Genomic DNA, 49565 nt, shown 5'->3' with positions numbered 1-49565 from the left:
TGATGTGGGACTGCTCGCCCTGCGGCTTCGGCGCCGCCGACTGCACAGCAACCGCAACCGGCTTGGCATCCACCGGGTTGGCGTGGGCGGCGATCGGGCCGGCGAACACACCACCGGCGAACGCGAGACCAGCAACAGACAGCATGCTCTTACGCATGATCGTGTTCATGGGGGTAGCTCCTTCGGGGGTAGAACACCCCGACCGCCAAAGGGGGGCGGCGGTAAGGGTGTGAGCACCTCGTCCGGCGCTGCACGTACAAGGGGGAAAAGTTTGGGGGGTGACGCCCGTGTCGGGCGTCGGGCGGCGACCTAGCGAGCGGGGGGCTCGCGGCGCCGGGTCCCTGTGTAACGACCCGGGGGCCGGGGTCATTCCGGGTTGGCCCACCTGCCGGCACCCTCATCGTGGCGGTGCCTGCGGTCGTTCGTGGGGACTGTAACGACCGGGTGGAGGTTGGCATTCCGACCTGCGCGACCAGGCCCCGGGGTCGGGCGGCGGGTCGGTGGTACTGCGATCGTCAGGGTATGTAACGACCCCGCCCCGGCCATGATTCCGGCCCACGGGTCCGCCCGGCCACCGCCCAGAACCGTCCAGAGGCGGATAAACCGCCCATCCGGTGCCGGGCCTGCCGCGCCGAATCGCTCCTCACCCGCGTGATCGACTCGGGTTCACGGAAAGTCGGGGCATCCCGGACGCACGGACACCCCGACTTCATGAAACCCGAGTCGATCACGAACGGGCCGACCATGCGAAGGCCGCAAGACGGACAGGACGCGCCGAAGGTCGTACCGCGGCATGTCGACCTCGATATCGGCGGGCATGGCCGGACCGACGAATATCGGCGGGCATGGCCGGACCCACGACGGTCCCCGGGACGGCGCTGGCGGGCCTCGACTCTGGAGAACAGGCTGGCGCCCGTCGGAGTGTTCCGACGGGCGCCAGCTTCGGTGCTGTCCGGGCGCAGCCCGGTGGTGTGGATTAGTGCGCCGCACCACCGAAGCGCTGGCGGCGACGCCAGGCCAGGGTCAGCAGCAGCATCACCGCTCCGGCGCCGACCAGGCCGCCACCGAGCTTCATGGGCGTGCCGAGGCTGTCACCCGTGACGGGCAGCGGCTGCTTCTTGTGCAGCACCCGCAGCTCGGTGGAGGCGGTACGGCCGGACTCCCGGCCCGTGGCGGTGAAGGTCAGCAGACCCGTCACCGACGGCTTGTAGGTCTTGGTGAAGCGACCCTGGGCGTCGGTGTACGCCGTGAAGTGCAGGGGCGCGCTCGCCTGGTAGGCGACCGGAGCCATGGCCACGGTGGTGCCGTCGCTACGGCGAGCCGGAGCCACACCGCCGGCCGGAGCGGCCTGCGGAGTGACCGTCACGGTGATGTCGACGGTCTCGTTCGGGCCGAAGTTGGTACCGGTCAGCACCACCGTCTCGCCGAGGTAAATCGTCGGCCGGTTGACGGTCAGCGACGCGGCGGTCGGCGGGTACGGCGGCGGTTGCGGCGGGTCGGTGGTCGCGCTGGGCGTCGGCTGCGGCTGTGCCGCCCCCGCTGCCGTCGGCACGGCCACCACGGCCAGGCCGACCGTGAGCGCCATGATGATGCGGGATAGCCGCATGATTGGTTCCCTCCTACTGATCACAGCTTGGTGCGGAATGAACTTGGGTGGTCCAGGGGCTGGCGGTGGGGGTCAGCCACAGCTCGGCCTGCCCGACGCCGGTCTTGGCCGTCAGCACGGTGACCTCCAGCGCCCTTTCGGCGCCGGGGCCGACGTCGACGCTGGCCGTCGCCACTTGACGGCGGCGTTCGGTGCCGCTGCCAAGCGCTGTCTCGGCCCCGTCCAGTCGGGCCTCCAGCACCGCTCCGCCAGCCGGGCTGAAGATCGACACCAACGTGCGGGCGGTGTACGGATCGCCAGCCAGGCCGAGGCCGAGCACGGATTCGCTAAGTCCGGACTTCGGCGCCGTTGAGCGCAGGGTCACCCGTAGCCGAAGCTCACGGCGGCCGTCCGACCGGCATTCGCCGACCGTCAGGTTCGCCGTCGGCCGCAGGTAGTAGCCGAGCTTCGCGCCGCTGCCGTCGTTGAGGAACACGCCGACAGTCGGCACGGTGTCCTGTTCCGGAAGCGTCCCGGCCATCCGGCTCTCGCCGAATGTCCGCTGTTCCTCAGGTCGGGCACTCCAGAACAATATCCGGCGTTCGGTGATAGCACGGTCAAATGCGGACAACAACACCCGTGGGTTGACATTCTTCTTGAAGAAGGTGTCAAACACCGAGGCGGCCGAGGCGGCGAAGAAGTCGTCCTGCTGCTTGACGTCGAGGCGCTGGTAGCTGTCGTTGAGCAGGGTCTGCACTACCTTCTCGCTGGCGAGCGGGACACCCCCGGGCACCAGCACCGGACCGGTCGCCTTGAGCAGGTAGGACAGCACCACCGGATCAACGGCGAGCACGCCGTCGACAGTGGTGCCGGTCTTGCGCCGGAACATCTCGCGGTAGAGCGTCGCGGCGGTCGGGAAGTGCGGAGACAGGTTGACGTCGGCGGGATAGATGCCGGGCAGGTCCGTCCAGAGGGCCCGGGTCTCGGCGGGCACCTTCACCGCCGGGGTGAACCGGCCGAGCGAGGCACTGCTGCCCTGCTTGCCCATCTTCACCTTGCCGTTCTCCGCCTCGATCATCGCGTACGCGCCGAACATGCCGCCGGTGGCGCGCAACTCGGCGAGGTTCTGCGAGACGAGCAGGTAGCGGCGTGGGCCGTTCGCGCCGAGCAGCGGCGGGAGGAGGCGGGCTCCCTGGTCGGCGGCCGTGGTGAGGCTGGCCAGCCGGTCGATCTCGTCGCGCAGGTCGCTCAGCGCCTGCCGGATCTGGCTGACCAGGCTGTCGGCTGGTACCGCGGCCAGGTTCTGGCGGGTACGTTGCACCGACTCGTGGGCCTCGGTCAGCTGCGTGGAGACGGCGGCGAGTCGGGTGAGGTCCACCCGGCCGCCGGTCGGCACCAGGCTGGTCAGGTCCGCCCGAAGCAGGGTCGGGAACGCGTGTCGGGCCAGTTCGTCGATGGCGACGGCGATCTGCGCGACGGCGTCGAGGTCGTCGCCGGCGATCGGCGTACGTCGTCCGAGCTGCCAACTCGGGTCGGCCGTTGCCGCGCGGGCCGCGCCGGCCTGCTCCTGAAGGGCGGCGAGCGTCCGCAGGGCGCGATCGGTGTCCCCACCGACAGTCTGGGCGCTCAACTCTCGGGCCAGGCCAGCGGCGTTGAGCAGGTGGGTACGCGCCTGCCAGCCGCGGAAGCCGATCCACCCGGCGGTCGCCAGCAGCAGCGAGCCGACCACCAGGGCACCGAGGAGGGCCCGTCGCAGTCGGGCCCGCCGACGACGCCGGGACCGGCTCCGTCGCCGGATCGGTCGTTCGCTCACCGTCACACCACACTCCCGTTCACGGAACCGGACAGAAGGTCGATTCCCTGACGTTCTTAGCATGTCTCAGGGAAGTTCATACCGTTATTGCGTTTGTCGTCCTTTAAGCGAGTTTTCCTCGTAGTTACGTGGCGGGCTGTGCGACCCGTCCGGCCGCCTCGTGCAACAGCCGTTCGATCTGGTCCACGCCCGCGGGCAGCGACATCTCGCGCAGGTACGCGGCCCGCCCCCGGCGACCCATCTCGGTGCGGGTCGGCGGCGGAATGGTGGCGGCCAGCCAGAACCTGTCGGCCAACGCCGCCCAGTCCTCGGGCGGGCAGGACAACCCAGCCCGAGCCCGTTCGACCAGTTCGGCCGTGTCCCCACCGGCGGACGCGATCACCGGCGCGGCACAGGAGAGCGCGGCCTGCAGCTTGCCGGGCACCATGCCGCGCAGCTCCGGAAGATCGCGCAACATGACCAGTTGGTAGTCGGCGGCGGCGTACAGCTCGGGCATGTCGACCGGCGACCGCCGCTCCAGGAAACGGACGTTCCCCGCGCCCAGCTCGGCGGCGAGCCCCCGCACCCGCCGCTCCTCCGCGCCCGAACCGACCAGAACCAGATCCATCGTCCGGTCCAGTGCCGCGGCCGCACGGACCGCGGTCTCCAGCCCCTGCCGCGCCCCGATGGTCCCGGCGTGCATCACCACGCACCTACCGTCGCGACGGACCAGTTGGCGGGCCGCCGCGCCGGGTGTCGCCGGGTGGAAGATCCGCTCGTCGGTCCAGTTCAGCACCAGCCGGACGCGGGCCGGGTCGGCGCCGGCGGCGACCACCAGGTCCCGCATCGACGGCGCCGCGACCGCAATTCGCGCCGCGGTCCGGTAGATCCGGGTCATCGCGCTGCCCATCCGCGCCGCAAAGCGCCCCTCGCCCCCCTCGTCCGCGCCGTCGCGAGTCCAGACGTCCTGCACGTGCAGCACCGCCGGCACCCGCCCGAGCAACCGGAGCACCCCGGCCGCGGCGAACGTGGTCGCCGGCAGTTGGAAGACGTAGAGCGCGTCCACGTCACCCAGGAAGCGGCGTGCGACCAGCCCCGCGCTGCCGGCGAAGGAGAGGTAGCTGGCCATCCGGCCGGCGACGGAGGCGGCACCTCCGGGATACCGGGGCACCCGTCGGACACTCAGCCGTTGGCTGTGCGTCTCGTGGTGCCACCGCTGTCGCCAGCCGGGATAGACGTGCCCGCCGGGGTAGTCCGGAAAGCCGGTGAGGACCCGTACCTCGTGCCCACGCGCGGCCAGCTCCTCGGCGAGGCTCCCCGGGATGAACGCCGGCTCGGGCGGAAAGTGGTACGACAGGATGCCGATCTTCACCGGTACGCCCCCGTCCCACAGGGATCGCCGGCGACCGGCGCGGCACCACGACCGGCCGGCGTGCGGCGCGCGTACGATGCCGACAACCCCTCCCCGCACGGCCACCGGCGTCGACGCACCGCCCCCGCGGTGCGAGCGCTTGTGTCCGTACCGATGAGAGGGGCACCGATGGCTGATCGCGTGTTGTTCGTCTGCCACGCCAACCTGTGCCGGTCACCGATGGCCGAGTACCTGGCCCGCCGGCTGCTGGCCGACCGACCCGTCGAGGTGGCCAGCGCCGGCACCGACGCGATCGACGGGCTGGCCATGCACCCGTACGCCCTGGAGGTCGCGACCGAGAGCGGTGCGGACCCGGCCACGTTCCGGACCCGAGGGTTGCGCCCCGAGTATCTGGTCGACGCGACGCTCGTGCTGACCGCGACCCGACGCCAACGCTCCGTCTGCACCGCGTTGGCGCCGGGGGCGCTGCACCGGACGTTCACGCTGCGCCAGTTCGGGCGGCTGGCCGCAGCGGCCGAGCCGCCCGCCGACTCGGCCGACGACCCGTTGCGGGCGGCCATCGCCGCCGCCGCCCAGGCCCGGGGACGGCTGCAACCCGCCGCCCCGGACGAGGACGACCTTCGGGACCCGATCGGCGGTACCGCGGCCGACTTCCGACGCTGCGCCGAGGAGATCGAACGGTCGCTGCGACCCCTCGCCGCGCTCATCGGGGCAGCCGGGTGAGTTCCTGGGTGTGGTCGGGGATGCCGTTGACCCCGTCGGCGGTCGCGCTGTGCCGGCCGGACGCGGCCCGGTCGGCCGGCACCGACGCCTCGGCCGTCGAGGCCACCACCCGGTAGGCCTCGTACTGGTACGCCTCTGCCTTGGCCACCTTGGCCATGTTCAGCACACAGCCGAGCAGCCGAACCGAGACCGAGTGCAGTGACCGGGCCGCCGCGGCGACCTGGGTCCGCGAGGTACGGCCCTGCTGGGTCACCAGCAGCGCGCCGTCGGCCTGCACGGCCACCACCACGCCGTCGGTCACCGCGAGCAGCGGCGCGGTGTCGATGATCACGATGTCCGCCGACTCGCGCAGCGCCAGCAGCAGGTCCGACATGGCCTTGGAGCCGAGCAGCTCGCTCGGGTTCGGCGGAGCCGACCCGCTGGGCAGCACCAGCAGCGACTTGTCGCCCCAGCGCTGCACGACGTCGCCCACCTTCACGTCGCCCACCAGGACGTCGGTGAGGCCGACGCCGGCGTCCAGGCCCAGGTAGTCGTCGACCTTCGGGCGGCGCAGATCGGCGTCGACCAGCAGCACCCGCCAGCCCGCCTCGGCCAGTGCGATGGCCAGGTTGCAGGAGAGGGTGGTCTTTCCCTCGCCCTGCAGGGCGCTGGTCACCGCGATGACCCGGGCCGGCTCGTGGACGTCCACGAAGCGCAGGTTGGTCCGCAGCTTGCGCACCGCCTCGGCGCGTGCCGAGGTCGCGGCGTCGCCAACGATCAGCGGGGCGCTGCGGGCGTTGGCCTCGAACGGAATCTCACCGAGCAGCGGGCTGCCGGTGGCGCGTTGCAGGCCGGCCGCGTCGCGCAGTCGGACGTCGGCGACGCCGCGCAGGATCGCCAGACCGATGCCGAGGATCAGACCGACCAGACCGCCGAGGGTGAGGTTGCGGACCGGCTGCGGCGAGACGGGGTTGGCACTGACCCGCGGACCACTGACCATCTCAATCTTGATGGGCGTCTTGCCCTCCGGGGTCGTCTCGACCTTCTGGACGAGCTCGACGAACTTGTTGGCGAGGCTCTCCGTCACGCGCAACGCGCGAGTCTGGTCGGTGTCGGTCACCGACGCCCGCAGCAGGACGGTGCCGGTCTCGGTGGAGGTGCTCACCCGGCGCTGCACCTCGTCGGCGGTGAGGCCAACCGGAGTCTCGGCCACCACGCTCTGCGCCAGCCGGTCGCTGCTGAGCAGGTCGGCGTACGACTTGACGCGCTGCTGGAGGAAGAGCCCGCCCTGGTAGGCGTCGGTGACGCCGGTACTGGGGGTGGTGACGAAGAAGGTCACCGAGGCGACGTACCGAGGTTGGGCACGTACGGTCAGGAACGCCGAGACGCCGAGAGCCACCATGACCGTGACCAGCGCGACCCACCAGTGCCGACGCACGTGGCGCAATTGGCGGAGCAGGTCCATCAGGAGCGCCCCCGTGCCGGTCCGGTTACGGCAAAGAACTTCACGAAAACCCCCAAGGTCGTCTCTAAACTCGTGAAACCATTAAAGCGGCTCATACGGCTTATGTCCGGAGTTATGTATTTTCCGGCGGCGAGATGTGCGCCCGCATGACCAACCCGACAAACACCCATTCGGCTGCGGCGACAACCGGGGAAAAAAGTCGGAGGCCGATCGGATGACGTCCGATCGGCCCAGCGGTCGCCGCCGACCGCACCGCCGGATAGGGTCGACAGCGGTGTGCCGGGAAGTCTGGTCGGCGACTGGATTCCTGCCGTCCCGACTCCCGTAGGTGAGCCGAAGTTGACCTCCTCCACCCCGCCATCCGACCCGCGTCCGCCGAAGGTTCGGCTGTTCTCCCGATCGTCCTGGCCGGAGGCCCGGCACCTGGCCGACGTGCTGCGTACCGAGACCGTCGGCGGCGTGCTGCTGCTGTCAGGTGCCGTGATCGCGCTGATCTGGGCCAACTCCCCGTGGTCCGACTCGTACACGCGGCTCGGCGACGTGGTGCCCTGGCCCGGCGCGCCCTGGCACCTCGACCTGAATCTGTCCACCTGGGCGGCCGACGGCCTGCTGGCCATCTTCTTCTTCGTGGTGGGCCTGGAGCTCAAACGGGAGTTCGTCGCCGGTGACCTGCGCGACCCGCGCCGAGCCGCGCTGCCGATCGCGGCCGCGCTCGGCGGGATGCTGGTGCCGGCGGTGATCTACGTGACGGTGGTGCTGAGCGGAGGCGGGGAGGGCCTGCGCGGGTGGGCCATTCCGACCGCCACCGACATCGCATTCGCGCTCGCCGTCCTCGCGGTGGTCAGCTCACATCTGCCCCAGGGCCTCCGCGCATTCCTGCTCACCCTCGCGGTGGTCGACGACCTGTTCGCGATCACCATCATCGCGATCTTCTACACCGCCGACTTCCACCCCGTACCGCTGCTCGCCGCGTTGGCGCCGATCGCGCTCTTCGCGGTGCTGGTGCAGCGGGGCCGCACCTGGTGGTGGGCGCTCATCCCCCTCGCGATCGCCGCCTGGACACTGATGCACGCCTCGGGCGTGCACGCCACGGTGGCCGGTGTCCTGCTCGGCTTCACGGTCCCGGTGCTCGCACGCCGACCGGCGGGCGGCGACCAGCCGGTCGCGGCCAGCGCGGAGGCGGGCGAGGGTGGGCTCGCCGCCCGCCTGGAGCACCGCTGGCGGCCCGTGTCGGCCGGCTTCGCGGTGCCGATCTTCGCCTTCTTCGCCGCCGGGGTCACCCTGCGCGGCACCGACCTGGGCGCCCTGCTGAGCGACCCGATCGTGATCGCCATCGTCGCCGCCCTGGTGTTCGGCAAGAGCATCGGCATCTTCGGCTCGACGTACCTGCTGGCCCGGTTCACCCGCGCCGAGCTGGACGAGGACATCACCTGGGCCGACCTGCTCGGGATCGCCCTGCTGGCCGGCGTCGGCTTCACCGTCTCGCTGCTCATCGGCGACCTGGCGTTCGGGGTGGGCAGCACGGCCGACGACCGGGTCAAGGCGGCCGTGCTGCTCGGCTCGGTGATCTCCGCCGGGTTGGCCGCCACGGTGCTCAGCCGCCGCAACGCGGCGTACCGGAGGGTGGCGGAGCGGGAGCGGGTGGACGCCGACGGGGACGGCGTACCCGACGTCTACCAGCAGCCCGACGCCCGCTGAACGCGTCGGCGCCATCCAGCGAATGCGAAGGCGCCGAGGGGCGGCGCGGCGAGCGCGGGTTCGCCGCCGTGCCGCGCCGCCCTACAACCGCGCGGGCTCGCGCTCAGCGGCGGCGGTCGGCGGGCGGCAGGTCCTCGGTCTCCTCGACCAGCGCATCGGCCGTCGGCCCGGTGAGGTCGTCGCCCGGCACCGCCACCGCCTCGACGCGATCCTGCTCGTCGGGCTTCCCGCCGGGCGGCGGCTCCGGGGCGGTGGCACCGCCGGCGTAGCCGTACTCGTTCGGTTCGTCGTGCCGGCTCATGTGGTCATCCTCCCGCTTTTCCCGTTTCACCTGTCGAGGCCAACGGTAGGTGGTGATCGTCCTCGGCGCAGCGCGCCGGGGATTGTCGGCCGGACCATGGGGGTGGGTGGCTGAGCGCCGCCCCGAGCAGTTGACGCAGGGCGATGATCGCCACCGCGCCGGCCAGGCCGTTCCAACCCGGCTCGCCGGCGAGCCGCAGCAGACCGGCCGCGGTGAGCAGGTCCAGCAGCACCCGGACACCGCTGCGCAGCGCCCCGGTGGTGAGCGTGGTGAGCACCCCGGCGACCAACGCCAGGGCGGTGACCGCCGTGACCAGCGTGCCCGTCACGGTCGACGCTCCCCCTCGGCCACCTGACGCTGCTCCTGCCGGATCTCGCGGCCCAGGAAGTAGTTCAACGCCGTTCGGATCGTCGCGATGGCGGCCAGTTGGCCGATCTGCGTGAACGACGGGGACACCGCCGTGCGCAACACGTCGGCCGCCAGCTGGAATTCCAGGCCGAGGGTCAGAAAGCGGCCCAGCGAGAGCCGGATCGGCGTGAAGCGGGCGGCGCTGCGGTGTCGCAGCCCTTCGACCACGAACCGCACCGCCGCCCACACCGCGCCCACGAAGATCACCAGCGCGCCGGCCACCTCCACCACGGCAACCAGCACCTGGTCGCCCTGGCGCAACAACTCGGCCGGATCCACCCCGGGCCGTTACCCGCCCTCCGGGCAGCTAGTCGGCGCTCAGGTCAGCTCGTTCACCGCTTCCAGGATCAGCCAGAGACCGGAGATGGCGAAGAGGATCGCCGCCCCGTACTTGATGGCCTTCTCCGGCAGCCGCCGGCCGAGCATCCGGCCGACCAGGATGGCCAGCGCGTCCGCGGCCACCATGCCGATGGTGGAGCCGAGCCAGGTGCCGAACCAGCCGTACTTGGTGGCGAGCGTGATCGTGGCGAGCATCGTCTTGTCGCCCAGCTCGGCGAGGAAGAACGCCACCGACACCGCCACCAGCGCGGTCTTGTTGGTCTTCTCCGCCTTGCGCTTCTCCTCCTCGGTGAGCTTGTCCCCGCGCAACGTCCACGCACCGAACCCGAGGAACGCCACGCCGGCAACCAGGGAGATCCACTCGGTCGGCAGCACCGCCCCGAGACCCGCGCCGATGGCGACCGACGCCAGGTGCACCACCGCGGTGGCGACCGTGATGCCGATCAGCACCGGAATCGGTTTGAACCGCGTGGCGAAGGTCAGCGCCATCAGCTGGGACTTGTCCCCCAGCTCGGCGACGAAGATGACGCCGAAGCTGACGACCAGCGCGGCGAAAAATCCCTCCATGACGTCCTTCCCGTTCACGCCGGGAGGAGGTACAGGGGCGCCCTCGACCCGGCTGCAACAGCCTGAGTCGAAGGTCTCGCCCGCCCCGAGAAAACCGGGGCCGCGTGGCCGGATGCGGAACGCACCAGTATGTCGACCACGACATTGGGGGCTACTCCCCTTCGCGTGATCAGCCTATCTGATCACCGCCAGGCCCGACCCAGCCGGGTGAACAGGCTCACCGCGCCCGCGCCAACGTGACGCCGAAGAGCGCGTCCGGGTCGGTCCAGAACTCCGCGGTGGCGAAGCCGGCCGTGGCCAGCTCCGCGGCGATCCCCTCCCGGTGGAACTTCGCCGAGACCTCGGTACGCAGCTCCTCCCCCGCCGCGAAATCGACTGTCAGCCCCAGCACCCGCACGCTCATCGGCCGGATCGCCCGCAACCGCATCTCGATCCACTCGTGGTCGGGATCCCACACGGCGACGTGCTCGAACGCGGCCGGGTCGAAGTCGGCGCCCAACTCCCGATTGATCACGTGCAGCACGTTGCGGTTGAACTCGGCGGTGACCCCGGCGGCGTCGTCGTACGCCGGCACGATCACCGACGGGTCCTTCACCAGGTCCGTGCCGAGCAACAACCAGTCGCCGACCTCCAGCGCCGCGCGCATCGCCGTCAGGAACTCGGCCCGCTCGGCAGGCAACAGGTTGCCGATCGTGCCGCCGAGGAACACCACCAACCGCCGACCGCCGGTGGGCAGCCGGTCCAGTTGCCGGGTGAAGTCCCCCACGATGCCCCGCACCCGCAGGCGGGGATAGTCGGCAGCGATCTGGGCGGTGGACCCCCGCAGCGCACTGACCGACACGTCGAGGGGGACGAACGTGCCCAGCCCACCCCGGCGGGTGAAGGCGTCCAGCAGCAGCCGGGTCTTCTCCGACGAACCGGAGCCCAACTCGATGAGCGTCTTGGCCCCGGTCAGCGCCGCGATGTCGGGAGCGTGCGCGGCCAGCACGGCCCGCTCGGCCCGGGTCGGGTAGTACTCGGGCAGTCGGGTGATCTCCTCGAAGAGTTCGCTGCCCCGGGCGTCGTAGAACCACTTCGGCGGCAGCCACTTCCGCCCGGCGCTCAGCCCCGCCCGGACGTCGTCGCGCAGGCCACGCTCCAGGTCACCCTCTTCGAGGTAGATCTCCAGGGGTTCCGCGGTCATCAGTTCGCTCCTCTGTTCGATCAACCGTTGCGTGCCTGCCCGGCGCGGCTCACCGGGGTCGGCAGTGGACGTACCCGCACCTCACCCGCGGTGGCGACGACGAGGTGCCCCTCCGGCACCGACCGCCACCCGGGATCGTCGTCGTGCGGCTCGGAGGCGAGCAGCACCGAACCCGGCGTCTCGCGGACCGACAACGCATGGCCCGCCACGCTGGCCACCACCCGGTGCCCGTCGGTGAGCAGCAGGTTGAGCCGCGACCCGGGGGCTGCGGCGGCGACGTCGGTCACCGTCCGCCCGACCGCCTCGACCGGGTCGGCACCAGCGCGCAACCGATGCCGCACCAGCGCCCAGAGCAGCGCCGAGTCGGTGGTGGCGTCCAGCGTGAGCAGGTCACGCACCGGCAGACCGGCGGCGAGCGGCACCACGGCGTCCGGCCAGCCGCGGACCACACCGTTGTGGCTGAACAGCCATCGCCCCTCGGCGAAGGGCGCCGCCGCGCCGTCGAGCACCGCCATCCCGACCGTGGCCGAGCGCACCGCCGCCACCACCGCCGCGCTGCGTGTCACCGCCGCCAGTTGGGCGATGGTCGGGTCACTCCAGATCGGCTGCGCCCGCCGGTACCGCACCGGCTCACCCTCACCCGGGTACCAGCCGACACCGAACCCGTCGGCGTTGATCGTGCCGCCGCCGCGCATGTCACGGGGTGCCCAGGACTGCCGCACCAGCGAGTGCGGAGGGTCGAACAACAGCTCGGCCAGGGTGACCGGCGGCCCCAGGTAGGCCAGGTGGCGACACATCAGCGCCCCCGGCCCGCCGCCGGGCCGCCGGTCGTGCGGCAACTCACCGGTACGACTCGTCCGGTCGCGCGTCCCGGGCACAGCGGAAACCGCTGAAGATCTGCCGGCGAATCGGATAGTCCCAGTTACGGAAGGTGCCCCGGCAGGCGGAGCGGTCGGTGCCGAACGAGCCACCGCGCAGCACCCGGTGGTCGCCGCCGAAGAAGACCTCCGAGTATTCGCGATAGGGGAACGCGGCGAACCCCGGATGCCCGTCGAACGCGGTCGAGGTCCACTCCCAGACGTCACCGATGAGCTGGTGCACACCCAACGGCGACGCGCCGGCCGGATACGCGCCCACCGGCGCCGGCCGCAGATGGCGCTGGTCGAGGTTGGCGTGCGCCTCGGTCGGGTCGTCGTCCCCCCAGGGGTACCGACGCGACCGCCCGGTCGTCGGATCCCACCGGGCCGCCTTCTCCCACTCCGCCTCGGTCGGCAGCCGCTTGCCGGCCCACGCCGCGTACGCCTGTGCCTCGTACCAGCACACGTGCACCACCGGCTCGTCGGCGCGGACCCGCGCCCACTGACCGAAGCGCCGATACGACCAGTCGTCGCCGTCGGAACGCCAGTGCATCGGGGCGCTCAGCTGCTCGCGAACCCGATGCTCCCAGCCGGCCGCGCTCCACCAGCGCTGCTCGGTGTAGCCGCCGTCGGCGATGAAGGCCGCGTACTGGCCGTTGGTCACCGGGGCGGCGTCGATGACGTACGCCGGGAGGTCGACCCGGTGCGCCGGACGTTCGTTGTCCAACGCCCACGGATCGGTGTCGGTGCCCATGGTGAACTCGCCGGCCGGCACCAGCACCTCCGCGCCCACCCGGACCGACGGCTCGGGCGGCGCCGGGGCGTGCAGCACCGCCGGCCCCGAGCGCAGCTGGTGGGTGGCGAGCATCGTCTCGTCGTGCTGCTGCTCGTGCTGCACGATCATGCCGAAGGCGAACCCGTCGGCGACCAACGGCCGCTCGGTGAAGGTCACCGCGTCGAGCAGGTCGTGCACCTTGTCCCGGACGGTGGCCAGGTAGGCGCGCGCCTCCGCGGGCGGCAACAGGGGCAGCGTGGGGCGGTCCCGGCGCGGCTGTTTGAACGCGTCGTACAACTCGTCGATGTCACACCGGACCGGCTCGCGGCCCCCGACGTCCCGGACCAACCAGAGCTCCTCCTGGTTACCGACATGGGCAAGGTCCCAGACCAACGGCGACATCAGCGGTGAGTGCTGGCGCGTCAGGTCGGCGTCGTCGACCACCTCGGTCAGCAACGCGGTGCGGGCGCGGGCCCGCGCCAACTCCACCGCGATGTGGTCGCGCAACTGCTCGCCGTCGACCCGGCCCGCCTGCGAGGCTCGCAGAACGGGCTCACTCCTCGCGCTCACCGAGCCGTCCTCCGTTCGCGATTGCGCGGCTCGCAGAACCGGCTCACTCCTCGCGCTCACTGGTCTCTCCTCTCTGCGGCGGCCAGCCGCTGGCGTACCCCTCGCCGGATCTCCTCGTGGGTGCTGTCCGGCAGCTCCAGTCGGGGCAGTGTGGTCAGGGCCAGGTCGAGCAGGGCCGCCGCGGCGGCGGCCAGCGTCGGGTCGGCCAGGCCGTGCCGGGCCGCGGTCGACCAGCGGTGCGCCACCGGCGTGGCGATCGTGTACGCATCGCGCACGGTGCCCGGGTCGTCGAACAGGGCGGTCAGCACCGCCAGCGGCAGCCGCCAGCCGCGGTCGGGTTGGGCGTCCAGGTAGCGCAGCTCCAGGTAGCCGCGTGGCCGCACCGGCGGAAAGAGGGTGCTGACGTGGTAGTCGAGGTCATCGGTGGTGGGCGGTTGTGGCAGCGCGCCGTCGAGCCAGTCGGCGAAGGTCACCCCGGGCGGCGCGGCCCAGTCGGCGCTGTGCCGGCGCAGACAGAGCAGCGGCGCGGCGAGCACGTAGCTGATCCAGGCGTCGGTCGGATCGTCCCCGGCCCGCGAGGGCGACCAGACCGGGCGGGTCCGGGCCGGGTCGATGGCCAGCCAGGCGGCCATCCGGGCGGAGGCCCAACCGGTGCGCCGCCCGGCGTGTCGAGCGGCGGAGGCGAACGCCGCGAGCAGTGGGGGCCCGACCGCGTGGGCCGCGGCCCAGCGGTCGGCGACCTGGTCCGGCTCGCCGGCGTCGAGGCAGATCTGTAGGCCGGCGGTGCTGTACATCATCGTTCGGCCGGCCGGGCCGTGGCGGTCGAAGGCTCCGCGCATCGCGCGGTAACGGGGGGTTTCCAGTACCGGGCGGGGCCGTCGGTGGGGGTCGATGCCGCTGCGGCCGAGGACCAGCCCGGCGGCGGCCAGCAGGTCGGTGACCTGGGCGATGTCGGCCTCGGTGGCGCGAATCAACGCGGCGACCGAGGGGCGGGGCGGGGTGGAGATCTCCAACTGGCCACCCGGCTCCAGGGTGACCATGCCGCCGTGTCGCAGCGGCTCGGCCGGGCTGGTGGCATCCAGCGTGGCGGGGCTGTGCCGCCCCAGCGCCGCCCGCAGCCGCGTCGCGTCGACGGGGCGGGCGGGATCGGCGGCGTCGTGCACGGTCCATTCCAGTTCGACGCCGGTGTGGGTGGGTGGACCGGTCTTGAAGCAGATCCGGGCGAGGTGTCGGACTGCGGCTGCGGACTCGCGCAGGATGGCACTGCGGTCCAGGTCGGATGACGTCACCAAGGGTCGGGCCCCCTCTCCGTGCGCCGGGTCCGGCACACCGTGCCACCGTAAACCCACCCACCGACACCGTCGGGGGCGTGCACGGGTCACCAACCTCTGTCTAACAGACGAATTTCCGAAGCAGGGCGGAACGAACCGCTCCAACCGTCGACCGGTCAGCCGCCTACGGGGTGACCCGGTCGCGGCGGTGACGGCGGGGCTTTGCCCGATGGGGACGGCTTGCCCTTCGCCGAATCGGAGGGCGTGACCTTCGCCGGCTCGGACGGCTTCGTCTCGGGTACGAGCCGCTGGCAGTACGCCTCGACCTCGGCGGGCCCGCCGGCGGCGGTCACCAGCTTCTGGAAGGCCGGCGTGCGTAGCGCCTTCTCCCGCTGGTCGGGCTCTTTCGCCCGCCACGCGCGGCACTGTCCGTGCATCTGGCCGGCGGTAGCGGGACCGGCCGGCGGCGTGGCGGCGACGGACGGCGGCGCGCCCGGCGACGCGGCGCCGGGGCCCACCGACCGACCGGGCTCGGTCGACCGGGATGCGCCCTGGTGCGGCGAGGGTGACGGGCGTGACGGTGCCGGTGCGACCGGGTCTGGCCCCCGGTCCCGGGTGACCGCCGCGAAGGCGGCCCCCGCGGTCGCGGTAGCTGCCACCGCGCCGATCCAGGCCACCGCGCCGGTGGTCATCCGGCGACGGTGTGGCCGCTGCGGCACGGCCGGCGTCGGGTTGGCCCGGGCGGCCCGGAACGCGGCCACCGCGGCGTCCTCCCCGGCCAGCTCGCCCGGGCGGACGGGGCCGGCCGCCGCGGCGAGCAACGCGGCCACCGGGGGCACGTCCGGGGTGTTCAGGTGCGCCTCGGGTGAGTTCGCGTCCACCTCTGTGGGCGTGGCGGACGGGCCCTGATCCAGGGTGGCGTCCACCCGGGCAGGGGCCGAGTCGAGCAGCCGCTCGGTGTCGGCGTGGTCGGCCCGCCGGAACGGGTTCATCGGGAGTCCCCTCACGTCAGCCGTCCGCCGGTTCGACGTGCGATGTCCGCAGGGCGGGGCCGCTCCCCGCACGCGGTGGTGGCACCCCCTCGATGCCGACCGACGACTCGGCCGGGTTCTGCCGCTCCAGCAGGACCGCGAGCCGGCGTAGGCCGCGGTGAGCGGCGGTCCGCACGGCGCCGGCCCGGCGGCCCAGCACCCGGCCGGCGGATCCCGCGTCCAGCCCGATCACGGCCCGCAGCAGGACCGCTTCGGCTTCCCGGGGCGGGAGGGTGGCGATCAGCGCGAGGGCGGTCTCGGTACCGATCGTCTCGCTGGCTCCCTCGGCGGTGTCCGCGTCGCTGGCGAGCTCGGCGAGCGCCTGCACCGGGACCGGGAGCGAGGGGCGGCGGCGCATCCGGCGCAGGTGGTCCATCGCGCGGTTACGGGCGATGGTGACCGCCCAGGCCCGGAACTCGCCCCCGCTGAAGCCGGGCAGGTCACGGGAGATCTGGAGCCAGGTCTCGGAGGCGACGTCCTCGGCGTCGGCGCCGACGAGCGCGGTCAGGTAGCGCAGCAGCCCAGGCTGGAGGCTCCGGTAGAGAAAGCGGAACGCCTCCTCGTCCCCGGCCTGCGCGGCGGTCACCACCTCCGACAGGTCGGCGGTCATGTGCGGCCCACGCGTCGTTCGGGGCGTGTCGGCCCGACCAATCGGGCTGGCGCACGCGACGCGGCACGAGTCGTCCGCCCGATCAGCACCAGCACCGCACCGCCCTCCACCGCTCTGATTGTGCCCGCGACCACGATTGTCGGGGCGGCGGGTCCGGGGGCCAACGCCAGGGTGGTCGATCGGCGCGCTGGCCGCCGAGGTAGCCGGGAGGGCCCGAGCCGGGCTAACGCTAAGAGGGGGCTCACGACGCGACAAGTCGGCGTCGTGTCACGGAAGAGTGACAATTATCAACCCGGCCCGACGGCGCGTCGTCGTAACGGCCCGTACGCAGCGGACGCCACCCACGCCGGGAGGCGGTTTCTCGCCCCCGACGACGACCCGAGCGACGGAAATAGTCGCTTTTTGTGACACCACACATCCGCAGCGTCACGAAGGGTGAGCGTCCACACAGGTCAGGCCGGATCAGCCAGTCCGAACCAGCCGCCCGGCGGCCCTGCCGCGGCGCGCCGCCCCGCGCCACTCTAGGTACGGTAATGCGGTGTTGTCATCGGAGGTCGTGCTCAGCGGTCGCTACCGCTTGGACGAACGTGTCGCCACGGGCGGCATGGGCGACGTTTGGCGTGCCTCCGACCTGATCCTCGGCCGGCAGGTCGCGGTCAAGGTTCTCCTGCCGGCGTTGGTCTCCGATCCCGATTTCATCGCCCGGTTCCGCGCCGAGGCCCGGATCATGGCGGCGCTGCGGCACCCCGGCATCGTGCAGGTCTTCGACTGCGGTGCGGACGATCTCCCCGACGGCGGGCGTGCGGACTACCTCGTCATGGAGTTCGTCGCCGGCGAGCCGTTGTCCAAGCGGATCGAGGCGGCCGGACGGCTCGACGTGGCCGAGACGATGTCGATCGTGGCCCAGGCGGCCGCAGCGCTCAACGCGGCGCATCGCGGCGGCATCGTGCACCGCGACGTCAAACCCAGCAACCTGCTGGTGCAGGAGGACGGCACTGTCGTCCTGGTGGACTTCGGCGTGGCCCGCTCCACCGACATCACCAGCATCACCAGCACCAACGCGGTGCCGGGCACCGCCCTCTACATGGCTCCCGAGCAGGCCGCCGGTCGGCCGGTCAGCGGTGCCACCGACATCTACGCCCTGGGCGCGGTCACCTACTGCTGCCTGACCGGCAGTCCGCCGTTCACCGGTGACAATCCGCTCCAGGTCGCCGTGCGGCACCTGGACGACGAGCCGCCGGAGCTGCCGCACGACATACCGGAGGCGGTCCGCGCCCTGGTGTCGCGGGCCCTGGCCAAGGATCCGCTGGAGCGATTCACCAGCGGAGCGGCGATGGCCGAGGCCGCTCGGACGGCGGTCACCGGCGGCGAGCCGCCGACGGCGATGGCCGGGCCGGTCGCGCTGCGCGACGCTGGGCCGGGCACCCGCACGGACGTGCCGGCCGGCGCGGCGGTGGCGGACGGGCGCCAGCGACGGCGGGGTCCGCTCGTCGGCGCGGCGGCGGCCATGCTGGTCGCGCTGGTCGGGCTCGGCGCGGCGCTGGCCGCGACGCGTAACGTCGGCGAGGACCCGGCGGTCAATCTGCCGGCCACCTCGCCGACGGTGGCGCCGAGCGGCCCCGTCGACCTGCCCGCGGCGAACGAGCAGATCACCAGTGTCGAGCCGGGCCGGCCGGACCGGCCGCACGTCCCCGGCAACTCCCCGTCGGCCTCGGTCTCCGCCACGCCGAGCCTGGAGCCCAGCCAGACGGTCGGCCCGCCGACGCCAACGGTGGGCGTCACCACGGCGCCGCCGACCAGCGCGGCGCCCACGACGGGCGCGCCGCCGACGACCGCGCCGCCGTCTGATCCGCCGGCCACCTCCAGTGCGCCGGTCGATCCGGAGGTGCCGGCGGGCGGTTGAGCGGACCGCTGTCGCCGACCCCCGTCAGTCCCACCAGCACCGATATCCCCAAAACGGACTTACGACGCCGAAGACGCCTCTAGGCTCTGAGCAGGCTATTTACACCATCTGCTGCGGGAGCCTGGGTGAGCGCTGAAAAGCTGGTCGTGATCGGTCAGGGGTACGTCGGACTGCCGCTGGCCATGCGGGCCGTCGAGGCGGGGCTCGACGTGGTCGGTCTCGACGTCGACGCCGACCGGGTGAAGCGTCTCGCCTCCGGCGAGTCGTTCGTCGAGGACATCCCGGCCGACCGGCTGGGCCGCGCGTTGGGCAGCGGCCGCTACCACCCCAGCACGGAGTACACCGACGCTGACGGGTTCGACATCTGCGTCATCACGGTGCCGACCCCGCTGCGCGACGGGACCCCGGACCTGAGCTTCGTCGAGCAGGCCGGCATCGGTATCGGCCCGTACGTCCGCCCGGGCTGCACGGTGATCCTGGAGTCGACGACCTACCCGGGCACCACCGAGGAGCTGCTGCGCCCGTTGTTGGAGTCGGCCAGCGGCCTGACCAGCCCCGGTGACTTCCACCTCGGCTACAGCCCCGAGCGGATCGACCCGGGCAACCCGACCTGGCGACTGGAGAACACCCCGAAGGTGGTCTCCGGTGTGGACGCGGCGGCGCTGGCCCGGGTGGACGAGTTCTACCAGCGTCTCGTGGAACGCACCGTACCGGTGGACTCCACCCGCGTCGCCGAGCTGACCAAGCTGATCGAGAACACGTTCCGCCAGGTCAACATCGCGCTGATCAACGAGCTGACCATGCTCTCGCACCACCTCGACATCGACGTCTGGGAGGCGATCGACGCCGCCTCGACCAAACCGTTCGGCTTCATGCCGTTCCGACCCGGCCCCGGCGTCGGCGGGCACTGCCTGCCGATCGACCCGTGCTACCTGTCCTGGCAGGTCAAGCGCCGCCTCGGTCGGCAGTTCCGGTTCATCGAGCTGGCCAATGACGTCAACCACGAGATGCCCGAACACGTGGCGCAGCGGATCATGGGTGGGCTGAACCGGGACGGCCGGGCCGTCAGCGGCGCCCGACTGCTGCTGCTCGGTCTGGCGTACAAGAAGAACACCGGCGACATGCGCGACTCCCCCGCCGTGGACGTGGCCCGTCGGTTGCAGGCCCTCGGCGCCGAGGTGCACGCCGTCGAGCCGTACGCCGAGGCGCACCAGATCCCCGCCGGGATCACCGTGGTCGGGCTCAGCGAGCGTGAGGTGCGCGCGGCCGACGCGGTGGTGGTGGTCACCGACCATGACACCTTCGACTACGACCTCGTGGTCAGGCACGCCCGCTACATCTTCGACACCCGCAACCGGTGCGCCGGCCCGATGGTCGAGCGACTGTAGACCCGGCACCGCTGGCCGGTCCCGCCGCCGGGGAAGATGGCGGGACCGGCCAGCGGATGTCCGTCCGGTCGCCGGGGTCGGACCCGGCCGGTCCGGACCGCGACCGGCTCACTGGTCGGCGAGCGCCTCGACGACCGGCCGGGACAGCGCCCGGCGGGCCGGCAGCACCGAGGCGAGCAGGGCGGCGAGCACCGCGACACCGAGGATCAGCCCGAGCTGGCCGAGCGGCAGCACCACGTGGAAGTCGCCGCCGAGGCGGTCCAGCAGGGCCATCGCGGACGCGCTGACTCCGGTGCCGAGCCCGACCCCGAGCACCGCGCCGACCAGCGCCATCAGCACCGCCTCGACGGCGAGCACCGCCCGCATCCGCCCTCGGGTGAGCCCGACCGCCCGCAGCACGGCGTTCTCCCTGGTCCGTTCGACCACCGACAGGCTCAGGGTGTTCGCCACGCCGACCAGGGCGATCACCACGGCCAGACCGAGCAGCGCGGTCACGAACGCGAGCAGCATGTCCACAGTGCCAGTGAGCATCTTCTTGTACGCGCCCTGATCCATCAGGTTCACCGTCGGGTAGCGGCCCAGCACCACGGTGATCGCGTCGCGGGCCCGCTCGGGGCTCACCCCGGCGGCGGGGTCGATCTCGGCCAGATAGCCGCGCTGGGCGGGGAAGAGCGCGGCGAAGTCCTGGTCGGACAGGTCGATGACGTGACCTGCGGGCACCTCACCGCCGGGGCTGTCGTCGGTCACCACGGCGGCCACCCGGAACGACCTCCCCCCGACCGTCACCGGTGAGCCGACCTGCCAGCCGCGGGCCCGCGCCAACTCGCGGTGCACCAGCACCTGCCCCGGCCCGACCCGCTCGGCGTCGCCGGTCAGCACCCCGCTCAGCGTCCGGCCGACCAGCGCCGGGTGGGCCGCGCGGATCTCGACGTCGTCGACGACAGTGCTGCGCTGCTCGTGCACCACACCCAGTTCGGGACGGGAGGCGAGCTCACCGACGAGCGCGGCCGGCAGGTCCTGACCGATTCCGCTGACCACGAAGTCCGTCCCGATCTGGGCGTCCACGCTGCGTTCGATGCCGTCCTTGGTGCTGCGCGCGCCGACCATGAACGCCGAGACCAGTCCGATACCGATCACCAGCGCGGTGGCCGTCGCGGCGACCCGCCGCGGATTGCGCACCGTGTTGCTGACCGCCAGCTCACCGATGGTGCCGAGCACTCGTCGGACCGGCCAACCGAACACCCGGGCCAGCGCGGGGACGAGCACCGGCCCGAACAGCACGATCCCGAAGAAGGTGAGCACCCCACCGACCGCCACCAGTAGCAGCTGACCGGCGCTGGCGGCGCCGGCCAGCGCGGCCACACCGACGACGAGGACCAGCGCGCCGATGCTCAGCCGAACCCGACCAGCACCCCGGCTGGGCTGCACCGCGGCGTCGGTGAGCGCGGCCACCGGGGCGATCCGCGTCCCGCGCCAGGCCGGCAGCAGGGCGGCGCACACGGTGAGCCCGGTGCCCAGCAGCAGGCCGGTGAGCACTGTCGAACCGGTCACGGTCAGCACACCGGTCACCGGCACGTCCAGTTGGGACAGCAGCAGCCGCAACCCGGCGGCGAGGGCCACTCCGAGCAGCACCCCGAGCGCGGAGGCGACCAGCCCCAGCACCGCCGACTCCAGCACTGTGGACCGGAAGACCTGTCCCCGGGTGGCGCCGATCAGGCGCAGCAGCGCGGTCCGTCGGGTGCGCTGGGCCAGCACGATCGCGAAGGTGTTGGCGATCACGAAGCCGGCCACCACGATCGCGACCCCTACGAAGATCAACAGCAGCATGCGGAACTGTTCCACGTTGCGGACCGCGTCCTCCACGGCCTCGTCGAGAATCTGCTGGCGACTCTTCACTGTGGCTTCGGCGCCGGACACCGCGCGTACCTTCTCGGTCAGCGCCGCGACGTCGGCGCCCGGTCGGGCCGCCACCATGATCCGGCCGTAGCCGCGCTCGCCGGTGAGGGCCAGGGCGTCCGGCCCGACCAGGCCGACTAACGGACCGCCGACGTCGCGGGCGGTGCCCGCCACATCGACGGTGCCCACCAGGGTGTACGGGCGGGCCGCTCCGCCGGTGGCGCCGATCCGGACCGCCGCGCCGAGCCCGAAGCCCTGCTCGGCCGCGGTCGGCGCGTCGAGCACCACCTCCCCGGCCCGGTCGGGCAACCGGCCGGCCACCACGTCGTACGAGCGCAGCGCGTCCTCGGTGGGGATGGCGACGAGCATGGTGAAGCCGAGCACCGGCCGACCGTCGGCTCCGACGATCCCGGCGGTGTTGGTCAGCTCACCGGCGGCGGCGGCCACCCCGTCGACCGCCCGCACCCGGTCGACCAGTGCCGGGGGCAACACCTCTCGGCCGGCCGAGTAGACCCCCAGGTCGGTGTGGCGGTCGAAGGTGCCGGCCCGCTCGTACGCCCCGGCCCGCATCCCGTCGACGAAGATCATCGTGCCGGCGACGAACGCGACGCCGAGCACGACGGCGAGCGCCGAGAGCAGCATGCGCAGCGCCTCGGCGCGCAGCGAACGCAGGGTCAGGCGGATCATGCGGGGCTCCCGGTGCAGGTGGCGGATCAGACCCCTCCGACGCTATGGCCGGAACCGGTCTGTCGATCTCCACCTGCGCGCTCGACCTGCGTGCACCCCGGGTCGCGGTGCACCCGTCGGCCGCTACGACCCAGGTCGTACGCGGTGTCATCCGCCGGGCGTGACCAGCCCGCTCTCGTACGCCAGGACCACCGCCTGGACCCGGTCGCGCAGCTGGAGTTTCGCCAGGATCCGCCCGACGTGGGTCTTCACCGTCGCCTCGGCCACATGCACCCGGGCGGCGATCTCCGCGTTGGACAGCCCCTGGGCGACCAGCAGCAGCACCTCCCGTTCCCGTTCGGTGAGCTGCGCGAGTCGAGGGTCGGCGCTCGGGGCGGCGCCGAGCTGCCCGGCGAACCGGTCCAGCAGGCGTCGGGTGATCGACGGAGCCACCACCGAGTCGCCCTGGGCCACCACCCGGATCGCGGCCAGCAGCTCCTCCGGCGGGACGTTCTTGAGCAGGAAGCCACTCGCACCGGCCTGCAGGGCCGCGAACGCGTCCGCCTCGGTGTCGAAGGTGGTCAGCACCAACACCCGAGGGCCACCCGCGGGCCGCTCGGCGCAGAGTCGACGGGTCGCCTCCACCCCGTCCATGGTGGGCATCCGGATGTCCATCACGACCACGTCGGCCTCGGTGCGGGCGAGCACCCGCAGAGCGTCCGCGCCGTCGATCGCCTCCCCGACGACCTCCAGGTCGGGCTGGGATTCCAGCACCATCCGGAACCCCGCGCGGACCAGCGCCTGGTCGTCCACGATCACTACCCGGACCGTCATGCCGCGATCACCTCCGTTGCCGGCTCTGACGGTAGCGGCAGCCGAACCTCGACCTGCCAGCCCCCGGTCAGCCGGGGACCCGCGGTGAGGCTGCCGTCGTACACCGTCACCCGCTCCCGCATGCCGAGCAGGCCGTGACCGCCGGACGGCGCCGGGCTGACCAGCGGGCGGCCGCGACCGTCGTCGACCACCCGGACCACGACGGCCTCGGCGGTGTACGACAGGACGACCTCGACGCCGGCGCCGACGCCGGCGTGCTTGAGCGCGTTGGTCAACGCCTCCTGCACCACCCGGTAGACGGTCAGCTCCAGGCCCGGCGGCAGGGCCGGTGGCGCACCGGTGACGGTGCTGCGAACGTGCAGACCGGCGTCGTCGAACCGGGCCAGCAGGTCGGGCAGCTCGGCCAGCGCGAGGCGTCGGTGCTCGGGGTCGGCCGCCGCCGCCAGCCCGTCGGCCCCCTCCCCGCCGGCCGGGCCGGCGTCGCGCAGAACGCCGACCAGGCGGCGCATCTCCTCCAGCGCCTGCCGGCCGGTGTCCGCGACCACCTTCACGGCGGTTCGCGCCTGGGCGGGGTCACGGTCGAGCATGAACCGGGCCCCGTCCGCCTGGACGATCATCACGGCCATGCTGTGGGCGACCACGTCGTGCAGCTCACGAGCGATCCGGGTGCGCTCCTCGGCGACCGCCGCCCGGGACTCGGCCTCCCGCTCGCGTTCCAGGGTGGTGGCCCGCTCCTCCAGGCTGAGCACGTAGAGCCGGCGGGTCCGCACGTTCAGCGCGACCAACCACACCGCGCCGGTGACCAGCGCGTACCACAGCGCGGTCACCCACCACTGGATGACGTTCGGGGTCTGCGCGGCGGCCAGCAGCACGCCGACGGCCGCGACCGCGCCGGCCAGTACGCCGTCGCGCAGCCGCCGGCCGTACTTCACCACGCTGTAGAGCGCGATCAGGACGGCCACGTCGTAGATGAGCGGACCCCAGCGGGCGATCACCTGGATCAGGGCGAGCACCGCGACCGCCACCGTCACCGCGCTCGGGTGGGTGCGGCGGAACAGCAGCGCCACCGCCATCCCCACGCCGACCGCCGTGGCCGCCCAACCGCCCGGCTGGTTCACCGCCGCGGCCAGGGAGACGAAGACCACCAGCAGGGCGACGGCCACGTCGAAGGCGACGCCGCGCAGCGGGCGACCGAACACTGTGCGTCTCACGGTCACCCAGCGTACGTGCCGGGATGCTCGGCCCTCGCGCCCCGCGCACGGGAATCAGCCGCCGAGGACCTCGCGCATGCGGTCGATCTCGACGGTCTGCTCGGTGGCGACGGAGTTGGCGAACTCGTTGAGCGTCAGGTCGGAGCCGACAGTGAGCAGGTTGGTGGCCATCTCGATGGCACCCTGGTGGTGCTCGGTCATCATCCGGACGAAGAGCCGGTCGAAGTCCGCGCCACGGGCCGCGGCGAGCTGCCGCATCGCCTCTGGCGACTGCATGCCGCGCATGGTGCCGTGGTCGTGCCCCTGCGCCTCCGCCGGGAGGCCACGGGTCTGCAACCAGCCGCGCATCATGCCCATCTCCGGCCCCTGGCTGGCCCGGATGCGCTCGGCGATGGCCCGGACGTCGGGGTCGGCGGCCCGGTCGGGGGCGAGCTCCGCCATCGCCAGGGCCTGCGCGTGGTGCGGGATCATCATCCGGACGAACCAGACGTCCAGCGAGTTGTGCGGGGCGGGACCGGCGTCGCGGACCTCGTGCGCCGGGCGGGTGGCCGCCGTCTCGCCCGGTCGGCCGGGCGCGATGACGGTCAGATCGGTGGGGACGGGGCTGGCCGTCGGCGACGCGGCGGAGGTGGCGGGCGCGGAGACCGGCTGCGGCGCGTTCGTACCGGTGTCGCCGTCGAGGCGGATCACCATGAACACCATCAGCGGCAAAACGAGAGCCAATGTGACGACCGCCAGGGTACGTGCGCGCCGGTTGGTCATGGGCCACTCCCTGGAGTCGAGGTCACCGCGATGCTATCCATTGAAGAACCCACTTTCATGTGATCCAGCTCACATCGACGTTCTTCGTCGGACGGTAACGTGTCAACCATCGTCTCCCCCTTGCGAAGGGCCCCGCCGATGATCAGATTCCACAAGCCACGGTTACGACAACTGCGTGTCGTGGCCCTCGCCACGACCGGCCTCCTCGTCGCCAGTGCCCTCGTCGCCCCGGCGAGCAGCGCCCAGACGGTGCCGCAGGCGGCCCCGGCCCCCGCGCTCACCAACACGATCCCGGGCGTCGACGAGATCGTGAGCAGCCCCAACCTGCGCCAGATCGCGAACGTCCCCAAGGTCGCCCCACTGGACGCGACCAACAGCGACATCGCCTTCCAGGGCAAGTACGCGTTCGCCGGCAACTACAACGGCTTCGTCATCTACGACATCTCGCGGCCCAGCGCGCCGACGGTCAAGGCCCGGGTGCTCTGCCCGGGGTCGCAGAACGACATCTCCGTCCACGGTGACCTGCTCTTCCTCTCCACCGACTCGTCGCGCAGCGACGACTCCTGCAACAGCACCACGCAGGGAGCGGACGTGAAGGGCTCGTGGGAGGGCATCAAGGTCTTCGACATCAAGGACAAGGCCAACCCGCGCTACATCAAGTCCGTCGAGACGGCCTGCGGCTCCCACACCCACACCCTGGTGCCGGGCAAGGACCGCAAGGCCATCTACCTGTACGTCTCGTCGTACAGCCCGCGGGCCGAATTCCCGGACTGCCAGCCGCCGCACGACTCCATCTCCATCATCAAGGTGCCGGTGAAGAAGCCGACCGACGCGGCAGTGGTCGCGACGCCGAACCTCTTCCCGGACGGCGGCTTCCCCGGCAGCCAGACCGGCTCGGCGACCACCGGTTGCCACGACATCACCGCCTACCCGTCGAAGGACCTGGCCGCCGGCGCCTGCATGGGTGACGGCATCCTGCTCGACATCAAGAACCGCGAGGCGCCCCGCGTCATCAACCGGGTCCGGGACGAGGTCAACTTCGCGTTCTGGCACTCGGCCACCTTCAACAACGCCGGCACCAAGGTGATCTTCACCGACGAGCTGGGTGGTGGCGGGGCGGCGACCTGCAACGAGACCGTCGGCCCGAACCGGGGCGCGGACGCCATCTACGACATCGCCGGCCGCGGCAACGCCCGGACGATGACCTTCCGCAGCTACTACAAGATCCCCCGGGCGAACGCCGACACCGAGAACTGCGTGGCGCACAACGGCTCGCTGATCCCGGTGCTCGGCAAGGACATCATGGTCCAGGCGTGGTACCAGGGTGGCATCTCGGTGTTCGACTTCACCGACTCGGCCAACCCGAAGGAGATCGCCTTCTGGGAGCGCGGCCCGCTCTCGGCCGACACGTTCGTCGGCGGTGGCACCTGGTCCGCGTACTACTACAACGGCCACATCTACTCCAACGACATGGTAAAGGGCCTGGACGTCCTGGAGCTGAACGACTGGCGTACCTGGTCGGCCAAGCTGACCCGCTACCAGGAGCTCAACGTGCAGACCCAGCCCAGCTACCTGGGCTGGTAGGCAACGCGCACCACACCGGGCCCGGTCTCCGATCTTCGGGGGCCGGGCCCGGCGCGTTGCGACGCCAGGCTCGTCGCGGGCGGGCACGGTGGGGCCCGTCACCAGGACGGGGGTTGCGAACCGGCTGGTCAGGCGCTGTGCCAACGTGAACAGACGTGACAGTTGCCGCCCCGCCCGAACCGACCACGCGTCGGCGACCCCACCCCCTGGACCTGGTGGCAGCCGTCCTCGCCGTGGTCGGGGCGGCCTGCGCGCTGAGCGGGCTGCTCCCCCGCGCGGAGACCACCGCCACCCTGCACCGGATCCTGCCGCTGCTGCTGTTCCTCGGCACCGTGATCGTGCTCGCCGAGCTGACCGCCGTGGCCGGTGTCTTCGACGTGCTGTCCAGCCGACTGGCCATCGCCTCCCGGGGCAGTTGGGCCGTACTGTTCCTGCTCTGCGGTGGTCTCGCCACGCTGACCACCCTCGTGCTCAACCTCGACACCACAGCAGTGCTGCTCACCCCGGTGCTGCTCGCGCTGGCCCGGAACCTGCGGATCCCCGCCGCCCCGCTCGCCGTCACCACCGTCTGGCTGGCGAACACCGCGAGCCTGCTGCTGCCGGTGTCCAACCTGACCAACCTGCTCGCCGCCGACCGGGTCGGGCTGGCGCCCCTGGCGTACGCGGCTCGGATGGCGTTGCCGCAGATCGCCGCCGTGGCGGTCACCATGGCCCTGCTCTGGTTCGGGTGGTGGCGGCGGGAGCGACCCGCCGGTGGGCGATTCGTCCCGCCGACCCGGCACGTGCCGGCTGACCCGGTGCTGCACCGTACGGCGCTCGCCGGTTGCCTGATCTTCGTCGCCGGCATCCTCGCCGGCGTGGAGATCGAGATCGCCTCCACCGTCGGGCTCGTCCTGGTGCTGGTCGGGTTCCTGGTCCGCTCCCCCGCCACGCTACGCCCAGGTCTGGTCCCGGTGCGCCTGCTGTTCTTCGTCACCGGCCTGTTCCTGGTGGTGCAGACCCTCGGCCGGCACGGGCTGGACGACCTGGTCGGCACCCTGGTCGGCGCCGACGGTGGTGCGCTGGGCGCGCTACGCGCCGGTGGCAGCGGAGCGCTGCTCGCCAACGCGGTGAACAACCTGCCCACCTACCTGGCCGGCGAGTCGGTGCTGCCGACCGGTGACCACACCCGCCTGCTGGCCCTGCTGATCGGCACCAACGTTGGCCCGCTGGCCGCCCCCTGGGCGTCACTGGCCACCCTGCTGTGGTTCGAGCGCTGCCGGGCGGCCGGAGTGGCGGTGCCGCTGACCCGGTTCGTGCTGACCAGCACCCTGCTCGCGGTCACCGCGACGCTCGCCGCGGTCGGCGCGCTGCTGCTGGTGAGCTGAGCGCTCAGTCGCGGTACACCGCGACCTGAAGTTCGGTGACGCCCTTCTCCGGGGTGTCCGGGCAGTAGTCGAGGTAGACCTCCCGGGCGAAGCCGTCGGTGCGGTAGCCGTTCTCCTCGATCCACCGGGCGAGCGCCTGCATGCTCGGCTCGACGTCGTCCATCGCACCGTGATGGATGATCGTCGCAGCGTTGCGCAGCTCCGGCAGGTCGCGGACCGTGACGTCGGGCGCCGCGGACGGCTCGGCGTCGACGAGCACACCGGCGTGTACGACGACAGCGTCGCCGCCCGGGTCCGCGGGCTCGTACCAGGCGATGCCCGGCCCCGTCGGCGTGACCCCGGCGGCGGCCAGCCGGCGGAACAACTCCGGGTAGAGCGGCTGGATCACCGGGCCGATGTCCTCGCCCTGGTAGCTGGGCGCGACGGCGGTCAGCTCCGCGACGCGGACCGGCGCGATCTCCTTGAGGACGACGTCCTGGGTGGTCATCCGACCCTCCGACTCGATCATTCGGAGCCTCGCCTCGACAGCCGTGAGCCGGGCCGTGTCGGCGGCCAGCTGTTCCGCCAACTGGCTCCGGCGCAGCCGCAGCATGCCACGCAGCTCGGCCACGTCGACGGCGTCGTCGACGATCGCGCGCACCTGTTCGAGGGTGAGGCCCAACTCCTTGAGGGCGATCACCCGGTTGAGCCGGCGCAGCTGGTCGGCCCGGTAGAAGCGGTAGCCGGTGTGCGGGTCGACGCTGGCGGGGGGCAGCAGGCCGATGCTGTCGTAGTGGCGCAGCATCCGCACCGACACCCGGCCGAGTCTGGCGAAGTCTCCGATGGTGAACATGGTCCCCTCACACTCGTCCCTGACACCGTGTCAGAGTCAAGCGTGGTGTGCGGGGCGGCCGTCAGTGGCGGGCGGGGCGCGGGCCGACCAGCCGGCGGACCACCGGAGCGGCGTTCCACTTGGCCGCGCCGACCAGGTCGCGGGCGTGCTCCAGGACCGTGTAGTCGGGTCGGGTCAGCCCGTCGGCGATGGCCCGGTCCAGGTCGTTGCCGCAGCGGCTCAGCACGGTGTCGAAGTCCCGACGGACCGGCTCCTGCAGGTCGTAGCCGAAGGAGCGGTGCAGCCGGGCGAAGAGCGGCTTGTACAGCCGGACCCGCTCGTGCAACCCCGACGAGTACGACATCGGGTTCTTCGGACGGCGGAGGATGTAGTCCGGCAGCACGTCGGCGAACGCCCGCCGGACGATCCACTTCTCCTGGCCGTGACGCAGCTTCAGATCCACCGGCAACCGCATCGCCAGCTCCACCACGCTGAGGTCGAGGAACGGCACCCGGGCCTCCACGCCGTAGGCCATGGCCGCCCGGTCGACCCGCTGCAACTCGGTGCGGCACAGGTTGCGGATCCGGTGCAGGAACAGTCGGCGGGCCGCCGCCGGGGCGACCTGGTGGTACATCGGGTACCCGCCGAACAGCTCGTCGGAGCCGTCGCCGGTCAGCACCACCTTGATACCCAGGTCGCGGAGCCGCCGGAAGATCGGCACCGAGACGACCGCGTTGATGATGTCGCCGTACTCGGTCAGCTCGGAGATCCGGATTGCCTCGCGGACGTCGGCGAGCCGGATGTCGCGCGGTCGCAGCTCGACCACCACGTGCGGCACGTCGAGGTCGGCGGCGAGCCGCCGGGCGTACGCCACGTCGGGGCTGTCGGCCACGCCGACGGTCACCGCGACGCAGTCCGGGTGGATGTCGCGCACCTGCCGCAGGGTCAACGAGCTGTCCAGCCCACCGGAGAGCACCACCCCGACGGTGAGGTCGGTCTCCACCCGCATCCGGATCGCGTCGCTGAGCGCGGCGCGGACCAGCAGCGCGGCCTCGTCCGGGTCGTCGATGACCGGCAGGCCGTCGCCGATGGTGAGCAGGTCGAGGTATGGGCTCAGTCGCACGTGCCCGTCCGCCTCCGCCCAGCCGTGGTGCCCGGGCGGCACCTCGGCGATCGGGGCGCCGTGCCCGACGAGCGCCTTGACCTCGGAGGCGAGGTGCAGGCAGCCGGGTCGACGGGACCAGTACAGCGGCTTGACCCCGAGCGGGTCGCGGGCCAGGTACGCCCGGCCGGTGGCCCGTTCGACGACCGCGAAGGCGTACTCGCCGCGGAGTCGGGTGACCGCCGCCTCGCCCCACTGCTGGAACGCGGCGAGCAGTACCTCGGTGTCGCTCTCGGTGCGAAAGGCCTGCCCCAGGCGGGTCAGCTGCGCCCGCAACTCCCGGTAGTTGAAGATCTCGCCGTTGAAGCAGAGCAGCCAACGCTCGTCGGTCGACGTCCACGGCTGCACCGCCCGGTCCCGGTCGACGACCCGCAGCCGGCGGGTGCCGGCGAGCAGCCCGCTCTCGGACCGGGTCTCGGTGACCTCGCCGCGCGGGGCCAGGGCGGCGAGCATCCGCCGGAAGGTCGCCGGGTCGGCCTCGGGGCCGATGCTCAACGCGATGCCGCACACCGGCTCAGACCCCCATCTCGGCCTCGTACGCCCGGCGTAGGCGACGCCGGGCGGTCGGCGCGAGACACAGGTGCCAGGCCTGCCCCTCGTCGATCAGGTTCAGCTCACCGGCCTCCTGCCTGCTCAGCAGCAACTCCGCTAGGGCCTCGCGCGCGCCGAACCGCTCGAACCAGGCCAGCTCGACGTCGGCCGAGTAGCCGAGGCAGTGCCCGCTGGGCAGCATCGCCGCGTAGCCCAGGCGGCGCAGCCGGTACTGGTGCTCGGCGCTGCGGACCAGGCTGGTCACCCAGAGCGGCGGGGTGGCCGGCGGCGCGACGGCGGTGAACTCCCGTCCGATGTCGTTGAGCAGCGCCACCACCTCGCGCCGGGCACGGCGGAACAGCAGCCCCGCGGTGCGCGGGGTGGCATCGGGTCGCAGCCGGCGACGCAGCCCGCGGGCGGCCCGGCCCAGTATCGTGGCCGGCTGCTCCTGATAGCGGAAGCGCAGCAGGTCGCGGCGGCGCAGCCACTCCAGGTCGACCAGCTCGGGGCTGCCGTTGACCTGGTCGTCAGTGACGAAGGTCGGCGCGTCCTGCCACCACAGCACGTCGATGCGGGAGAGCAGGTAGATCCGGACCAGTGCGCTGAGGTCGGTCGCCGAGGTGCGGTCGTTCGGTTGGTAGCGGGCCATCTCCAGCAGCAACGTCTCGCGCGCGCCGATCAGCCCCTGCGGGGTGGCGTCGAGGACCGCGGCGAGCGCCGGCTCCCGCAGCCGCTCGTCGATGAGCACCTGCCGGGCCCGGGTGCTCGCCGCGTCTGCCAGGGCGCCGACCTCGACCAGCAGTTCGGCGACGGCGGCCCGGTAAGCGGGCAGGTCGGGGGCAGGAGCGGGAACGCGGCGGGGGGTCGCACCGGAGGGTCGTCGGCGGGCTGGAGCGGTGGGCGACGGAGGCGAACCGGGTTGCTGTCCCGGGCTACGGCTGGGCACTCGCATGACGGGTCCCTCTCTCCGGTCACGGCACTGGGTGGATCGCCCTGAAACACACCGTAATCATCGGGACCGGAACGGACCGAACAATCCTCCTATTTGCCCCCGAACGGAGCGTGGACGACGCACCGAGCCACCGTCAGTCGCCGTCCGTCGGCACCAGGGCCTGCACCTCGGCGTACGACGGCAGTCCCGCCGGGGTGGTGGGCGCGCCGTCGCGGACGGCGTCGGCGGCGGCGAGCGCGGCACCCAGCGAGGCCCGGAAGAGCAGCGAGCCGGTGCTGACCCGGGCCACCCCGGCGTCGCCCAACTCGGCCAGCCCTGGGCCGCCCGGCTGGTACAGCGCGTTCACCGGAGCGTCGATCCGCTCGGTGAGGACGCGCAGGGTGGCGAGGTCGACAGTCCCGGGCACGAAGATCCCGTCGGCACCGGCAACCCGGTAGGCACGAGCACGGGCGAGGGTCTGCGGCAGCGGGTCCTCCACGCCGAGCCACCAGGTGTCGGTGCGGGCGTTGACGAACAGCTCCGGCACCGCCGTCTTCACGGCCACAATCTTGGCAGCGGCGACCTCGGTGTCGGCGAGGGTGCCATCGGCACGCCCGTCCTCCAGGTTGATCCCGACCACGCCGAGCCCGGCCAACTCCGCCACGTACTCGGCGACCTCCGCCGGGTCGTCGCTGAAGCCACCTTCCACGTCCACGCTGAGCAGCACCGGCAGCCGAGCCAGCCGGCGGGCCAGGGCGAGGGTCTCCGCTGCGGTGGCCGCGACGCCGTCGGGAAGGCCGGCGGTCGCGGCGACCCCGAGGCTGGTGGTGCCGATGGCCGGATGTCCGCGCGCGGCGAGCGCCGCCGCCGAGGCGTGGTCCCACGCGTTGGGCAGCAGCAGGGGACGGCCGGCGCGGTGCAGGGCGTGGAACGCGGCACGACGTTCGCTCATCGGACGCTCACCTCCAGAGTTGTCGGTACCCGCAGGGTCGGGTGCGGCTCGTGGCGCAGCGGGGTCGGGTCGCGCCGGCAGCGTTCCCGCAGCACGTCGAGCACCCCGGTGGCCAGCGCCAGAGCGTGCCGGTCGCCGGGGCAACCCCGTTCCCCCGACCCGAAGGTCAACAGCCCGGCACCGGCTCGACCGGGCTGGAACGCCGCGGGCTCGGTGAACGCCCGCGGGTCACGGTTGGCCGCGTCGAAGCGCAGCAGCACGGGGCTTCCGGCCGCCAGATCCTGCCCGCCCAGCCGTACCCCGTGGACGGTGACCCGCCGGGTGGCCCGGACCGGTGGGTCGAGGCGCAGCACCTCGGCCAGCAGGTCGGCGGTCCGCGCCGTGGCCGCAGCTCTCGGGGCGGCCGGGGGCAGCAGATGATGGGTGGCGGCGCCGATCAGGCCGGCGGTCGCGTCGCACGCCTGCACCAGCAGACCGATCAGGTTCGCCCGTACCTCCGGCTGACCCTGCGGCGCGAGCGCCAGCAGCGCCGTCACCGCCCGGTCGGCCCGCGTGGTCAAGGCCGGGTCCACCCCCGGGTGGTACGCCGCCGCGACGACCGCGACCGCCGTCCCGGCGGCTGCCGGATCAGCGAAACCGAGGCGGCCGGCCAACGCCCGCAGCGGAACCGGCCGGGCCAGTTCCCGCATCACGTCGACGCGGACCCTGGCGCGGTCGAGAACGGCAACGGTCAGCCGTGCCGCGTCCTGTCGCAGGTCGTCCGGGTCCAGCGGGGCCAGCGCGCTCACCGCGACCGCCCGACGCTCGGCGTGCCGTCGCTGTGGACTGAACCGGCTGACAGTGGCGCGCAGCCAGGCGAGGGTGCCGGGTGGACCGGTGTCGACGGCCGGCACCTGGAACGCCGGGTCGGTCAGCGCCGCCCGCACGTCGGCGTGCCGGGTCACCCACCAACCGCGTTCCGGTTCGAACGAGGGCGGCCCGCACGCCGGTGTTCCCGGGGCGGGCGCAATGTGCGGCCAGTTGTCAGTCACCGCCCGACCGTAGGGCGCGAACCGTTCGCCCCGCACCGAACGATCCCGCCGCGGTCACCTGCTGCTCGCCGGTCAGGCGCGGCCGCTCGTGGGCGGCGGGGCTGCCGGCGGGTCGAGGGTGTGTTCGGGGATGGACAGTGCCGCGGCCAGGCCGGGGCGGCCGGTGGGAGTGAGACGGACGGCGCGGCCGGTGCCCGGGCTGATCCAGCCCAGGTCGGTGAAGCGGCGGCAGAGCGCCGCGCCGAGGGCTCCGGCCAGGTGCGGGCGGCGTTCGGTCCAGTCCAGGCAGTCGCGGACCACCGGGCGGCGGGCGGCGCGCAGCACCTCCACGGGTACGCCCAACCCGGCCACCCAGGCCCACCCGTCGGGCGTCAGCGCCAACCCGCTGGACCGGTCGAGCCGGCGCTCGGCCAGCAGCGCGTCGTACACCAGCACGCCCAGCCGCCCGGCGAGGTGGTCGTAGCAGGTCCTGGCGTAGGCCAGGGAGGCGGTGGCGGTCGTCGCGCGCAGCGACCCGGTCGGGGTGGGCGTGGCCGGGGCGTGCCCGGCCAGGTCCTCGATCAGCTGAGCCACCGACGGCCCGGCCAGTCGCAGGTAACGGTGCCGGCCCTGCCGTTCCTCGACGAGCAGCCCACCGCGGACGAGTCGGGTGAGGTGGTCGCTGGCCGTCGACGGGGCGACACCGGCGCGCCGGGCCAGCTCGCCGGCGGTCCACGCCCGCCCGTCGAGCAGCGCGACACAGATGCTGGCCCGGGTGCCGTCGGCCAGCAGGGCCGCCAGCTCGGACATCCCCCGACCGTCGGTGGCAACGCTCATCGCCCCAGTCTAGAAAAACGGCAGGCCGGCCTGCTTGCCTACTGCCCTACTCTGGAAGGAGCCGCGGCGCCACTTCGGCAAGTCGAGGCCTTAGCGCCTGCACCCCCGGGCGGATAGAAGTAACCGGATGATCTGGACGAAGTTCAGAAGCGACCGCACCCCTCGCCGACTCCGCGCCGTGTCCGAACTGCGGTTTCCTGCCAGCGGACGTCAACATCTACGAAATCGTTACCCCCATCTCAGCGACGACGACCTCGTTCTCGTCGAAACCGCGACCCGGCAGTGGTTCCGGATCATCGCCCGCCAGCCCAGCGCGAAGCTGTCCATGCCCTCGGTGGTCGTGGACGATCTGTGGCAGGAGCTGACCCTCCATGCGCGGGACTACGCCACCTTCTGCGACGCCGCGTTCGGGCGCTCTACGCATCACCGACCGACGGCCGCGAGGAGCGGCGACACGACCGACGCCAGTCGCGGGCCTCTCCTGCTCGCCACGCTGGGCCACGGCCGGCGGGACGAGGGGTGCGGCCCGACCGGCCTTCCCCTGTTGTTCCGGGTGGACCAGGAACTGGACATCCGCGATGGCAACCGCTACCTGGCCGACTGCGGAGGCCGTGGCGAATGCTTCCCGGTCTCCGGCCGGGTCTGCCTGCAACATCTCGCCGGGCCGGGCAAGCGGCCCAAACCAGCCGGCATTCGCGGCGACCTGCCCTTCGTCGACGGCCGCCACGGCTACGCCGGCGGTGCGGGCGGCGGTGGCGGCGGTGACCTCAGCGGCGGGGTCGATGGCGGAGGCGGCGGAGGCGGCGACGGCAGCAACTGAGGTTCCGGAACACGCGTGACAACCTCAGGCGCGGCCGGTCAGCGGGGTCACCGACCGGTCCGTGCCGTCGTAGCTGCGGGCGGCGTCGAAGTCGCCCGTCGGGCGCTGTCCACCGGCGACGGCACGAGCCACCCGCAGGTCCGCGTTGCGGAACCGCAGAGCCAGGCTCAGGTGCGGCACCCACGCGTCGGGCGCATGCCACGGGCGGTGTCCGTCGGCCTCGGCGAGAACGTCCCAGACGGCGGCGTGCAGCGCGGTCAGCGCCGGAGTGGGTCGGACGAGCCAGACCAGTGGGGCGCTGCCGTCGAGCACGACGACCCGGTCGAGCGTCACCGGCACCGGCAGCGCGGCGTCGAACAGGTCGGTCAGGCGGTGCTCGACCCCCGGCGGGAACTCGTCGACGGCGGCGAGGGTGAGGTGCGGCCGGTTGGTCGGGTGGATGTTGCGGGCCAGGCTGGGCAATCCGGCGGCGGCCAGCCGACCCCAGACCGCCCGGACCGCGACCTCCAGGCCGGGCGAGCAGACCAGTTCCACCGTACGCACGCGCCCACGCTAGCCGGGCGGTCCACGCCACCCGCCACAGATCGGAACCGCGCCACACCCTTCAGGCCGGGGGTCAGAGCCAGCCGTTGTCCCGGGCGGTGCGCACCGCCTCGGCCCGGTCGGTGGCACCGAGCTTCTGCACGGCGGCGGAGAGGTGGTTGCGCACGGTTCCGGTGGACAGGTGCACCCGACGGGCGATCACCGCGACCGGGGCACCCACCTCCACCAGCCGTAGCGTCTCCAGTTCCCGAGGGGTCAGCGGGCACGGGGGCAGGGTCAACGCGTCGGCGGCCAACGACGGGTCGACGTAACGACCTCCGGCGTGCACCCGGCGGATCACGTCGGCGAGCGCCCCACCCGGCGAGCCCTTGGGCAGGAACCCCCGTGCGCCTGCGGTCAACGCCTGGCGCAGGTGCCCGGGACGACCGTGGCCGGTCAGCACGACCACCGCGCAGTCAGGTCGGACCCGGGCCAGCTCGGCGGCTACCGCGATGCCGTCCAGGCCGGGCATCTCCAGGTCCACCACGGCCACGTCCGGACGGTGCGCCAGCGCCGCGGTGACGGCTGTCTTCCCGTCAGCGGCGTGTGCCACCACCTCGATGTCCGGTTCCAGGCCGAGCAGCGCGGCGACGGCGACCCGGATCAGGTCCTCGTCGTCGGCGAGCAGAACGCGGATCACGACGGCGCCGGCACTGTGGCTTCGAGGGTGAAGATCGCGTCCTCCCGGCGTACCCGCAACTCGCCCCCGGCGGCGGCGAGCCGGTCGGCCAGCCCGCGCAGGCCGTGGCTGTGCGCGTCCGGGCCGCGGTCGTCGGCGCCGTCGTTGGCCACCGTCATCCTGGCCACGTCATCCTCCCGATCGATGCGAATCCGGCACCAGTCGGCCCGGCTGTGCCGCAGCACGTTGGTGCTCGCCTCGCGCAGTACCGCCGCCAGCTCGATGGCGGCGGGCTGCGGCAGGTCCGCCGGCAGCGGCAGAACCGTGCACCGCACACCGCAGGAGCGCAGCACCCCCACCACCGCGGTGAGCTGTTCGTCGAGGTCGACGGCCCGATAGCCGTGCACGGTCTCCCGTACCTCGCTCAGCGCGGAGGCGGCCAGGCGTTGCACCTCGGCGGCTTCCCTCCCAGCCCGTTCCGGGTCCACCGGGGCGAGCCGGGCGGCGAGTTCGGCCTTCAACGCGATCACCGTGAGGCGGTGCCCCAGGACGTCGTGCACATCGCGGGCGAAGCGCAGCCGCTCCTCGGCGGCGGCCAGCCGCGCCTGGGCGGCCTGGCCCTGCCGTGCCTCCACGAGCAGGTCCCAGAACCAGACCTGGAACCCGTTGACGGCGGCCACTGCCGCGCCGATCCCACCGGTCACGGCGAGGTGGCGCGGAACGGAACCGCCGGTCCACCAGGCCACCGCGACCGCCACGGCCAGGACGCCGATCGCGACCGCCAGCCCGGCCCGCCACCGCACCAGCAGCGGCGTCATGCCGATCAGCGCCGCACCGAGCCAGGCCCAGGTCGGCCACCTGCCGGCCGCCACCGGACCCACCAGCGGAACGGTCAGCACCGCCACCCCGACCAGGCTCAGCTCGGCCCGACGCCGCCAGCGCGGCTCGAGCCACGGCGTCACGGCCGCGTACAGCACGACGGTCTGGGCGATCACGAAGGCGAGGATGCCGACCGCGCCGAGTGTCACCCGGCCCGGGTCGGGCTCGCGGGTCAGCCCGACCGCCGGTAGCAGGACGCTCGCCCAGACGCCGGTGGCCAGCGACACCAGCGTCGCCCGCCGGGCGCGACGCAGCCGGCGGTCCGCCCGGGGAGTCACCGCCTCGCTCGCCACGCACCGATCCTAGGACCGCCCGCCGCACGGTCCACCCATGCGAACTGTCACGGTCGGGCCGTGCGGTCCGCGCCGTTTTCCCGTGACGAACGGGTCTGCCGCCCACACCGGGGTCACCGGCAGGGTCGAGGCATGGAAAACACCCGGATGTACGCGGACAGCCTCACCGCCGTACCGTCGCCCGCGCCCCTGCCCACCGACGAGCCGACCCCCTCGGCCCCGACACCGACCGCCGCGGCACCGACCGCCGCGGCACCGGCCAGCAGCAGACGGCGGCTGCTGTGGCATCTGGGCGAGATGGCAGTGGCGATGGTCGCCGGGATGCTGCTGCTCGGGCCGTTGTGGGAGCTGGCCGGCACCGCCTTGGGCGTCGGCGACGCGCTGGCCCGGCCGGAGGTCGCCGCACTGGTGATGGCCACGAATATGACCGTCGGGATGACGGTGGGGATGCGCTACCGGGCGCACCGCTGGCACGCGGTCGGCGAGATGGCCGCCGCGATGTACGTCCCGTTCCTGCTGCTGCTCGTGCCGTTCTGGGCCGGTCTGATCGACGCCGACGCGCTGCTGCTCGGCGGTCACCTGCTGATGATCCCCGCGATGGTGCTGGTGGCTCTCCGACACCGGCACGAGGCGTCGGCGCCGGTACGCCGACACCGGGTCGTGGCGGCGCTCGCCCACCACTGGCCGGCCGGGTTGGCGCTGCTGCTGACCGTGGACATGTGGGTCGACCCCAGTGTGCTCAGCCCGTGGACGATGCTGGTGCTGCCCGGCGGCTACCTGCTGATCGGCGTGGCCCGCCGCACGCTGGGCGGGCGGGGCGTGCTCGCCACCCAACTCGCTGGCCTGGCCATCTGGGTCGCCCTGACGCTGGTCGCGGTGATGGCCGGCGGGCGGACCGCTGCCTGGCTGGTGGCGTTCGGGTGGTTGGCGCACGCCGGCTGGGACCTGGCGCACCGCAACGGCCGGGTGGTGCCGCGCGGCTACGCCGAGTTCTGCGTGGTGCTCGATGTGGCCCTGGCCGCGGTGATGGTGCTGGCCATCCTGACCACCGACGCCTGATCGAGGCCGGCGTCGAGGTCGCGGAACAGCCGCAGCACGGGCTCGGGGACAGCTCTTGTGGCGGTCGGCGCAGCGGCTCGCACGGCGTAATGAAAGGCTTGGCACATGAGTTCCGCACCTGCACAGCACGACGCACCGATTGACGCACCGATCGACGCCACCCCCGACGGCACCGACGAGGTGAGCGCCTTCACCGAGCTCGGGCTCCGCGCCGAGCTGCTGGGCGCGCTCGCCGCCCTCGGGTACGAGGAGCCGACCCCCATCCAGCGGGAGGCTATCCCACCGCTGCTGGAGGGTCGGGACCTGCTGGGTCAGGCGGCCACCGGCACCGGCAAGACGGCTGCGTTCGCGCTGCCGCTGCTGAACCTCATGGCGGCACACCGCCAGGGCGGCGACCCGGTGGCGCTGGTGCTGGTGCCGACCCGGGAGCTGGCGGTACAGGTCTCCGAGGCGTTCCACCGTTACGGCAAGGACCTGGGCGCGCGGGTGCTGCCGATCTACGGTGGGCAGCCGATCGGGCGGCAGTTGCGGGCACTGGACAGCGGTGTCGACGTGGTGGTGGCCACCCCGGGCCGTGCCCTCGATCACATCGCCCGGGGCACCCTGCGCCTCGGTGGGCTGGCCACGGTGGTGCTCGACGAGGCCGACGAGATGCTCGACATGGGCTTCGCCGAGGACATCGAGGCGATCCTGGAGCACGCTCCGGCGCAGCGTCAGACGGTGCTCTTCTCGGCCACCATGCCGTCGCGCATCGACGGGATGGCCCGCCAGCACCTGCGCGAACCGGTGCGGATCGAGATCGGCCGGGAGCAGCAGGTCGCGGGTGAGGCGCCCCGGGTGCGGCAGAGCGCGTACATCGTGACCCGGGCGCACAAGCCGGCCGCGCTGGGTCGGGTGTTGGACGTGGAGTCCCCGACCGCGGCGATCGTGTTCTGCCGCAGCCGCGAAGAGGTCGACCGGTTGACCGAGACGATGAACGGTCGGGGCTACCGCTCCGAGGCGCTGCACGGTGGCATGAGCCAGGAGCAGCGCGACCGGGTCATGGGCCGGCTGCGGGCGGGCACCGCCGACCTGCTGGTGGCCACCGACGTGGCGGCCCGTGGGCTGGACGTGGAGCAGCTGACCCACGTGGTCAACTACGACGTGCCGTCCGCCCCCGAGTCGTACGTGCACCGGATCGGTCGGGTGGGTCGGGCTGGTCGCGAGGGCGTGGCGATCACCCTCGCCGAGCCGCGTGAGCACCGGATGCTCAAGACCATCGAGCGGGTGACCGGCCAGCGGATCAGCATCGACAAGATCCCCACCGTGGCCGACATGCGTACCCGGCGGCTGGAGCTGACCCAGGCGGCGCTGCGGGAGAGCCTGCTGGAGGACGACCTCGACCCGTTCCGGGTGATCGTGGAGACGCTGACCGATGAGTTCGACCTGATGGAGGTCGCCCTCGCCGCCGTGAAGCTGGCCCACGAGGTGACGTCGCCGGGCTCCGACGACGAGGAGGAGATCCCGCAGGTTCCGGTCCGTGGGCCGCGTGAGGGTCGACCGGAGGCCGGCGGCCGGGGCGGCGACCGGCGGGGCGGGGGCCGGCCACGCTCCGGCGGCGGCAACACCGTCCAGGTCTTCGTCGGCCTGGGTCGACGCGCCGGGGTGCGCCCGCAGGATCTGGTCGGCGCGATCACCGGGGAGACCGGCATCCGCGGCCGGGACATCGGCTCGATCGAGATCGCCGACCGGTTCTCACTGGTGGAGGTGCCGCAGGGGGTGGCCGACGAGGTCATCTCCGGGTTGCGCTCCAGCACGATCAAGGGCCGCAAGGCCACCGTGCGCCGCGACCGCGGCGGCGACGAGCGCTGAGCACGCCGTCGGCGACCGCCGGAGTACGACGGTCGCCGACGCCACTGCCCGGCGAGGCGGCGGAAGAACCGCGAGCATCCGCCGCCCGCCGGTGCTAGCCGATGTTTCCGTTGACCACGTTGTTGGCCCCGGCCAGCGACGCGCCACCGGACCGGTGGTCGAACGCCCGCATCACGTTGTTGGTGACGATCCAGTTGTTGCTGGCGCCGACCGTCATGATCGGTCGGTCCTGGCGGCGGGGCGTCGCGTCGTCGTAGAACTGGTTGCCGATCACCTGACACATGTCGGCGTCACGGCCGAGGATCCCGTTCGCGCCGTTGTCGTGGATGTCGAGCCCCATGATCCGGGTACGCCCGGCTGAGGAGACCTCGATGCCGTTGGTGGCGTTGCGCCACAGCCGGCCGCCGATGAACTGGGTCCCCCAGACCTGTCGCAGGTCGGCGCCGCTGCCGGTGCCACTCGTGCCGTTCGACTCCAGGTAGACGTTCTGGAAGATGTTTCGATGGGCGGGTTCGCGCAGCTCCACGCCGTTGCCCCGGCAACCCCAGACATGCAGATTGTCGAAGAAGCAGGCGCTGTCCAGCAGCCGTATGCCGGTCTGGCACTCACCGACCCAGACGTTGAGGAACTCGTTGTCGTACGCGACCTTGTTGACGAGGATGCCGACGCCGAGGCAGTCCTCGATGTTGATATCAGTGATCTTGTTGGCGTGGGCGCTGGTGTCCGCGTCCTTGCCGAGGAACTCGATGGCGTGGCTGCCCGAGTTGCCGAAGTGCAGGTGATGGAAGGTCGACCGGGGGCCCCTGATGGTCAACAGCACGTTGGAGGTCCGCATGCCGTAGAAGTGCACGTTGGAGATCTGGTTGTACTTACCGCTCGAGACCAGACGACCGGTGTAGCCCGGGGCCGGCTGGATGATCGCCGCGCCGATGTTCTCGCCGGTCCAGGTCACGCTCGTCGGGAAGCGGACCTCCGATCCGAGACCGAGTGCGCCCACCGGTTGGAAGATCTCCCCGCCACCGGCCGGCAGCAGGTTCAGCGCGGTGGTGACCTTGTCCGACTCGTCACTGCCGTCGAGCCGGCAGCCGACCCGCGGGTCCCGGAGGCTGAGCGGGGCCTCCCGTACGGTCGTGACGGGCGGTGATCCCGTCTGTTCGGCACCGGCAAGGGTGGCCACCGTCGTCGCCACTGCGGCGCCCGCGCCGCCGGCGAAGAGCACTCGGCGTCCCAACCGTCGGCCCGTTGGCTCTGACCGTTGTGGCACCGCCGGTGGTACCGCACCAGGTGCGCTCACGATCGGTTCCATACCTCTCCCCCGTTGAGTGCCACCTCGAGCGGCGGGCAGACTCTACTGTGCATTGTCGCGTGCTGGCCGACGCGGATCAGAGGGCGTACGGGCCGAAACGGCCCCAGGCCACCACTGCGGCGAGGACGAGCAGCACCGCGCAGGCGACCGCGCCCTGGATCTCGGTGCGACGCCCGTCCTGGGAGGTCTGCTGCTCGCGGGCACGCAGGTGCACCAGGATGCCGCCGATCATGACGATGACCAGCCCGACGGCGGCGAGCGGGGTGAGCACTGTGGCGATGCCGGTGGCGGCGGGCAGCACGAGCCCGGCGGCGGCCAGCAGCTCGACCGCCCCGAGCGACTTGACCTGCGACGGCGGCACCGGGTCCACCCACCGCATGACGTCGCGCAACTTCTCCTTGGGCTGGCTCAGCTTGGCCAGCCCGACGCCGGCGAAGACGGCGGCGAGCAGGATCTGAATGATCCAGAGCACCACGTTCACGGGGGTTCCTCCAGGGGGCCGCCTCGCGGCGGAGAGGTGGTTGACGGTGCAGACGAGACAGTAGACCGTCCCCCGCGTACCAGAAGGGCCCCCGCCGTCGGAAGACGGCGGGGGCCCGGATGGTCGGAGCGTCAGACCGCGAAGAGCGCCGGACCGTCCAGCGTCTTCACGTCGGCCGGGCGCAGCGCCAGGGCGAGCACGTCGGCCACGTCGGCCAGGGTGTGCACGGTCAGCGCCTCGCGCACCTCGGTCGGCAGGTCGTCCAGGTCGGGCTCGTTGCGCGCCGGGATGATCACCTCGGTGAGGCCGGCCCGGTGCGCGGCGAGCAGCTTCTGCTTCACCCCACCGATCGGCAGCACCCGACCGGAGAGCGTCACCTCACCGGTCATCCCGAACTCGGGGCGGACCGGGCGACCGGTGACCAGCGACGCCAGGGCCGTGACCATGGTGATGCCGGCGCTCGGGCCGTCCTTGGGCACCGCGCCCGCCGGGAAGTGGACGTGGATCCGGCGTCCCGCGAGAGCGTTCGGGTCGATGCCGAACCGCCGCCCGTTGGAGCGCAGGTAGGAGAGCGCGATCTGCGCCGACTCCTTCATCACGTCACCGAGCTGGCCGGTCAGGGTCAGCCCCGGCTCGCCCTCCATGCTGGTCGCCTCGATGAAGAGCACGTCCCCACCGGCGCCTGTGACGGCCAGACCGGTGGCCACGCCGGGCACGGCGGTGCGCTCGGCCGATTCCGGGGTGAACTTCGGCCGACCCAGGTAACCGGTGAGGTTGTCGGTGCCCACGCGTGCCGGCGTCGGATCCGTCGCCAGCGTCACCGCCACCTTGCGCAGGATCTTGGCCAGGGCGCGCTCGAGCTGCCGGACGCCGGCCTCCCGGGTGTACTCCCCCGCGATCAGCGCGAGAGCCTCGTCGGCGACGCTGACCTCGTCGACGGTCAGCCCGGCCCGCTCCCGCTGCCGGGGCAGCAGGTGGTCGCGGGCGATGGCGACCTTCTCGTCCTCGGTGTACCCGTCCAGGGTGACCAGCTCCATCCGGTCCAGCAGGGGGCCGGGGATGGACTCCACCACGTTGGCGGTGGCCAGGAAGAGCACGTCGGACAGGTCGAGGTCGACCTCCAGGTAGTGATCCCTGAAGGTGTGGTTCTGGGCCGGGTCGAGCACCTCCAGCAAGGCGGCGGCCGGGTCACCGGCGTAGCCGGCGGCCAGCTTGTCCACCTCGTCGAGGAGCACGACCGGGTTCATCGAACCGGCCTCGCGCAGCGCGCGGACGATCCGACCGGGCAGCGCCCCCACGTAGGTGCGCCGGTGCCCGCGGATCTCCGCCTCGTCGCGGACGCCGCCGAGCGAGACCCGGACGAAGTTACGCCCGAGCGCCCGCGCCACGGACTCGCCGAGGCTGGTCTTACCCACCCCGGGAGGACCGGCGAGGGCGAGCACCGCGCCGGAGCCGCGACCGCCGACCACACCGAGGTTGCGCTCGGCACGCCGGTTGCGCACCGCCAGGTACTCCAGGATGCGGTCCTTCACGTCGGACAGGCCGGCGTGGTCGGCGTCGAGCACCGCCCGGGCCGCGGCCAGGTCGGTGTTGTCCTCGGTACGCGTGCCCCACGGCATCTCGAGCACGGTGTCCAGCCAGGTACGGATCCAGCCGGCCTCCGGGGAGGCGTCGCTGGCCCGCTCCAGCTTGCCGACCTCACGCATGGCCGCCTCGCGTACCTTGTCCGGCAGCTCGGCGGACTCGACGCGGGACCGGTAGTCGGCGGAGCCGTCGGGCTCGTCCTCGCCCAGTTCCTTGCGGATCGCGGCGAGCTGCTGGCGCAGCAGGAATTCGCGCTGGGACTTCTCCAGCCCCTCGCGGACGTCACTGTTGATCTGCTCGGTGACCTCCTGCTCGGCCAGGTAGTCCTTCACCCAGCCGACCAGCAGCTCCAGCCGGGCGGTGACGTCCGGCGCGGCGAGCAGCTCGGTCTTCTGCTCCAGCGTCAGCCAGGGCGCGTAGCCGGCCGAGTCGGCCAGCTCGGAGAGGTCGGTCATCCGCTCCACCGCGTCGATGACCTGCCAGGCGCCCCGCTGCTGAAGCACGGAGGTCACCAGGGCGCGGTACTCGCGGGCGAGTTCCCGGGCCCGACCGGCGTAGGCGGGTTCGTCGAGCTCGGTCGCCTCGACCCAGAGGGCGGCACCGGGGCCGGGCACGCCGGAGCCGATCCGGGCCCGGGACAGGCCACGGATGACGGCGGCGGGCTCACCCTCGGGCAGCCGGCCGACCTTCTCGATGGTGGCGACCACGCCCACCGGGCCGTACTCGCCGTCGATGCGCGGCACGGCCAGCAGCTTGCGGTCGCCGGTCGCACGCGCCGCGTCGATCGCGGCCTGGGTGGTGGGGTCGAGGGTCACCGGGATGACCATGCCGGGCAGCAGCACGGCGTCGGTCAGGGGAAGTACCGGAAGAGTTGCCATCGAACACCTGCTATCGCGTTGAGTTGAGCGTGTCTCACTCAAGTAACAAAACGTTCCCCTTGTTCCGGCCTGTGACCCAGACCACTCTTCCACCCGGTCCGTCGGGTCGCCCGGGACCGGCGGACGACCCGACGAGGTACCTCAGGTGAGCTTGCTCTTCACCGTGTTCTTCACCGAGCCGGCCACCCCCGGGTTGGTGCCGTACAGGCGAGGGTCACCCGGAGGCAGCACCGGTTCCGGCGCGTTCGCCCGCGGGTTGTCGTCGTACCGGAACTCGCCCTTGCCGTCCGGCGAAGGCCCGGACGCCCAGCGTCCCTGGGCGGCGTCGGTGCCCGAGGAGAAACCCAGGTAGGTGTAGCCGTACTCCTCGGTGAGCTCGCCCGAGTCCGGGAAGGCCTCCGGCACCGGCATCTCCTCCAGCCCGTCCTCCTTGAGCTGCTCGATCGCCGCCAGCCACATGTTCTGGTGCATCGTGTCGCGAGCCAGCAGGAAGCGCAGCATCTGCTTGACGCCCGGGTCGTCGGTCATGTGGAACAACCGGGCGACCTGGAGCCGACCCTGCGCCTCGGCGGTGACGTTGAGCTGGAAATCGGCCAACAGGTTGCCGCTGGCGGTGATGAACGCGCCGTTCCAGGGCACCCCGTTGGAGTCGGCGGGCAGGGCGCCGCCACCGCCGTGGATGAAGTGCGCCGGGTTCTCACCGGCGTACGTCGCGGCACCTCCAGGGTCCTCCGCGATCCCCTCGGTCAGCGACAGCGGCGCGTTGTCCAGCAACCGGGTGATCATCGTGACGATCATCTCGACGTGGCCCATCTCCTCCGTGCCGACGTCGAGCAGCAGGTCCTTGTACTTGCCGGGCAGTCGGCAGTTCCAACCCTGGAAGAGATACTGGTTCGCGACCGTCATCTCGCCCCACTTGCCGCCCAGCACCTCCTGCAAACGGCGGGCGAACGCCGCGTCCGGGCCGTCCGGCTTGGCTTCGAACTGCAGATCCTTGACGTGGCTGAACATCCAACCTCCTCGGTACCGAAAATAGGTAGCGAGGCCGTTCCCGCCCCGATGACCCGAGCGGGCCAACCGGTGTCCCGCCCGGGTCAGCGCACCGGGCGAGCCATCGGCAGCAGCACCTCCAGCGCCACTCCACGGGGGCGTACCCGGTGTGCCCGCAACGCTCCCCCGTCCGCCGCGACGAGCTGTCGCGCGATCCACAGGCCCAGACCGGACATCCCGACGGCCGGCGCCGGACGCCGCAGCGCGACCAGCAGCGCATCGTCGACCCGGCCCTCGTCGGTGACCAGGATCCTCAGGCTGGAGCCGCACACTGTGGCGTAGAGCCCGACCTGTCCGTCCTGCGGCCCGTGCCGCAACGCGTTCTGCACCAGGTTGACCAGTACCTGTCGGGTTCGTCCGGCCGGCACCGGGCAGGAGGCCGCCCGCCGGGTGGCCCGCGCCCGCCGACGGCCCACCGGCACCAGGGCGGCGGCCTCCCGCAGGATGCCTGCCAGCGCGACGGCCGGCTCCGGCTGCGGAGCCGGCGTCAGCACGCCGGTGCCCGCGGTCGCGTCGCGTAGCAGGCTCTGCAGGTGGGCGGCCTGGTCCCGGGCCAGCTCACTGAGCGCCCGCCGATCGTCCCCGGTCAGCTCCCGACGCTCATCGGCCAGCGCGCGGGTCAGTGAGGTCAGGGTGCTGATCGGCGTACGGAACTCGTGGCACAACACCCGCAGCAGCAACTCCGAATCGGCGGCCGTCGGCCGTCTCTCGCCGGGTGTCGGCTCAATGGGGCGCAACCCTCGCAGCAGGTCCCGCAAACCATGCCGTACGCGCATCCACCCGACTCCTCTCGTTCGGTGCGAACCCGCATGATCGGTACCCGCTGGGGAACGGCGCAGACATGCCGGGAGCCTCCACCTTGCGACTCGTCGTCGTGGACGATCACCCCCTTTTCGTCCGCGGCCTGGAGTTGCTGCTCCCGATCACCACCAACGGCCGCGCCGAGGTGGTCGCCTCGACCGGCGACGCCGCCGCGGCGGCGGCCCTGGTCAGCAACTACTGCCCCGACCTGGCCCTGGTCGACCTGCACATGCCACCGCCCGGCGGCATCCGGGCGGTGGCCGCGATCCGGCGGACCACCCCTCGGGTACGGGTGGTCGCGATGTCCGGTTCCGCCGAGCCCGGGCCAGCGGTGGAGGCGCTGCGAGCCGGCGCCGAGGGGTTCCTGCCCAAGACCAGCGAACCCGAGGAGCTGCTGCCCCCGCTGCTGGCCATCCTCGACGGCTGGGCGGTGCTGCCGGCCGAACTGCTCCGCGCCATGCTACGACCCACGCGCTCCGCGACCGTCGACCTGGACGGCGAGGAACGGCGGCTGCTGCGGGCGATCGCCGCCGGCCGCAGCACCGTCGACATCGCCGAAGAACTGCACGTCTCCGAACGGACGGTGAAACGGATGACCGCCGCGTTGCTGCGCAAGTTGCGGGTCTCGAACCGGGCCGAGGCCGCTGCCGTCGCCGGTCACAGCGGCATCCTCGGGGAATGAGGCCTCGGCACCGAACCGATTCACGGTTTTGCTCGGTAACGGAATCGCGACGCGCCGAATGAATGGAAGGCATATTGTTGCGGATTACCGGGGTGATAGGTCAGACTTTGGACACATCCCGCCGCACACAGGGAGTAATCGGCAATGGCGAGAAAAGTAATCACGGTCCTGACCGACGACCTCGACGGTGGGAAGGCCGACCGGACGGTTGAGTTCAGTCTCGACGGCGTGGCCTACACGATCGATGTCTCCGACGAGAATGCCGGCGTCCTGCGCAAGGCGCTCGATCCGTACATCAATGCGGGTCGGCGGATCGGGCGCGGCCCGGTGGAGAGCACCCGTTCAGTCCGGCGACCGGGGCGACCCGCCGGCGCGGGAATGGATCGGGAGCAGAACCGGGCCATCCGGGAATGGGCCGTCAAGAACGGCTACAAGATTTCCGAGCGGGGCCGGATCCCGGTTGAGGTCGTCGAGGCGTACAAGAGCCGCTGACGCGACTCGACGGGGCCCCGCCGGAAACGGTGGGGCCCCGTCGTTTGTCCGGGCACCGGAAACGAAGCGGCGGCCGGCCACCCCGGGTTGTCGCCCCGGGTGGCCGGCCGCCGTTGTACGTCAGCTCAGTTGACGTCGATGCGCACCGAGTCGAAGGCGGGGGTCTGGTTGGCCCGCTCCATCATCGGCAGGCGGTGCGAGCCGTCACCGGCCCAGACGGAGCACTGGGCGGTACCGGACTCCGGCAGGCCCGGAATCTGGATCGTCACCTCGTCGGGCTGGGCGCCACCGCGACCGTCCTCGGTCGCGACGAAGAACGCGGGCACCTCCTGCGGCTCCGGCGGGGCGGTCAGGCTGTCCAGCATCCGGCAGGCGGTGTGGAAGTGACCGCGGACCAGGCCCTGGTCGTTGAGGAGCGAGCTCTCCACGTAGTAGCCACCCTGACCGGCGGCCAGGAAGCGGTCCCGGACCAGGTTGCGGGTGCTGACCCGCAGGGTGAAGGGCTGGTTCTGGCCGACCTGCTCGGGGAACTGGGTGATCAGCAGCGACGGGTTGTTGGCCGCCGCGCCGACCTCACCGAACTCGGTGCTCACGCAGCGGTTGCCGTTCTGGAAACCGTCGTGTGGCTGGAGCCGGCTCTCGTCGCAGTCGTTGGCGAGCACGCCGAGCCCGGCGCCGGGCTCGGTGCCACCGCCATTGTTCCCGCCGCCGTTGTTGCCACCGCCGTTGTTGCCGCCACCGGGGGTGGTGGTGGGCGTGCTACCGCCGCCGTTGTTGCCGCCCGTTCCGCCGGTGGGCTGCACCTGGCACTCGGCGAGCTGCGCGAGGCCCTGCGGTCGAGGTCCGACCCGGTCGATGGCGGTCGTGATCCGGTCCAGCACAGCGCGGCGCTTGCCGGCCAACGGCTGGAGGATCGCGCTGCGGATGAACGCCTCACCCTTGTTGCCCTCGGCGGCGAGCCGGCGGTCCGCCTCGGCGATCTGGGTCTGCAACTGGGCGAGGTTGCGGTCCACCTCGGCCCGCGCCCGGTTCGGCACCTGCGGCAGTTTGGCAGCCACATCCGGACAGGCGATGGCCGTACCGGTGCCCACCGTGCCGTCCTTGCCGTCCTCGCACTCGGGGACCGACTGCTGTCCGTCACCCCAGTGATTACGCACCCACCGACCGTTCTGCCAGGTCCGGCTGGTCGAGCCGGCACCGGTCGGCGCGGTCGCGCCCGGGCTCGGCTCCACGCACTGCCCGGCAGCCGGACGTGGCTTATTTGTCCGCCGGTCCTGGGCCGACGAAATCTGAGTCACGGCGACAACTCCGCCGAAGACCGCGAGCGTGCCGACAACTGCCAGCAGACGCTTGCTCCGCGCGTTGCCGGAAGGCCGGCGCGCCCGAGTGGACCTGCGCATCGAATTGCTCTCCTTCTCGATCCGGTAGTGGATTTCTGCCCTCGGCGGACCGACGGATGTGAGGTGGCACGCCGCGGTGGCGGCCCACCGTGACCTACCCGGTAATGCGTCGATGGCCGACGATGCCCTTTCCGCACCGTCTCCCGCGCCCGGTGGACGCGGATGGGGAGATCCTGTTCATTCGCGCAGGAGTACGGGGCGGCGGCCGGGAAGGTTCAACAGACGCACAGGAAATTGCCGCGGCCCGACACGGAGCCGGTGCGGAGCAGGGATCAGCAGGTGAACGGGCGCTGGTCAGTCGGCGCAGAGGTGGTCGAAGGCGAAACCGCCGACCAGTTCGTGGCGGCGCTGGCTCAGCGCGGCGATCCGGGCGGTCCACTCGGCGCGTGGCAGCAGGTCGGCGACGGCGTTCCCCCG

Annotated in this window: 45 protein-coding genes (1 of these 45 running past the window's edge); 11 read left to right on the top strand and 34 right to left on the bottom strand. The window is 72.3% G+C overall.

The features are described 5' to 3' along the window. Positions 1–976: 976 nt before the first annotated feature. The 3 genes from GA0070561_RS08360 to GA0070561_RS08350 all read right to left on the bottom strand — a co-directional run bounded on the left by GA0070561_RS08360 (position 977) and on the right by GA0070561_RS08350 (position 4749). The gene (locus tag GA0070561_RS08360) at positions 977–1606 is read right to left on the bottom strand and encodes a hypothetical protein (RefSeq protein ID WP_091397884.1); all 630 of its coding nucleotides are present in this window, start codon (positions 1604–1606) and stop codon (positions 977–979) included. A gap of 13 nt (positions 1607–1619) precedes the next feature. Next, on the bottom strand, positions 1620–3398 hold the full coding sequence (locus GA0070561_RS08355) for a DUF4012 domain-containing protein (RefSeq protein ID WP_244166119.1): 1779 nt from the start codon (positions 3396–3398) through the stop codon (positions 1620–1622). A 124-nt stretch (positions 3399–3522) separates the two neighbouring features. Further along, positions 3523–4749, bottom strand: coding sequence for a glycosyltransferase family 4 protein (locus GA0070561_RS08350; protein WP_091397877.1), 1227 nt, complete (start codon positions 4747–4749; stop codon positions 3523–3525). A gap of 168 nt (positions 4750–4917) precedes the next feature. On the opposite strand from GA0070561_RS08350, the gene GA0070561_RS08345 reads away from it, so the two are divergent. After that, positions 4918–5472, top strand: a complete 555-nt coding sequence (locus GA0070561_RS08345) for an arsenate reductase/protein-tyrosine-phosphatase family protein (RefSeq protein WP_091397871.1) — start codon at positions 4918–4920, stop codon at positions 5470–5472. Here GA0070561_RS08345 and GA0070561_RS08340 read toward each other — a convergent pair. Then, entirely contained in the window at positions 5453–6916 is a 1464-nt protein-coding gene (locus GA0070561_RS08340; protein ID WP_091397868.1) for a tyrosine-protein kinase domain-containing protein, read from the bottom strand. The genes GA0070561_RS08345 and GA0070561_RS08340 overlap by 20 nt on opposite strands. A 339-nt stretch (positions 6917–7255) precedes the next feature. Here GA0070561_RS08340 and nhaA point away from each other — a divergent pair, with 339 nt between their 5' ends. After that, complete coding sequence (gene nhaA, locus GA0070561_RS08335) at positions 7256–8614, top strand: Na+/H+ antiporter NhaA (protein WP_091397860.1); 1359 nt, start codon at positions 7256–7258, stop codon at positions 8612–8614. 103 nt (positions 8615–8717) lie between these two features. Here nhaA and GA0070561_RS08330 read toward each other — a convergent pair whose 3' ends face one another. From GA0070561_RS08330 to GA0070561_RS08285, 10 genes are all read right to left on the bottom strand, one after another. Then, entirely contained in the window at positions 8718–8915 is a 198-nt protein-coding gene (locus GA0070561_RS08330; RefSeq protein ID WP_091397856.1) for a hypothetical protein, read from the bottom strand. 4 nt (positions 8916–8919) lie between these two features. Further along, on the bottom strand, positions 8920–9243 hold the full coding sequence (locus GA0070561_RS08325; protein ID WP_091397853.1) for a hypothetical protein: 324 nt from the start codon (positions 9241–9243) through the stop codon (positions 8920–8922). Continuing rightward, the gene (locus tag GA0070561_RS08320; protein WP_091397850.1) at positions 9240–9602 is read right to left on the bottom strand and encodes a DUF1622 domain-containing protein; all 363 of its coding nucleotides are present in this window, start codon (positions 9600–9602) and stop codon (positions 9240–9242) included. The genes GA0070561_RS08325 and GA0070561_RS08320 overlap by 4 nt, the downstream gene beginning before the upstream one ends. A 39-nt stretch (positions 9603–9641) precedes the next feature. Beyond that, a complete protein-coding gene (locus tag GA0070561_RS08315; RefSeq protein ID WP_091397848.1) occupies positions 9642–10229 on the bottom strand; it encodes a TMEM165/GDT1 family protein in 588 nt (195 codons plus the stop codon). A 217-nt stretch (positions 10230–10446) separates the two neighbouring features. Continuing rightward, a complete protein-coding gene (egtD, locus tag GA0070561_RS08310) occupies positions 10447–11412 on the bottom strand; it encodes an L-histidine N(alpha)-methyltransferase (protein WP_091397845.1) in 966 nt (321 codons plus the stop codon). Positions 11413–11432: 20 nt separating this feature from the next. Beyond that, positions 11433–12209, bottom strand: coding sequence for an ergothioneine biosynthesis protein EgtC (gene egtC, locus GA0070561_RS08305; protein WP_091400034.1), 777 nt, complete (start codon positions 12207–12209; stop codon positions 11433–11435). A 43-nt stretch (positions 12210–12252) separates the two neighbouring features. Beyond that, complete coding sequence (gene egtB / locus GA0070561_RS08300) at positions 12253–13590, bottom strand: ergothioneine biosynthesis protein EgtB (RefSeq protein WP_091400032.1); 1338 nt, start codon at positions 13588–13590, stop codon at positions 12253–12255. An 80-nt stretch (positions 13591–13670) separates the two neighbouring features. After that, positions 13671–14906 (bottom strand): ergothioneine biosynthesis glutamate--cysteine ligase EgtA, encoded by a 1236-nt coding sequence (gene egtA, locus GA0070561_RS08295; protein WP_091397842.1) that lies wholly within the window; start codon positions 14904–14906, stop codon positions 13671–13673. Between the two features lie 155 nt (positions 14907–15061). Then, the gene (locus GA0070561_RS08290; protein ID WP_091397839.1) at positions 15062–15877 is read right to left on the bottom strand and encodes a hypothetical protein; all 816 of its coding nucleotides are present in this window, start codon (positions 15875–15877) and stop codon (positions 15062–15064) included. A gap of 16 nt (positions 15878–15893) precedes the next feature. Next, positions 15894–16526: an RNA polymerase sigma factor gene (locus GA0070561_RS08285; RefSeq protein WP_091397836.1), complete on the bottom strand. Its 633-nt coding sequence runs from the start codon at positions 16524–16526 to the stop codon at positions 15894–15896. Positions 16527–17064: 538 nt separating this feature from the next. On the opposite strand from GA0070561_RS08285, the gene GA0070561_RS08280 reads away from it, so the two are divergent. Further along, on the top strand, positions 17065–18429 hold the full coding sequence (locus GA0070561_RS08280) for a serine/threonine-protein kinase (protein ID WP_091397833.1): 1365 nt from the start codon (positions 17065–17067) through the stop codon (positions 18427–18429). Positions 18430–18554: 125 nt separating this feature from the next. Further along, entirely contained in the window at positions 18555–19817 is a 1263-nt protein-coding gene (locus GA0070561_RS08275; RefSeq protein ID WP_091397830.1) for a nucleotide sugar dehydrogenase, read from the top strand. 108 nt (positions 19818–19925) lie between these two features. Here GA0070561_RS08275 and GA0070561_RS08270 read toward each other — a convergent pair whose 3' ends face one another. The 4 genes from GA0070561_RS08270 to GA0070561_RS08255 all read right to left on the bottom strand — a co-directional run bounded on the left by GA0070561_RS08270 (position 19926) and on the right by GA0070561_RS08255 (position 25186). Beyond that, on the bottom strand, positions 19926–22400 hold the full coding sequence (locus GA0070561_RS08270) for an ABC transporter permease (RefSeq protein ID WP_091397826.1): 2475 nt from the start codon (positions 22398–22400) through the stop codon (positions 19926–19928). 147 nt (positions 22401–22547) lie between these two features. Continuing rightward, the gene (locus GA0070561_RS08265; protein ID WP_091397823.1) at positions 22548–23213 is read right to left on the bottom strand and encodes a response regulator; all 666 of its coding nucleotides are present in this window, start codon (positions 23211–23213) and stop codon (positions 22548–22550) included. After that, a complete protein-coding gene (locus tag GA0070561_RS08260; protein ID WP_091397820.1) occupies positions 23210–24430 on the bottom strand; it encodes a sensor histidine kinase in 1221 nt (406 codons plus the stop codon). Before GA0070561_RS08260 ends, GA0070561_RS08265 begins: the two co-directional genes overlap by 4 nt. Positions 24431–24478: 48 nt before the next feature. Beyond that, positions 24479–25186: a DUF305 domain-containing protein gene (locus tag GA0070561_RS08255; protein ID WP_091397817.1), complete on the bottom strand. Its 708-nt coding sequence runs from the start codon at positions 25184–25186 to the stop codon at positions 24479–24481. Positions 25187–25324: 138 nt separating this feature from the next. Between GA0070561_RS08255 and GA0070561_RS08250 the strand changes: the two genes are divergently transcribed. Then, complete coding sequence (locus GA0070561_RS08250; RefSeq protein ID WP_091397814.1) at positions 25325–26770, top strand: LVIVD repeat-containing protein; 1446 nt, start codon at positions 25325–25327, stop codon at positions 26768–26770. A 155-nt stretch (positions 26771–26925) separates the two neighbouring features. Continuing rightward, entirely contained in the window at positions 26926–28137 is a 1212-nt protein-coding gene (locus GA0070561_RS08245) for an ArsB/NhaD family transporter (protein ID WP_091397810.1), read from the top strand. A 4-nt stretch (positions 28138–28141) separates the two neighbouring features. On the opposite strand, the gene GA0070561_RS08240 is transcribed toward GA0070561_RS08245, so the two are convergent. The 6 genes from GA0070561_RS08240 to GA0070561_RS08215 all read right to left on the bottom strand — a co-directional run bounded on the left by GA0070561_RS08240 (position 28142) and on the right by GA0070561_RS08215 (position 34371). After that, complete coding sequence (locus GA0070561_RS08240; protein WP_091397806.1) at positions 28142–28969, bottom strand: MerR family transcriptional regulator; 828 nt, start codon at positions 28967–28969, stop codon at positions 28142–28144. Positions 28970–29030: 61 nt separating this feature from the next. Then, complete coding sequence (locus GA0070561_RS08235) at positions 29031–30620, bottom strand: asparagine synthetase B family protein (protein WP_091397804.1); 1590 nt, start codon at positions 30618–30620, stop codon at positions 29031–29033. 4 nt (positions 30621–30624) lie between these two features. Continuing rightward, a complete protein-coding gene (locus GA0070561_RS08230) occupies positions 30625–31593 on the bottom strand; it encodes a DUF5715 family protein (RefSeq protein WP_091397801.1) in 969 nt (322 codons plus the stop codon). Positions 31594–31726: 133 nt separating this feature from the next. Then, a complete protein-coding gene (locus tag GA0070561_RS08225; protein ID WP_091397798.1) occupies positions 31727–32524 on the bottom strand; it encodes an isocitrate lyase/PEP mutase family protein in 798 nt (265 codons plus the stop codon). Next, a complete protein-coding gene (locus GA0070561_RS08220; RefSeq protein ID WP_244166118.1) occupies positions 32521–33555 on the bottom strand; it encodes a cytochrome P450 in 1035 nt (344 codons plus the stop codon). Before GA0070561_RS08220 ends, GA0070561_RS08225 begins: the two co-directional genes overlap by 4 nt. 72 nt (positions 33556–33627) lie before the next feature. After that, a complete protein-coding gene (locus tag GA0070561_RS08215; RefSeq protein WP_091397792.1) occupies positions 33628–34371 on the bottom strand; it encodes an ArsR/SmtB family transcription factor in 744 nt (247 codons plus the stop codon). Positions 34372–34498: 127 nt separating this feature from the next. Here GA0070561_RS08215 and GA0070561_RS33515 point away from each other — a divergent pair, with 127 nt between their 5' ends. After that, positions 34499–35191 (top strand): glycine-rich domain-containing protein, encoded by a 693-nt coding sequence (locus GA0070561_RS33515; protein WP_091397789.1) that lies wholly within the window; start codon positions 34499–34501, stop codon positions 35189–35191. 24 nt (positions 35192–35215) lie between these two features. On the opposite strand, the gene GA0070561_RS08205 is transcribed toward GA0070561_RS33515, so the two are convergent. From GA0070561_RS08205 to GA0070561_RS08195, 3 genes are all read right to left on the bottom strand, one after another. Then, complete coding sequence (locus GA0070561_RS08205; RefSeq protein WP_091397786.1) at positions 35216–35734, bottom strand: 2'-5' RNA ligase family protein; 519 nt, start codon at positions 35732–35734, stop codon at positions 35216–35218. A gap of 73 nt (positions 35735–35807) precedes the next feature. Next, positions 35808–36413 carry a response regulator transcription factor gene (locus tag GA0070561_RS08200; RefSeq protein ID WP_091397782.1) on the bottom strand — a complete coding sequence of 202 codons (606 nt, stop codon included), beginning with the start codon at positions 36411–36413 and terminating at the stop codon, positions 35808–35810. Further along, on the bottom strand, positions 36410–37564 hold the full coding sequence (locus GA0070561_RS08195) for a sensor histidine kinase (protein ID WP_091397779.1): 1155 nt from the start codon (positions 37562–37564) through the stop codon (positions 36410–36412). Before GA0070561_RS08195 ends, GA0070561_RS08200 begins: the two co-directional genes overlap by 4 nt. A gap of 132 nt (positions 37565–37696) precedes the next feature. Between GA0070561_RS08195 and GA0070561_RS08190 the strand changes: the two genes are divergently transcribed. Together GA0070561_RS08190 and GA0070561_RS08185 are read left to right on the top strand one after the other, a co-directional pair. Then, positions 37697–38623 (top strand): hypothetical protein, encoded by a 927-nt coding sequence (locus tag GA0070561_RS08190; protein WP_208603708.1) that lies wholly within the window; start codon positions 37697–37699, stop codon positions 38621–38623. A 105-nt stretch (positions 38624–38728) separates the two neighbouring features. Then, positions 38729–40474, top strand: a complete 1746-nt coding sequence (locus GA0070561_RS08185; protein ID WP_244166117.1) for a DEAD/DEAH box helicase — start codon at positions 38729–38731, stop codon at positions 40472–40474. 94 nt (positions 40475–40568) lie between these two features. Here GA0070561_RS08185 and GA0070561_RS08180 read toward each other — a convergent pair whose 3' ends face one another. The 5 genes from GA0070561_RS08180 to GA0070561_RS08160 all read right to left on the bottom strand — a co-directional run bounded on the left by GA0070561_RS08180 (position 40569) and on the right by GA0070561_RS08160 (position 46549). After that, positions 40569–41705, bottom strand: coding sequence for a right-handed parallel beta-helix repeat-containing protein (locus GA0070561_RS08180; protein ID WP_167362357.1), 1137 nt, complete (start codon positions 41703–41705; stop codon positions 40569–40571). Between the two features lie 151 nt (positions 41706–41856). Further along, the gene (locus GA0070561_RS08175) at positions 41857–42261 is read right to left on the bottom strand and encodes a DoxX family protein (protein WP_091397774.1); all 405 of its coding nucleotides are present in this window, start codon (positions 42259–42261) and stop codon (positions 41857–41859) included. Positions 42262–42392: 131 nt separating this feature from the next. Further along, on the bottom strand, positions 42393–44723 hold the full coding sequence (gene lon, locus GA0070561_RS08170; RefSeq protein WP_091397772.1) for an endopeptidase La: 2331 nt from the start codon (positions 44721–44723) through the stop codon (positions 42393–42395). Between the two features lie 141 nt (positions 44724–44864). Then, entirely contained in the window at positions 44865–45734 is an 870-nt protein-coding gene (locus GA0070561_RS08165; protein WP_091397769.1) for a manganese catalase, read from the bottom strand. A gap of 83 nt (positions 45735–45817) precedes the next feature. Beyond that, positions 45818–46549 (bottom strand): sensor histidine kinase, encoded by a 732-nt coding sequence (locus GA0070561_RS08160; protein ID WP_141710335.1) that lies wholly within the window; start codon positions 46547–46549, stop codon positions 45818–45820. Between the two features lie 98 nt (positions 46550–46647). On the opposite strand from GA0070561_RS08160, the gene GA0070561_RS08155 reads away from it, so the two are divergent. Both GA0070561_RS08155 and GA0070561_RS08150 read left to right on the top strand, forming a co-directional pair. After that, positions 46648–47256: a response regulator gene (locus tag GA0070561_RS08155; RefSeq protein ID WP_244166116.1), complete on the top strand. Its 609-nt coding sequence runs from the start codon at positions 46648–46650 to the stop codon at positions 47254–47256. 144 nt (positions 47257–47400) lie between these two features. After that, positions 47401–47748 carry a histone-like nucleoid-structuring protein Lsr2 gene (locus GA0070561_RS08150; protein WP_091397759.1) on the top strand — a complete coding sequence of 116 codons (348 nt, stop codon included), beginning with the start codon at positions 47401–47403 and terminating at the stop codon, positions 47746–47748. A gap of 125 nt (positions 47749–47873) precedes the next feature. On the opposite strand, the gene GA0070561_RS08145 is transcribed toward GA0070561_RS08150, so the two are convergent. Together GA0070561_RS08145 and GA0070561_RS08140 are read right to left on the bottom strand one after the other, a co-directional pair. Then, entirely contained in the window at positions 47874–49148 is a 1275-nt protein-coding gene (locus tag GA0070561_RS08145; protein ID WP_091397756.1) for a hypothetical protein, read from the bottom strand. 294 nt (positions 49149–49442) lie between these two features. Beyond that, positions 49443–49565, bottom strand: the 3' end of a protein-coding gene (locus GA0070561_RS08140) for a PDDEXK family nuclease (RefSeq protein ID WP_091397754.1). It continues 753 nt past the right edge of the window; only the last 123 of its 876 coding nucleotides appear in the window; its start codon lies off the right edge, out of view; its stop codon occupies positions 49443–49445.

This window comes from Micromonospora saelicesensis (assembly GCF_900091575.1).
Lineage (GTDB): Bacteria > Actinomycetota > Actinomycetes > Mycobacteriales > Micromonosporaceae > Micromonospora > Micromonospora saelicesensis.
Note: the sequence above shows the minus strand (reverse complement) of the source record. Positions and strands in the feature narration are given on the sequence as shown.

Excerpts from the sequence above, each read along its gene's own strand:
- GA0070561_RS08360 (WP_091397884.1), bottom strand. The coding sequence starts at position 1,606 with ATGCGGCTATCCCGCATCATCATGGCGCTCACGGTCGGCCTGGCCGTG.
- GA0070561_RS08345 (WP_091397871.1), top strand. The coding sequence starts at position 4,918 with ATGGCTGATCGCGTGTTGTTCGTCTGCCACGCCAACCTGTGCCGGTCA.
- GA0070561_RS08340 (WP_091397868.1), bottom strand. The coding sequence starts at position 6,916 with ATGGACCTGCTCCGCCAATTGCGCCACGTGCGTCGGCACTGGTGGGTC.
- GA0070561_RS08330 (WP_091397856.1), bottom strand. The coding sequence starts at position 8,915 with ATGAGCCGGCACGACGAACCGAACGAGTACGGCTACGCCGGCGGTGCC.
- GA0070561_RS08315 (WP_091397848.1), bottom strand. The coding sequence starts at position 10,229 with ATGGAGGGATTTTTCGCCGCGCTGGTCGTCAGCTTCGGCGTCATCTTC.
- egtD (WP_091397845.1), bottom strand. The coding sequence starts at position 11,412 with ATGACCGCGGAACCCCTGGAGATCTACCTCGAAGAGGGTGACCTGGAG.
- egtC (WP_091400034.1), bottom strand. The coding sequence starts at position 12,209 with ATGTGTCGCCACCTGGCCTACCTGGGGCCGCCGGTCACCCTGGCCGAG.
- GA0070561_RS08290 (WP_091397839.1), bottom strand. The coding sequence starts at position 15,877 with ATGAACCCGTTCCGGCGGGCCGACCACGCCGACACCGAGCGGCTGCTC.
- GA0070561_RS08285 (WP_091397836.1), bottom strand. The coding sequence starts at position 16,526 with ATGACCGCCGACCTGTCGGAGGTGGTGACCGCCGCGCAGGCCGGGGAC.
- GA0070561_RS08270 (WP_091397826.1), bottom strand. The coding sequence starts at position 22,400 with ATGATCCGCCTGACCCTGCGTTCGCTGCGCGCCGAGGCGCTGCGCATG.
- GA0070561_RS08265 (WP_091397823.1), bottom strand. The coding sequence starts at position 23,213 with ATGACGGTCCGGGTAGTGATCGTGGACGACCAGGCGCTGGTCCGCGCG.
- GA0070561_RS08255 (WP_091397817.1), bottom strand. The coding sequence starts at position 25,186 with ATGACCAACCGGCGCGCACGTACCCTGGCGGTCGTCACATTGGCTCTC.
- GA0070561_RS08250 (WP_091397814.1), top strand. The coding sequence starts at position 25,325 with ATGATCAGATTCCACAAGCCACGGTTACGACAACTGCGTGTCGTGGCC.
- GA0070561_RS08240 (WP_091397806.1), bottom strand. The coding sequence starts at position 28,969 with ATGTTCACCATCGGAGACTTCGCCAGACTCGGCCGGGTGTCGGTGCGG.
- GA0070561_RS08230 (WP_091397801.1), bottom strand. The coding sequence starts at position 31,593 with ATGCGAGTGCCCAGCCGTAGCCCGGGACAGCAACCCGGTTCGCCTCCG.
- GA0070561_RS08225 (WP_091397798.1), bottom strand. The coding sequence starts at position 32,524 with ATGAGCGAACGTCGTGCCGCGTTCCACGCCCTGCACCGCGCCGGCCGT.
- GA0070561_RS08215 (WP_091397792.1), bottom strand. The coding sequence starts at position 34,371 with ATGAGCGTTGCCACCGACGGTCGGGGGATGTCCGAGCTGGCGGCCCTG.
- GA0070561_RS33515 (WP_091397789.1), top strand. The coding sequence starts at position 34,499 with ATGATCTGGACGAAGTTCAGAAGCGACCGCACCCCTCGCCGACTCCGC.
- GA0070561_RS08190 (WP_208603708.1), top strand. The coding sequence starts at position 37,697 with ATGGAAAACACCCGGATGTACGCGGACAGCCTCACCGCCGTACCGTCG.
- GA0070561_RS08185 (WP_244166117.1), top strand. The coding sequence starts at position 38,729 with ATGAGTTCCGCACCTGCACAGCACGACGCACCGATTGACGCACCGATC.
- lon (WP_091397772.1), bottom strand. The coding sequence starts at position 44,723 with ATGGCAACTCTTCCGGTACTTCCCCTGACCGACGCCGTGCTGCTGCCC.
- GA0070561_RS08165 (WP_091397769.1), bottom strand. The coding sequence starts at position 45,734 with ATGTTCAGCCACGTCAAGGATCTGCAGTTCGAAGCCAAGCCGGACGGC.
- GA0070561_RS08160 (WP_141710335.1), bottom strand. The coding sequence starts at position 46,549 with ATGCGCGTACGGCATGGTTTGCGGGACCTGCTGCGAGGGTTGCGCCCC.
- GA0070561_RS08150 (WP_091397759.1), top strand. The coding sequence starts at position 47,401 with ATGGCGAGAAAAGTAATCACGGTCCTGACCGACGACCTCGACGGTGGG.
- GA0070561_RS08145 (WP_091397756.1), bottom strand. The coding sequence starts at position 49,148 with ATGCGCAGGTCCACTCGGGCGCGCCGGCCTTCCGGCAACGCGCGGAGC.